General features: G+C 61.4%; 56 protein-coding genes, 1 tRNA gene and 1 pseudogene (1 of these 58 cut by a window edge). 45 read left to right on the forward strand and 13 right to left on the reverse strand.

The window, feature by feature from the left end:
• From PMW67_RS09770 to hisE, 11 genes and pseudogenes are all read left to right on the forward strand, one after another.
• A pseudogene (locus PMW67_RS09770) lies at positions 1 to 177 on the forward strand (SIS domain-containing protein); the annotation flags it as partial.
• Between the two features lie 73 nt (positions 178 to 250).
• Positions 251 to 1,087, forward strand: coding sequence for a sugar phosphate isomerase/epimerase family protein (locus PMW67_RS05110; RefSeq protein WP_271738918.1), 837 nt, complete (start codon positions 251 to 253; stop codon positions 1,085 to 1,087).
• Between the two features lie 169 nt (positions 1,088 to 1,256).
• A complete protein-coding gene (gene hisG, locus PMW67_RS05115; protein WP_271738920.1) occupies positions 1,257 to 2,972 on the forward strand; it encodes an ATP phosphoribosyltransferase in 1,716 nt (571 codons plus the stop codon).
• A gap of 105 nt (positions 2,973 to 3,077) precedes the next feature.
• Positions 3,078 to 4,514, forward strand: a complete 1,437-nt coding sequence (gene hisD / locus PMW67_RS05120; protein WP_271738921.1) for a histidinol dehydrogenase — start codon at positions 3,078 to 3,080, stop codon at positions 4,512 to 4,514.
• A 1-nt stretch (position 4,515) separates the two neighbouring features.
• Entirely contained in the window at positions 4,516 to 5,631 is a 1,116-nt protein-coding gene (hisC, locus tag PMW67_RS05125; protein WP_271738923.1) for a histidinol-phosphate transaminase, read from the forward strand.
• Positions 5,632 to 6,219, forward strand: coding sequence for an imidazoleglycerol-phosphate dehydratase HisB (gene hisB / locus PMW67_RS05130; protein WP_271738925.1), 588 nt, complete (start codon positions 5,632 to 5,634; stop codon positions 6,217 to 6,219).
• Positions 6,220 to 6,298: 79 nt separating this feature from the next.
• Positions 6,299 to 7,000, forward strand: coding sequence for an imidazole glycerol phosphate synthase subunit HisH (locus PMW67_RS05135; RefSeq protein ID WP_271738927.1), 702 nt, complete (start codon positions 6,299 to 6,301; stop codon positions 6,998 to 7,000).
• Positions 6,997 to 7,740, forward strand: coding sequence for a 1-(5-phosphoribosyl)-5-[(5-phosphoribosylamino)methylideneamino]imidazole-4-carboxamide isomerase (locus tag PMW67_RS05140; protein ID WP_271738929.1), 744 nt, complete (start codon positions 6,997 to 6,999; stop codon positions 7,738 to 7,740). The genes PMW67_RS05135 and PMW67_RS05140 overlap by 4 nt, the downstream gene beginning before the upstream one ends.
• A gap of 3 nt (positions 7,741 to 7,743) precedes the next feature.
• Positions 7,744 to 8,526 carry an imidazole glycerol phosphate synthase subunit HisF gene (gene hisF / locus PMW67_RS05145; protein WP_099432268.1) on the forward strand — a complete coding sequence of 261 codons (783 nt, stop codon included), beginning with the start codon at positions 7,744 to 7,746 and terminating at the stop codon, positions 8,524 to 8,526.
• 140 nt (positions 8,527 to 8,666) lie between these two features.
• A complete protein-coding gene (hisI, locus tag PMW67_RS05150; protein ID WP_271737289.1) occupies positions 8,667 to 8,996 on the forward strand; it encodes a phosphoribosyl-AMP cyclohydrolase in 330 nt (109 codons plus the stop codon).
• 45 nt (positions 8,997 to 9,041) lie between these two features.
• Positions 9,042 to 9,359 (forward strand): phosphoribosyl-ATP diphosphatase, encoded by a 318-nt coding sequence (gene hisE / locus PMW67_RS05155; protein WP_271738932.1) that lies wholly within the window; start codon positions 9,042 to 9,044, stop codon positions 9,357 to 9,359.
• A 120-nt stretch (positions 9,360 to 9,479) separates the two neighbouring features.
• Here the strand turns inward: hisE and PMW67_RS05160 are convergent, their stop codons facing one another.
• A complete protein-coding gene (locus PMW67_RS05160) occupies positions 9,480 to 10,391 on the reverse strand; it encodes a PHP domain-containing protein (protein ID WP_271738934.1) in 912 nt (303 codons plus the stop codon).
• Between the two features lie 340 nt (positions 10,392 to 10,731).
• On the opposite strand from PMW67_RS05160, the gene larC2 reads away from it, so the two are divergent.
• The 6 genes from larC2 to PMW67_RS05190 all read left to right on the forward strand — a co-directional run bounded on the left by larC2 (position 10,732) and on the right by PMW67_RS05190 (position 16,132).
• Complete coding sequence (gene larC2, locus PMW67_RS05165) at positions 10,732 to 11,217, forward strand: nickel pincer cofactor biosynthesis protein LarC2 (protein WP_271738936.1); 486 nt, start codon at positions 10,732 to 10,734, stop codon at positions 11,215 to 11,217.
• 53 nt (positions 11,218 to 11,270) lie between these two features.
• On the forward strand, positions 11,271 to 11,819 hold the full coding sequence (gene yfcE / locus PMW67_RS05170) for a phosphodiesterase (protein ID WP_271738938.1): 549 nt from the start codon (positions 11,271 to 11,273) through the stop codon (positions 11,817 to 11,819).
• Between the two features lie 2 nt (positions 11,820 to 11,821).
• Positions 11,822 to 12,682: a nucleoside triphosphate pyrophosphohydrolase gene (gene mazG, locus PMW67_RS05175; protein WP_195503586.1), complete on the forward strand. Its 861-nt coding sequence runs from the start codon at positions 11,822 to 11,824 to the stop codon at positions 12,680 to 12,682.
• A gap of 189 nt (positions 12,683 to 12,871) precedes the next feature.
• A complete protein-coding gene (gene eno, locus PMW67_RS05180; RefSeq protein ID WP_271738939.1) occupies positions 12,872 to 14,161 on the forward strand; it encodes a phosphopyruvate hydratase in 1,290 nt (429 codons plus the stop codon).
• Positions 14,162 to 14,348: 187 nt separating this feature from the next.
• A complete protein-coding gene (locus tag PMW67_RS05185) occupies positions 14,349 to 15,110 on the forward strand; it encodes an FtsB family cell division protein (RefSeq protein WP_271738940.1) in 762 nt (253 codons plus the stop codon).
• 20 nt (positions 15,111 to 15,130) lie between these two features.
• Positions 15,131 to 16,132 (forward strand): Ppx/GppA phosphatase family protein, encoded by a 1,002-nt coding sequence (locus PMW67_RS05190; protein WP_271738941.1) that lies wholly within the window; start codon positions 15,131 to 15,133, stop codon positions 16,130 to 16,132.
• 345 nt (positions 16,133 to 16,477) lie between these two features.
• On the opposite strand, the gene PMW67_RS05195 is transcribed toward PMW67_RS05190, so the two are convergent.
• Positions 16,478 to 16,562, reverse strand: a tRNA-Leu gene (locus PMW67_RS05195).
• A 31-nt stretch (positions 16,563 to 16,593) separates the two neighbouring features.
• Positions 16,594 to 17,217 (reverse strand): hypothetical protein, encoded by a 624-nt coding sequence (locus PMW67_RS05200; protein ID WP_271738943.1) that lies wholly within the window; start codon positions 17,215 to 17,217, stop codon positions 16,594 to 16,596.
• Positions 17,218 to 17,380: 163 nt separating this feature from the next.
• Here PMW67_RS05200 and PMW67_RS05205 point away from each other — a divergent pair, with 163 nt between their 5' ends.
• Both PMW67_RS05205 and PMW67_RS05210 read left to right on the forward strand, forming a co-directional pair.
• Positions 17,381 to 17,668 carry a PTS sugar transporter subunit IIB gene (locus tag PMW67_RS05205; RefSeq protein ID WP_006235903.1) on the forward strand — a complete coding sequence of 96 codons (288 nt, stop codon included), beginning with the start codon at positions 17,381 to 17,383 and terminating at the stop codon, positions 17,666 to 17,668.
• Positions 17,669 to 17,679: 11 nt separating this feature from the next.
• A complete protein-coding gene (locus PMW67_RS05210) occupies positions 17,680 to 18,054 on the forward strand; it encodes a VOC family protein (protein ID WP_055310391.1) in 375 nt (124 codons plus the stop codon).
• 75 nt (positions 18,055 to 18,129) lie between these two features.
• Here the strand turns inward: PMW67_RS05210 and PMW67_RS05215 are convergent, their stop codons facing one another.
• From PMW67_RS05215 to PMW67_RS05225, 3 genes are read right to left on the reverse strand one after another with little or no spacing between them, the layout of a single operon-like run.
• Complete coding sequence (locus tag PMW67_RS05215) at positions 18,130 to 19,425, reverse strand: sensor histidine kinase (protein ID WP_271738944.1); 1,296 nt, start codon at positions 19,423 to 19,425, stop codon at positions 18,130 to 18,132.
• On the reverse strand, positions 19,409 to 20,194 hold the full coding sequence (locus tag PMW67_RS05220; protein ID WP_271738946.1) for a response regulator transcription factor: 786 nt from the start codon (positions 20,192 to 20,194) through the stop codon (positions 19,409 to 19,411). The genes PMW67_RS05215 and PMW67_RS05220 overlap by 17 nt, the downstream gene beginning before the upstream one ends.
• A gap of 18 nt (positions 20,195 to 20,212) precedes the next feature.
• Positions 20,213 to 20,755: a UBA domain-containing protein gene (locus tag PMW67_RS05225; RefSeq protein WP_271738947.1), complete on the reverse strand. Its 543-nt coding sequence runs from the start codon at positions 20,753 to 20,755 to the stop codon at positions 20,213 to 20,215.
• A gap of 591 nt (positions 20,756 to 21,346) precedes the next feature.
• Between PMW67_RS05225 and PMW67_RS05230 the strand changes: the two genes are divergently transcribed.
• Complete coding sequence (locus PMW67_RS05230; protein WP_271738949.1) at positions 21,347 to 21,868, forward strand: hypothetical protein; 522 nt, start codon at positions 21,347 to 21,349, stop codon at positions 21,866 to 21,868.
• 153 nt (positions 21,869 to 22,021) lie between these two features.
• On the opposite strand, the gene PMW67_RS05235 is transcribed toward PMW67_RS05230, so the two are convergent.
• Positions 22,022 to 22,333, reverse strand: coding sequence for a DUF6788 family protein (locus PMW67_RS05235; protein ID WP_271738951.1), 312 nt, complete (start codon positions 22,331 to 22,333; stop codon positions 22,022 to 22,024).
• 159 nt (positions 22,334 to 22,492) lie between these two features.
• On the opposite strand from PMW67_RS05235, the gene PMW67_RS05240 reads away from it, so the two are divergent.
• Both PMW67_RS05240 and PMW67_RS05245 read left to right on the forward strand, forming a co-directional pair.
• Positions 22,493 to 22,732: a hypothetical protein gene (locus PMW67_RS05240; RefSeq protein WP_117772850.1), complete on the forward strand. Its 240-nt coding sequence runs from the start codon at positions 22,493 to 22,495 to the stop codon at positions 22,730 to 22,732.
• An 85-nt stretch (positions 22,733 to 22,817) separates the two neighbouring features.
• On the forward strand, positions 22,818 to 23,543 hold the full coding sequence (locus PMW67_RS05245; protein WP_271738952.1) for a metallophosphoesterase family protein: 726 nt from the start codon (positions 22,818 to 22,820) through the stop codon (positions 23,541 to 23,543).
• A 15-nt stretch (positions 23,544 to 23,558) separates the two neighbouring features.
• Here PMW67_RS05245 and gluQRS read toward each other — a convergent pair whose 3' ends face one another.
• Entirely contained in the window at positions 23,559 to 24,677 is a 1,119-nt protein-coding gene (gene gluQRS / locus PMW67_RS05250; protein ID WP_271738954.1) for a tRNA glutamyl-Q(34) synthetase GluQRS, read from the reverse strand.
• Positions 24,678 to 25,072: 395 nt separating this feature from the next.
• Here gluQRS and PMW67_RS05255 point away from each other — a divergent pair, with 395 nt between their 5' ends.
• Complete coding sequence (locus PMW67_RS05255; protein WP_271738955.1) at positions 25,073 to 27,019, forward strand: DUF2207 domain-containing protein; 1,947 nt, start codon at positions 25,073 to 25,075, stop codon at positions 27,017 to 27,019.
• A 452-nt stretch (positions 27,020 to 27,471) separates the two neighbouring features.
• Here PMW67_RS05255 and PMW67_RS05260 read toward each other — a convergent pair whose 3' ends face one another.
• Positions 27,472 to 28,113: a GNAT family N-acetyltransferase gene (locus tag PMW67_RS05260; RefSeq protein ID WP_117635615.1), complete on the reverse strand. Its 642-nt coding sequence runs from the start codon at positions 28,111 to 28,113 to the stop codon at positions 27,472 to 27,474.
• 277 nt (positions 28,114 to 28,390) lie between these two features.
• Between PMW67_RS05260 and purH the strand changes: the two genes are divergently transcribed.
• The 4 genes from purH (at position 28,391) to PMW67_RS05280 (ending at position 32,710) form a co-directional block, all read left to right on the forward strand.
• The gene (gene purH, locus PMW67_RS05265) at positions 28,391 to 29,998 is read left to right on the forward strand and encodes a bifunctional phosphoribosylaminoimidazolecarboxamide formyltransferase/IMP cyclohydrolase (RefSeq protein WP_271738958.1); all 1,608 of its coding nucleotides are present in this window, start codon (positions 28,391 to 28,393) and stop codon (positions 29,996 to 29,998) included.
• Positions 29,999 to 30,079: 81 nt separating this feature from the next.
• Positions 30,080 to 30,811 carry a hypothetical protein gene (locus tag PMW67_RS05270; protein ID WP_271738959.1) on the forward strand — a complete coding sequence of 244 codons (732 nt, stop codon included), beginning with the start codon at positions 30,080 to 30,082 and terminating at the stop codon, positions 30,809 to 30,811.
• A 174-nt stretch (positions 30,812 to 30,985) separates the two neighbouring features.
• Positions 30,986 to 31,657: a response regulator transcription factor gene (locus PMW67_RS05275; protein WP_118328272.1), complete on the forward strand. Its 672-nt coding sequence runs from the start codon at positions 30,986 to 30,988 to the stop codon at positions 31,655 to 31,657.
• Positions 31,658 to 31,666: 9 nt separating this feature from the next.
• The gene (locus tag PMW67_RS05280; RefSeq protein WP_148332664.1) at positions 31,667 to 32,710 is read left to right on the forward strand and encodes a sensor histidine kinase; all 1,044 of its coding nucleotides are present in this window, start codon (positions 31,667 to 31,669) and stop codon (positions 32,708 to 32,710) included.
• A 203-nt stretch (positions 32,711 to 32,913) separates the two neighbouring features.
• Here the strand turns inward: PMW67_RS05280 and PMW67_RS05285 are convergent, their stop codons facing one another.
• Entirely contained in the window at positions 32,914 to 33,351 is a 438-nt protein-coding gene (locus tag PMW67_RS05285) for a universal stress protein (RefSeq protein WP_006235921.1), read from the reverse strand.
• 247 nt (positions 33,352 to 33,598) lie between these two features.
• Between PMW67_RS05285 and PMW67_RS05290 the strand changes: the two genes are divergently transcribed.
• The 4 genes from PMW67_RS05290 (at position 33,599) to PMW67_RS05305 (ending at position 39,992) form a co-directional block, all read left to right on the forward strand.
• Positions 33,599 to 34,579, forward strand: a complete 981-nt coding sequence (locus tag PMW67_RS05290) for an undecaprenyl-diphosphate phosphatase (protein ID WP_271738962.1) — start codon at positions 33,599 to 33,601, stop codon at positions 34,577 to 34,579.
• Between the two features lie 356 nt (positions 34,580 to 34,935).
• Positions 34,936 to 37,839, forward strand: a complete 2,904-nt coding sequence (locus PMW67_RS05295; protein ID WP_271738964.1) for an ATP-dependent helicase — start codon at positions 34,936 to 34,938, stop codon at positions 37,837 to 37,839.
• Positions 37,840 to 38,208: 369 nt separating this feature from the next.
• Entirely contained in the window at positions 38,209 to 39,237 is a 1,029-nt protein-coding gene (locus PMW67_RS05300; protein WP_271738965.1) for a hypothetical protein, read from the forward strand.
• Positions 39,225 to 39,992, forward strand: coding sequence for a hypothetical protein (locus tag PMW67_RS05305; protein WP_271738967.1), 768 nt, complete (start codon positions 39,225 to 39,227; stop codon positions 39,990 to 39,992). Before PMW67_RS05300 ends, PMW67_RS05305 begins: the two co-directional genes overlap by 13 nt.
• A 123-nt stretch (positions 39,993 to 40,115) precedes the next feature.
• On the opposite strand, the gene PMW67_RS05310 is transcribed toward PMW67_RS05305, so the two are convergent.
• Together PMW67_RS05310 and PMW67_RS05315 are read right to left on the reverse strand one after the other, a co-directional pair.
• A complete protein-coding gene (locus tag PMW67_RS05310; RefSeq protein WP_416378093.1) occupies positions 40,116 to 41,048 on the reverse strand; it encodes a type I phosphomannose isomerase catalytic subunit in 933 nt (310 codons plus the stop codon).
• Between the two features lie 74 nt (positions 41,049 to 41,122).
• On the reverse strand, positions 41,123 to 41,842 hold the full coding sequence (locus PMW67_RS05315; protein ID WP_271738970.1) for a GntR family transcriptional regulator: 720 nt from the start codon (positions 41,840 to 41,842) through the stop codon (positions 41,123 to 41,125).
• A gap of 303 nt (positions 41,843 to 42,145) precedes the next feature.
• On the opposite strand from PMW67_RS05315, the gene PMW67_RS05320 reads away from it, so the two are divergent.
• The 7 genes from PMW67_RS05320 to nhaA all read left to right on the forward strand — a co-directional run bounded on the left by PMW67_RS05320 (position 42,146) and on the right by nhaA (position 49,727).
• Positions 42,146 to 43,546 (forward strand): glycoside hydrolase family 1 protein, encoded by a 1,401-nt coding sequence (locus PMW67_RS05320; RefSeq protein WP_271738972.1) that lies wholly within the window; start codon positions 42,146 to 42,148, stop codon positions 43,544 to 43,546.
• 120 nt (positions 43,547 to 43,666) lie between these two features.
• Positions 43,667 to 45,010 (forward strand): PTS sugar transporter subunit IIC, encoded by a 1,344-nt coding sequence (locus PMW67_RS05325; RefSeq protein WP_118226878.1) that lies wholly within the window; start codon positions 43,667 to 43,669, stop codon positions 45,008 to 45,010.
• Between the two features lie 161 nt (positions 45,011 to 45,171).
• Positions 45,172 to 45,474 carry a PTS sugar transporter subunit IIB gene (locus tag PMW67_RS05330; protein ID WP_035137700.1) on the forward strand — a complete coding sequence of 101 codons (303 nt, stop codon included), beginning with the start codon at positions 45,172 to 45,174 and terminating at the stop codon, positions 45,472 to 45,474.
• A gap of 18 nt (positions 45,475 to 45,492) precedes the next feature.
• Positions 45,493 to 45,816 (forward strand): PTS sugar transporter subunit IIA, encoded by a 324-nt coding sequence (locus PMW67_RS05335; RefSeq protein WP_117716332.1) that lies wholly within the window; start codon positions 45,493 to 45,495, stop codon positions 45,814 to 45,816.
• 241 nt (positions 45,817 to 46,057) lie between these two features.
• Complete coding sequence (locus tag PMW67_RS05340) at positions 46,058 to 47,011, forward strand: ROK family protein (RefSeq protein WP_271738974.1); 954 nt, start codon at positions 46,058 to 46,060, stop codon at positions 47,009 to 47,011.
• A gap of 166 nt (positions 47,012 to 47,177) precedes the next feature.
• Positions 47,178 to 48,101, forward strand: coding sequence for a manganese-dependent inorganic pyrophosphatase (locus PMW67_RS05345; protein ID WP_006235927.1), 924 nt, complete (start codon positions 47,178 to 47,180; stop codon positions 48,099 to 48,101).
• 267 nt (positions 48,102 to 48,368) lie between these two features.
• Positions 48,369 to 49,727 (forward strand): Na+/H+ antiporter NhaA, encoded by a 1,359-nt coding sequence (nhaA, locus tag PMW67_RS05350; protein ID WP_271738976.1) that lies wholly within the window; start codon positions 48,369 to 48,371, stop codon positions 49,725 to 49,727.
• Between the two features lie 118 nt (positions 49,728 to 49,845).
• Here the strand turns inward: nhaA and PMW67_RS05355 are convergent, their stop codons facing one another.
• On the reverse strand, positions 49,846 to 50,100 hold the full coding sequence (locus tag PMW67_RS05355; protein WP_040359778.1) for a hypothetical protein: 255 nt from the start codon (positions 50,098 to 50,100) through the stop codon (positions 49,846 to 49,848).
• Between the two features lie 150 nt (positions 50,101 to 50,250).
• Here PMW67_RS05355 and PMW67_RS05360 point away from each other — a divergent pair, with 150 nt between their 5' ends.
• From PMW67_RS05360 to PMW67_RS05390, 7 genes are all read left to right on the forward strand, one after another.
• Entirely contained in the window at positions 50,251 to 51,555 is a 1,305-nt protein-coding gene (locus PMW67_RS05360) for an aspartate aminotransferase type Ic (protein WP_022093863.1), read from the forward strand.
• A gap of 51 nt (positions 51,556 to 51,606) precedes the next feature.
• Positions 51,607 to 51,921: an STAS domain-containing protein gene (locus PMW67_RS05365; protein ID WP_035137695.1), complete on the forward strand. Its 315-nt coding sequence runs from the start codon at positions 51,607 to 51,609 to the stop codon at positions 51,919 to 51,921.
• A 153-nt stretch (positions 51,922 to 52,074) separates the two neighbouring features.
• A complete protein-coding gene (locus PMW67_RS05370) occupies positions 52,075 to 52,641 on the forward strand; it encodes a twin-arginine translocase TatA/TatE family subunit (RefSeq protein WP_271738978.1) in 567 nt (188 codons plus the stop codon).
• Entirely contained in the window at positions 52,641 to 53,432 is a 792-nt protein-coding gene (gene tatC, locus PMW67_RS05375; protein WP_271738980.1) for a twin-arginine translocase subunit TatC, read from the forward strand. Before PMW67_RS05370 ends, tatC begins: the two co-directional genes overlap by 1 nt.
• 6 nt (positions 53,433 to 53,438) lie before the next feature.
• Complete coding sequence (gene hypA, locus PMW67_RS05380; RefSeq protein ID WP_271738982.1) at positions 53,439 to 53,795, forward strand: hydrogenase maturation nickel metallochaperone HypA; 357 nt, start codon at positions 53,439 to 53,441, stop codon at positions 53,793 to 53,795.
• A gap of 163 nt (positions 53,796 to 53,958) precedes the next feature.
• Positions 53,959 to 54,642, forward strand: a complete 684-nt coding sequence (hypB, locus tag PMW67_RS05385; protein WP_271738983.1) for a hydrogenase nickel incorporation protein HypB — start codon at positions 53,959 to 53,961, stop codon at positions 54,640 to 54,642.
• 54 nt (positions 54,643 to 54,696) lie between these two features.
• Positions 54,697 to 56,137, forward strand: partial view of a DNA topoisomerase I gene (locus PMW67_RS05390; protein WP_271738984.1) — the 5' portion only. It continues 1,154 nt past the right edge of the window; 1,441 of the gene's 2,595 nt are visible here — the first part of the coding sequence; its start codon is at positions 54,697 to 54,699; its stop codon lies beyond the right edge, outside the window.

The raw sequence follows: 56,137 nt of genomic DNA on the forward strand, positions 1-56,137 counted from the left end.
ATCAACATCATCGACACCGCCGAGTTCGCGATCCCCGGCCTTGACGACGAGTTCCGCGTCATCGTCTCCCCGTGGATCCTCTCCTCGCTGATCACCGATCGCCTTGCCGCTTACTACGAGACGGTCACCAAGCACAACCTTAACTATCGCCGCTACTATCACCAGTTCGACTACTAAGAGCAAATAACGTTTATGTAATTGGGCCTCGCTCCTATATGGAACGGGGCCTCGTTTAGGTTGGAGAGTAATTATGAGCTACCCCCTGCTTGCCGTCATGAATATCAGCCATCGTTATTTTGACCTTGAGGAATTCTTTTCTTCGGCAGCGGCCTCGGGCTACATGTGTTGCGAGCTCTGGACTGGGGCGATGCATCTGTATGTCGATTGCCATGGATACGATTCGCTCGAGCAGGTGCGGGAGCTGTCGCAACGGTATGGCGTTCGGATTGTGGGGCTTTGTCCCGAACAGAACAACCCCAAGCCGTGGAATATTGCGGCGCGCGGGAATGAGGCGCGTGCCCGCACGCTCGCGTACTTTAAGAACGTTGTGGATATCGCGGCGGAACTTGGAGCCGAGCAGGTCATGGTCTCGAGCGGTTGGGCATTTTTGAACGAACCGATCGAAGACGCGTGGGGTCGCAGCGCCTCGATGCTGCGTGCGATTGCCGAGCATGCGGGAGAGCGCGGCGTGCGGCTGGTGCTCGAGGCCCTACAGCCGGTTGAGTCGATGATCGTGAACTCGGCGGCCGACACGAAGCGCATGATCGAGGCGGTTGATCATCCGGCACTTAAGGCGTGTCTGGATTTGGGCGCTATGGCGGTGGCGGGGGATACCATCGACGATTATTTCGATCTGCTTGGCGATGATGTCGCCCACGTGCATTTTGTCGATGTTGCGGCAGACGGCACGACGCATCTTGCCTGGGGTGACGGCGACCGCGATATGCGCGCCGACCTGGATAGGCTGGTGGCGCGCGGCTATCGCGGAGTTGTTTCGGCCGAGACCTATGACTGGCGCTATTTCGCCAATCCTGCGGCGGCCGACGCTCAGGTTATGGCGGAGTACCGACGCGCGATTGGCGCCTAGGTGGGGTTGGGTTGCGGCAATCTGCCCTATGTTTCCAAATGAATACGGTGTGAGCGGCTGCGATGGATTTTCCCCGCAAGCACTCTAGTATGCTAAAGTACCCAGAAGACCGGCGGAGCTATGCCGGTCTTCTGTTCTATATGAAACGCGGCATGAGGAGGCTCATCAGATGACGGCCACACCGTGGGGATTCCGGGACATATTGCCCGAGGAGGCTCAGGCGCGCGAGGAGATCGCATGTACGGTGAAGGGCTGCTTCAGGGAGCATCATTACCTTCCGGTCGAGACGCCGCTGCTCGAGGACAAGGGTTCGCTCGAGGAGGGCGGCCGCATTGCGGACACGCCGTTTAAGCTCTTTGATGACGACGGTCGCCTGCTGGTGGTCCGTCCCGACAACACACTGCCGATCGTTCGCCTGGTTTCGACTCGCATGCGCGCGGCCGATCTGCCGCTGCGCCTGCGCTACGAGGCACCGGTGGTTCGCGAGTGCCAGCGCAATGCCGGTGGTTCGCGTCAGTTTACGCAGCTGGGCTTTGAGCTTATCGGCGCGGGCGATACCGCGGGCGATGTCGAGATCGTCTCGCTGGTGGCGGAGGCCGTACGCGAGCTGGCGCTTCCCGATGCGCGCATTATCGCAGGCAGCGTGCGTCCTTTTAAGGAATTGCTCGCGGTATGCGAGGATCGTGAGCTGGCTGCCGAGGCCCTGCGCTGCGTGCATGCCAACGACTTTGTGGGCCTCGATGCCCGCGTGGCTGCCAGCGCCGAGTCCGATGCCGTCAAGGCCGCCATTAGCGAGCTGCCGCGTCTGCACGGCGGAGCCGAGGTACTCGATCGCGTGGATGCGTTGCTGGTTGCCGCCGGTATCGTCGCGCCGCTCACGCACGAGCTACGCGCTCTGGTCGAGGGCTTGGCTCCCGAGGACGCTCAGGTGCTGTCCTTCGACTTCTCCATCATGAACTCGTTTGATTACTACACGGGCCTGGTCTTTAAGGCCTATGCCGGTGGCCTGCCCGATCCGGTGGGCTCGGGCGGTCGCTACGACTCCATCTTTACCGGTGCATTTGGCGACGGCATCGAGGTGCCGGCGGCGGGCTTTGCCTTTTCGCTCGAGCGTCTGGAGGCCGCGCGCACCTCGGCCGAGGACGCTGCTTCCGATGGTGACCATGCCGTGGGGCGCGGCACCGAGGGTCCGCTGCGCATCGCCGTGCCCAAGGGCTCGCTCAAGGCCGACACGCTCGACGTGCTCGAGGCCGCGGGTTTGGACGTCTCTGAGCTGCGTGACCCCGGCCGTCACCTGATCGTGCGCGGCCGCGACACGCGTGCCGGCGAGGGTGCGGTCGGCGATATCGAGTTTGTCATCGTGCGTCCCAGCGACGCGCCCGCCTTTGTGGGCTGCGGCGGTGCCGACTGCGGCATCTGCGGTTGGGACTCGCTTATCGAGGCAGACCTCAACCTGCTGCAGCTGGTCGACCTGGGCTACGGCCTGTGCACGTTTATCGAGGCGGAGCCTGCGTGGCGCGCCGGCCAGGCCGAGCGCAACTATGCCCGCCGCGGGTCGCTTCGCGTGGCAACCAAGTACCCGCGCATCGCGAGTACCTGGTATGCCGAGCGCGGCGTGAACGCCGACATCGTCTCGCTGCACGGCAACATCGAGCTGGGCCCCATTGTCGGCATGACCGATCGCATCGTGGATATTACCGCCACGGGCGCCACGCTGCGCGACAACGACTTGGTCATCACCGGTCGCATTATGGACTGCACGGCCCGCTTCTTTGTCAATCCGGGTGCCGCGCGCCTGGATCCGCGCGTGCGCAATCTGGCAGATCGCTTGGCGGCAGCCGTGAAGGACAAGCATTTTGAGCCCGTTGCGGGCTCGGCACAATAGCGCGAGCACGCACGGGCGCCCCAACGTCCGGGTTGCGGGCCGGCTGGCGCCGCCGCCCGGTCTCTCGTTTTTCGAACAAAACCTCGACCGATAGGGGATACCGATATGAAGACCATCAAGCTTGCTCCCGGTGAGCGCCTCGTTACCAACCAGCTCAACCGTAAGGGCGTACTGCCGCAAAACATCGTCGACGCCGCCCGCGATATCGTGGCCAACGTGCGTACCAATGGTGATACCGCGGTGCGCGACTACTGTCGGCGTTTTGACGGTGTCGAGCTGCAGAGCTTCCGTCTGCCGCAAGAGCAGATCGATGCCGCGCTCGAAGGCCTCGATCCGGCCTTTGTCGCTGCGCTCGAAAAGGCCGCGCGCCAGATTCGCGAGTTCAACCAGCGTGAGGTCGAGCAGAGCTGGTTTACCACGCGCCCGGACGGCACGATGCTCGGCGTTAAGGTGACCCCGCTTGCTGCGGCCGGCATCTATGTGCCGGGCGGCCGCGCGCAGTATCCCTCCACGGTGCTCATGAACGCCATTCCCGCCAAGGTTGCTGGCGTCAAGCGCGTGGTCATGGTGACCCCGCCGCAAAAGGACGGCCTGATCAGCCCCTACACGCTCGCCGCGGCAAAGCTCGGCGGCGTGGACGAGATCTATATGGTGGGCGGCGCCCAGGCCGTGGCCGCGCTGGCGTACGGTACCGAGACCATTCCGCGCGTCGACAAGATCACCGGCCCGGGCAACGCCTTTGTCGCCGCCGCCAAGCAGATTGTCTCGGGCGACGTGGGAATCGACATGGTCGCCGGCCCCTCCGAGGTCTGCGTGCTGGCCGATGCCACGGCCAAGCCTATGGTGGTCGCGGCCGACCTGATGGCCCAGGCCGAGCACGATCCGCTGGCAGCCTGCTATCTGGTGACCTGCGACGAGCAGTTTGCGCGCGAGGTCGAGGCGGGTATCGACATCCTGGTGGCGCAGTCGCCGCGTGCCGAGATCACGCGTGCCTCGCTCGATAACGAGGGCACCATCGTGGTGGCCGCCGATATGGCTGCCGCCGTCGAGGCGGTGAACACCGTGGCGCCCGAGCACCTGGAGCTGCACTGCAAGGACGCGATGGGCCTGCTTGGCGGCATCCGCAACGCCGGCGCCATCTTTGTGGGTGCGTGGAGCTCCGAGCCGCTCGGCGATTACGTTGCCGGCCCCAATCACACGCTGCCGACCGGCGGCACCGCCATGTTCTCCAACCCGCTTTCGGTGGAGGAGTTCGTCAAACGCTCGAGCGTCATCTGCTATACGCCCGAGGGCCTGCTCTCCGACGCTCCCGCTACGCAGCGCCTGGCCGAGGCCGAGGGCCTGTGGGCGCACGCGCTTTCCGCCGCTCTGCGTCGCCGCGTGTTGGAGCAGGGCGAGGATGCCGTGAGTGCCGAGTCTCTGGCCGCGGCCGATCTGACCAAGGTCGCCTGGCCGGGCGACGCTGTGGCGACGGTTGCCGAGGGTGTGGACCTGGCGGCGGCTGCGGGCGGTGCCGTTGGCGCGGTCGTCGAGGAGGCCTAATATGGCCGAACTCACGCCGCGCATGAAGGAGCTCGTCCAGCCCTACTTGGCCGGCATTGAGCCCTACGATCCCAACTTTACGCCCACGCGCATCAACCTTTCGGCCAACGAGAACACCTATCCCGTGCCGGCCGGCGTGCGCGAGGCGGTCGACGCCGCCCTGGCTGCTACACCGCTCAACCGCTATCCCGATCCCATGTCCAACGACCTGCGCGACGAGCTTGCTGCCTGGCATGGCGTGACGCGCGAGAACATCTGCGTGGGCAACGGCGGCGACGAGCTGCTCTATAACTATCTGCTGGCGTTTGGCGGCGCGGGGCGGACCCTGCTCAACTGCCCGCCGTGCTTTAGCGAGTACGCGTTCTTTGCGTCGCTCTGCCAGACCGAGGTGCGCGACGTGTGGCGCGATCCGGCGACCTTTGAGCTCGACCAGGCAGCCGTGCTTGCCGCGGCGCCTGAGTGCAACCTCGCCATCGTGACCTCGCCCAACAATCCTACGGGTGATGTAGCTCCGCTCGATTTTGTCGCGGCGCTGTGCGATGCGTGCCCTGGCATGGTAATGGTCGACGAGGCCTACGTTGAGTTTGCCGACGATTCGTTTGGCGCGGCCACCACGGCGCAGGGGCTTATCGCCGAGCATCCCAACCTGGTGATTTTGCACACGCTGTCCAAGGCGTTTGGCGCTGCCGGTGCGCGTCTGGGTTATGTGATTGCCGCGCCGGAGGTCATCGACGTGTTCGCGGCGATTCGCCAGATCTATTCGGTCAACGTGCTGAGCCAGGCGGCAGCACTTGCCTGCGTGCGTGCTCGCGATGCCTATGCGCCCGTGGTGGCGCAGGTCGCATCCGAGCGCGAGCGCGAGCTGGCAGCTCTGCGCGCGATGGCTGCCGAGGGCTTGCCCGTGGAGGCGTGGCCGAGCGCGGCGAACTTTGTGCTCGTGCGTACGCCGCATGCCACGCGCGTGCGCGAGCGTCTGCGCGATGAGTATTCGATTTTGGTGCGCGACTTTAGCTATGCGCCGGGGCTTGCGGACTGCCTGCGCATTACCGTGGGTACCCCGCAGGAAAATGATGAGGTGCTGGCTGCGTTTGCCGCGCTAGTGAAGGAGGAGATGTAGATGGGCCGTTATGCCGAGGCAACCCGTAGGACGGGGGAGACCGATATTGTCGTCAAGCTCGACCTGGATGGAACCGGTACGTGCGATATCTCGACCGGCGTGCCGTTTTTCGACCACATGCTCAACGCCTTTGGCCGCCATGGCCTGTTTGATTTGACGGTACATGCGGTGGGCGACGTGGAAGTCGACGCGCACCACACCGTCGAGGATACGGGCATCGTGCTGGGCGAGGCGTTCTGCCAGGCGCTGGGCGACAAGGCGGGCATTACGCGCTTTGCCGACGCGGCGATCGCCATGGACGAGACGCTTGTGATGGCTGCCGTTGATATTTCGGGCCGCGGGCAGGCCTACTGCGAGCTGCCCGTGCCGACCGAGCGCGTGGGCACCTTTGATACCGAGCTGGCCGTCGAGTTCTTCTACGCCTTTGCGCGCGACGCCAAGCTCACACTGCACGTGCGCGAGCTGGCGGGCGGCAATTCGCACCACATTATCGAGGCTGCCTTTAAGGCTGTGGGCCGCACGATGCGCCGCGCCTGCGAGCTCGATCCCCGCGTGCAAGGCATCCCCAGCACCAAGGGCTCACTGTAACCGTCACAAGGGTAAAACCACCACAAAGGGGACAGGCACCTTCGTGGTGGTTTTGGACGATGAGATAAGGGAGGGTCGCGTGGGCGAACCGAAGATCGTGGTGGTCGACTACCACAAGGGCAACTTGTCGAGCGTCGTGCGCGGGCTTGCGCGCGCTGGTGCCGCTGCCTGCACGTCGGACGATCCGGAGCAGATCCGCAACGCCGACGGCCTGGTCATCCCGGGCGTGGGCGCGTTCTATGACGCGATCGCCTTTATGCGCCAGAGCGGCGAGGCGGACGCGGCGCTCGACGCCGTTGCCGCCGGAGCTCCGCTGCTCGGCATCTGCCTGGGCCTTCAGCTGTTTTTTGAGCGCGGCAACGAGGGCGTGCCAGCGGACGAGGGTGCGGACGCGGACGACAGCGCTTCCGAGCAGGCTGGTGGTCCCTGGGTCGATGGCCTGGGCATCATGCGTGGCTCGTGCACGCACCTGGAGTCGAGCCGTCTGAAGGTCCCGCACGTGGGCTGGGACCAGGTGCGCATGACGCCCGCCGGTGCGGCCGATCCGTTGCTTGCCGGTTTTGCCGAGGGCGCCAACATGTATTTCACTCACAGCTACGCGGTGGCCGACGACGTCGATGCCGCCGATGTGCTGGCGCGCACGCACTATACGCGGAGCTTCCCGTGCATCGTGCGCCATGGCAACGTGTGGGGCTGCCAGTTCCATCCCGAGAAATCCTCCGCGCTGGGCCAGCGCATCCTTAAGAACTTCGTTAACATCGTCGAGGAGGGTGGCCGATGATCCTATTTCCCGCAATCGATCTGATCGGCGGCAAGGTCGTGCGCCTGGAGCGCGGCGACCGCAGCCGCTGCAAGGTATATTCCGACGACCCCGTGGCCGTCGCTCGCTCGTTTGCCGAGCAGGGCGCGAGCTGGGTGCACGTCGTCGACCTGTCCGCTGCCTTTGGCGAGGACGAGAACACATGCGCTGCCAACTCGGCGGCGATTAAGGCCATCTGCGGCGTCGACGGTCTGTCCGTGGACGTGGGCGGCGGCGTCCGCTCGCTCGCGCGCATCGACGAGCTGGCCGGCTACGGTGCGCGCCGCATCGCGCTGGGCACCGTGCTGGTGACCGAGCCGGGATTTGCCGAGGTGGCGGCCCAAGGCTTTGGCGAGCTGCTGGTGGCTGACATTGCCGCGCGCGACGGCCAGGTCAGGGTGAACGGCTGGCGCGACGGCGCGGGCGTGGCGCTCGACGATGCCGTGGCGCAGCTTTCCGAGCTGGGCTTTAAGCATCTGGTGTATACCGACATCGCGCGCGATGGCATGCAGACGGGCATCGATGTGGCGGCGTATCGCCATGTGGCCGAGGTCGCGGGCTTTCCCGTCGTGGCTTCGGGCGGCATCTCGACGCTCGACGACATCCGTGCGCTTGCCGCGGTGGGCGAGGGCGCGATTGAAGGTGCCATTACTGGTCGCGCGCTCTACGAGGGCAACTTTACGCTGGCCCAGGCGCTGGCCGCCGCCCGAGGGGAGGAGTAGCCCATGCTTACCAAACGCGTGATTCCCTGCCTGGACGTCAAGGACGGCCGTGTGGTCAAGGGCGTCAACTTTGTGAGTCTGCGCGATGCGGGCGATCCGGTGGAGCTGGCGCGCGCCTACGACCGCGAGGGTGCGGACGAGGTCGTATTTTTGGACATTACCGCCACGAGCGACAACCGCGCGACGACCATCGAGATGGCGGCGCATGCTGCCGAGGAGCTGGCCATTCCCTATACCGTGGGCGGCGGCTTTCGCGACCTGGCGGGCATGCGCACCATGGTGGCTGCCGGTGCCGACAAGGTGTCGCTCAACTCGGCCGCCGTGCGCGATCCGTCGTTGATCAGCCAAGCCGCCGCGGCGTTTGGCAGCCAGGCCGTGGTCGTGGCGATTGATGCCAAACGCGTCGGCTTACCCGGCGCATCCGGAGCCGACAAGTGGGAGGTCTTCACGGCGGGCGGTCGCAACGCCACAGGTATCGATGCGGTGGCGTGGGCCGAGGAGGCGGCTCGTCGCGGCGCCGGTGAGATCTTGCTCACCAGCATGGATCGCGACGGCACCAAGGCTGGCTTCGACCTGGCACTCACCCGTGCCGTGGCGCGCGCGGTGCCGATCCCGGTGATTGCGAGCGGCGGCGTGGGTACGCTCGAGCATTTTGCCGAGGGTGTGATTGAGGGCGAGGCCGATGCCGTGCTGGCGGCGAGCGTCTTTCACTTTGGAACCTTCAGCATTCGCGAAGTCAAAGAGTATATGGCCTCACAGGGCATTCCTGTGAGATTGGACTTCTAGTGCTGCGGCTTGCCCAGGCACCGCATCTTGCCGCTCAAACCGTCGCTCGCGTACCAAAGTACGCGTCGCTCTTCTTTCGCGGCAACCTGCGGCACCTGGACAACCCTCGCCGACCTGCGAGGTTTTAATTGGGGAGAAAAATGGAAGAGATAACCGATCCTTCAAAGCTTACATATGACGTCAAGGGGCTGATTCCTTGTGTGGTCCAGCAGTACGACACCGGCGAGGTGCTTATGGTTGCTTGGATGAACGAGGAATCGGTGGGGCTGACGCTCAAGACCGGCACCACGTGGTTTTGGAGCCGCAGCCGCCAGGAGCTCTGGAACAAGGGCGCGACGAGCGGCAACATGCAGGCGGTCAAGGAGCTTTGGGCCGACTGCGATAGCGATACGCTGCTGGTCAAGGTCGACTCGCCGGGCCCGGCCTGCCATACCGGCAACCGTACCTGCTTCTTTAAGAAACTCGCGTAGGGCGGGCGCTCGATTAGACGCTCGGCCACCAGAAAGGATTGAACCATGGGTGTGCGCACCGCAAACGTTCAGGATGGAAATATCGGTGAGACGCTGACAGGTCTGGCCGAGGTGATTCACGGTCGTCGTGATGCATTGCCGCAGGAGAGCTATACCGCGCGTCTGCTGACCGACGTCGAGGACGAGCTGCTCAAGAAGCTTGCCGAGGAGGCAAGCGAGGTGATCATGGCCTGCAAGGATAACGATCACGATCACATCCGCTACGAGGCCGGCGACCTGGTCTACCACCTGCTCGTGACGCTCGAGCGCTACGGTATCACCCTCGACGAGCTCGCCGGCGAACTCAACGCCCGCCGCCACTAGTCGTTTGGGACAGTCTTTGTTGGTGTAACGGGGTCATGGAAGTTGCGGTGAAATAGGGACTGTTTAAGCGCTTCATCAGGCAAAACAATCCCTATTCCACCGCAACTTATGAAGGGATGGCTAGTCGAGGGGTGTGGGTTCCCATTCGCCGGTGGGGTGGGGGATGTCGGAGGTTCGGTAGCCGCAGTCGTAGGCGTGGGCTTGTGCCTCGCGGATATTCCAGCAGATGTCGCAGGCGCGGTGCGCGTCCGAGCCAAAGGTGATGGGTACCTCGGCGTGGGCGAAGCAGCGCAACAGCCCCGTCGAGGGGTAATAGTCGTCGAGGCCCTTGCGCGGTGCGGCGGTCGAGACCTCAACGCGACGACCCGTATCGTGGGCGCATTCGGCCATCTGCTGCCAAAACGGCGCGGGGTCAAAGTCGGGCGCAAAGCCTTCCTTCGAAAAGCGCATGACCAGGTCGGGGTGAGCCATCACATCAAAGTTGAGCGGGCTCTCGCAGGCGCGACACCAGTCATCGACATAGCGTTCCCATACACCGCGCACGCCCAAGTTTTCCCAAACATGCAGGTTAGTGTCGTCGTCGATCCAACCGCAAGGGGAATCGGGCGTATCGGGGCGAGCGACGTTTTCCGTTCCCGCCGTACTCGCGGCGCCGGCCATGATATCGCCTGGGTTGCCAATCCAATGCACACTGCCCAGGCGCACGACGGCGCCCTGGGACCAGCGCTCAACCAAAGGCTCGCAGCCCTCGTACCAATCGCATTCGAAACCGTAGATAAAGGTGAGTTCTGGCGCAATCTGAGCGGCAAGATTGCGAGCGTCCTCAAAAGCCAGACGATGCGCCGGGAGGTCACCCTCAGTAACCTGCACCTCGCAGTTAGCATCCATGCTGGCGGGCAGGGTGAGATGGTCGGTCGAGACCATGACGCGGCAGCCGGCCGCAGCAGCGGCACGGACGTTGTCCTCAAACGAGGCATGCCCGTCCGAAAACGAGGTGTGGGTATGGCAATCGACCAGCGGGCACATGGGCATAGCGGCTCCTTTGCGTCAAGCGAATCCGCTTCATTGTAATGGCGCAGCTCTCAACACGCCGGGCACGCCGGGGATCGAAATCGATTGGAAAGGCTGCGCGGCGCGCGGTGCGGCCTCGCTTGCGCTCTCAAAACATGTACATCAGCCTCCAAAAGCTGCAAAAAATGACATGTTTGGAGGCTGACGTACACGTTTGAGTGGAGCGGGCCGGCGTTGGAGCGCGCCAGCACTTGCGCCCAGCAAAAGTCGCACCTATCCCATGACGCCGCCCCTGCGCCGCCTGCGATGTGCTAGCGTTTGGGTGAACAAAACGAGTCCGCGCGGAAAGGATCCAGACCGTATGCAATGCGATAGCACATCCCCGCTGTCTCGCGAGACTGATGCGCCCGAAACTGTCGTCAAACTGGAGTGCGACATCGACGACGCGTCGCCCGAGGTGCTTGCCTACGCCGCCGACCGCCTGCGCGAGGCAGGTGCGCGCGAGGTGCACTGGCTGCCCCTCTACTGCAAAAAAGGCCGTCCCGGTTGGCAGCTGCAGGTGATCTGCTCGCATGAGGATATCGAGCGCCTGCAGACGATTATCTTTTTGGAAACCACGACCAACGGTATCCGGCGCCAGATTATGGAGCGCGTCTGCCTGCCGCGCCGCTTTGAACAAGTGGCGACGCCTTGGGGCGAGGTGGCCGTAAAGGTGGCAACCCTGCCCGATGGCAGCGAGCGTGCAGCGCCCGAGTACGAGGACTGCGCCCGCCTTGCTCGCGAGCATAACGTGCCGCTCCAGCGCGTGATGCAGGCGGCGCAAGCCGCGGCTTTGCAATTTGAGTGACACCGTCGGCGACGCGCCACACCCACCCCATCAACCTCACCGAAAGGACCACCATGAAATACCTCATCGCCTCCGACATCCACGGCTCGGCATACTGGGCCGAGCGCCTGGTCGCCGACATCGAATCCGAGCAGCCCGACCGCATCGTGCTGCTGGGCGACCTGCTCTACCACGGTCCGCGCAACGACCTGCCGCGCGATTACGCCCCCAAGCGCGTTATCCCGCTGCTCAACGCCCTGGCCGACCGCATCATCGCGGTGCGCGGCAACTGCGATGCCGAGGTCGACCAGATGGTCCTCGACTTTCCCGTCATGGCCGACTACGCCACGCTGTTTGACGAGACCGGCCGCGAGCTGTTCCTGACGCACGGCCATGTCTTTGGCGCCGGCATGCACAACAGCGTCGACCACGCGCCCGCGCTGCCCGAGGGCTCCGCGCTCGTCTACGGTCATACGCACATCAAGGTCAACGAGGAAAGTGCCGCGCACCCGGGCCTGTGGCTCTTCAACCCCGGCAGTGTGAGCATTCCCAAGGACGGCACGCACAGCTACGGCATCTACGAGGGCGGTGCGTTCCGCCACGTGATCCTGGAGGAGGAATAACCATGGCGCAGCATATGGCTCAGCAAAATGCCGAGGGCTCGCGCGATCTGTCCACGCTGATAGACGCGTCGGCCGAGCTGCAGCATCTGGTGCAGACCATCTGGCGTCTGCGTCAGCCCGATGGCTGCCCGTGGGACCGCGAACAGACACACCGCAGCATCGGCAAGAACATGATCGAGGAGGCCTACGAGGCACTCGACTGCATCGAGGCGGACGACGCGGTTCACCTACGCGAGGAGCTGGGCGACGTGCTCATGCAGGTCGTGCTGCATGCGCAGATCGCGGCGGATGCCGGCGAGTTTACGCTGGCCGACGTGGCGCGCGATATCGACGCCAAACTCATTCGCCGTCATCCGCACGTGTTTGGCGATGTGGATGCCGACAGCTCTGACGAGGTGCTCAAGATTTGGGACGAGGTTAAGCTTGCCGAGAGGGCTGCCAAGGACAAGGCCGTGGCGGCAGGCGAGGCTGCGCCCGAGGGCCTGCTCGACGGCGTGCCCACGCATCTGCCGGCGCTGATGCAGGCTCAGAAGGTGTCGCGCAAGGCGGCTGCCGTGGGCTTTGAGTGGGAGACGGTCCAGGATGTGTGGGACGAGGTTGCCGAGGAGCGTGCCGAGTTTGAGGCCGAGGCCCCTGGCTCGCCCGAGCGCGAAATGGAGTTTGGCGACCTGCTCTTTGCTTTGGTCAACGTCGCGCGCAAGGAGGGCATTGACGCCGAGAGCGCCCTTCGTGCCAGCACGGCAAAGTTCCGCCGTCGCTGGGCCGCGATGGAGCAGATGGCGGCCGATGCTCACGTGGATCTTGCCGAGCTTTCGACCCACGGCCTCAACGACCTGTGGGATGCCGCAAAGGCGGAGGAGTAAGACTGCGGGAACGACGGGCTGACACGCCTCATCGTTCCCGCTAAATTTTTCGAAAATCAAGTGTATCCCTCGGCTAACTTAGGGCATAATGCAAAAAGTGCGACATGGCTAACTTACGGAGGCGCACCGACGGTGCACGGTCAGCCGGTCGCTTGCATCCACTACGTTTCCAAGTGAGAGGGAGACAACATGAGCGATATTTTGGATGTCTACGGTCGCGAGGTGCTCGACAGCCGCGGCAACCCCACCGTCGAGGTCGAGGTCGTGCTCGAGGACGGCAGCTTCGGCCGCGCGATGGTGCCTTCGGGCGCTTCGACCGGCGCCTTTGAGGCCTGCGAGCTGCGCGACGGCGACAAGGGCCGCTATCTGGGCAAGGGTGTCTCGCAGGCCGTCGAGCACGTCAACAACGAGTGTGCCGATGCCGTCGTGGGCCTCGACGCCTTCGATCAGCGCGCCGTCGATGCCGCGCTAATCGCCGCGGACGGTACGCCCAACAAGACCAAACTCGGCGCCAACGCCATTCTGGGCGTGTCGCTGGCCGTTGCCCGCGCCGCAGCCGAGTCGGCGGGCCTGTCGCTGTACCAGTACCTGGGCGGTGTCAACGCCCATCTGCTGCCCACGCCCATGATGAACATCCTCAACGGCGGCGTGCACGCCGACAACAACGTCGACTTCCAGGAGTTCATGATCATGCCGGTGGGCGCCCCGAGCTTTGCCGAGGGTCTGCGCTGGTGTGCCGAGGTCTATCACACCCTCAAGGGCGTGCTGCACGAGGCCGGCTTGGGCGGCGGCGTGGGCGACGAGGGCGGCTTTGCGCCCAACCTCAAGACCAATGCCGAGCCATTCGAGTACATCACCAAGGCCGTCGAGAAGGCCGGCTTTAAGCCCGGCATCGACTTCATGTACGCCATGGATCCGGCATCGACCGAGTTCTACAACGCCGAGACCGGCATGTACGAGCTCAAGGGCGAGGGCGTGGAGTACACGAGTGCACAGATGGTCGATTACTGGGAGAAACTCGTCGACATCTATCCCATCATCTCCATCGAGGACGGCATGGCCGAGGAGGACTGGGACGGCTGGGTTGAGCTCACCCGTCGCATTGGCAACAAGGTGCAGCTGGTGGGCGACGACCTGTTCGTCACCAACACCGAGCGCCTCAAGAAGGGCATCGAGCTGGGCGCCGCCAACGCGATTCTGGTCAAGGTCAACCAGATCGGCACGCTCACCGAGTCGCTCGAGGCCATCGAAACCGCCAAGGAGGCCGGCTACGCTTGCATCGTGAGTCACCGTTCCGGCGAGACCGAGGATTCCACGATCGCCGACCTGGTCGTGGGTGTTAACGCCGGCCAGATCAAGTCGGGCGCCCCGTGCCGCAGCGATCGCATCGCCAAGTACAACCAGCTCATCCGCATCGAGGACGAGCTCGAGGGCAGTGCGCGCTACGCCGGCAAGGCCGCGTTCTACAACATTCGCTAAACAAGTGGTGCGCGCGGGGGGCGGGGTTGACTCAACTCCGCTCCACTTCTGATGGCCGCCATTGGGCGCTGGGCCATATGGCTCAGCGCCTTTTTTATGTCGAGCAAAGGCTGGCGAAGGCAGTGCGGGCGCTCGTGCTATAACTAAAGGACTTAGCGCAAACAAACCTCAACCGCACAAGGCGCACATGGATCAGATTTACGACAACAGGTACTATTCCGCCGGTTCGCGTGAGCCGTCGCCTCGCCGTGCGCGCACGGTGCAGCTCGGTGGGTCCGCCTACGCCGGTGCCGACCGCTCCGCGCGGCGCCCGACAAGTACCTCGCGCCCCAATGCTCAAGTGAATACTTCGGCAGATGGACCGGTGCGCCCGGCACGTTCGACACATGCGTCGCGTCCCCCGGCCCAGACGCACGACAGGTCGAGCAGGCCCTCGAGCCGTCTTTCGGGCTCGGACTTTATGCGCTACGCCAACGATAATGCGGTGGTCAAGGCGATCTATGACTTTACACATGGCTCTCTGCGCCCGCTGTTTATCGGTATCGTGGTGGCGCTGGCGCTCGTGAGCCTGTATTTTCCCGTACGCGACCTGTATGTGGCTAAGCGCTCGAGCGATATCTTGGCCAAGCAGGTCGAGATTCGCGAGCAATATAACGACGAGCTGCAAAAAAGCGTCGACAAGCTGCTCTCGGAGGAGGGCATCAAGGACGCGGCGTCCGAGGACCTGGGCTTGGTGATGCCCGGCGAGAAGAGGATTGAAGTGCAGGGCCTGGACGGCGATTCGGATGCCTCGTCGAGCCAGAAGTCGTCGAACGCCAAGAAGGCCAGCGAAGTTGCCAAGGAAATCGAAGAAGTCGGTAAGGACGCGCCGTGGTACATCCAAGCGCTCGACATGCTGTTTGGGTTTAACGGCGTCGAGGGCCAGACGGTCGTGTCCAACGGCAAATAGCGCCCGGAGGGGAGCCCGCAATGACAAATTGCAAACGCTATAAGGTAGCCGCGATCGACCTGGGAACGGTGTCGTCGCGACTGGTGTTGGCCCAGGTCGAGGGCGGAGCGATTGTGGAATCGTCCAAGCATACCGAGATTACCGACCTGGGCGAGGGCGTGGACGCGACGGGCCGCTTTTGCGAGGCGGCCGTTGAGCGCGTGCTCGCTGCGTGTCGGATGTTTGTGGACGAGGCCCGTGCCTTTGGGGCTGCGTGCGTCTGCACCACGTGCACGAGCGCCGCGCGCGATGCGTCCAACGCCGCGCTGCTGCTGGACGGCCTGCGCGAGCTGGGGCTCGAACCGCAGGTGATTCCGGGCGAGATTGAGGCGCGCCTGACATTTTTTGGCGTGGCGCACGACTTTGCCGGCGAGCGCATCATCGTCGCCGATTCGGGTGGCGGGTCCACGGAGCTCGCGACGGGCGTCTATGCGCCTGAGCGCGGGGTCTTTGCGCTGGAGGGAACGCGCTCGCTGGACATCGGTTGCCGTCGCGTGACCGAGCGGTTTTTCTCTGCACTGCCGCCTGCGGACGGCGAGCTTGCTGCCGCTGCCAACTGGGCGGGCGAGCAGTTCTCCGCCTATTTTGAGGGCCTGCCCAGCGACTTTGAGCGCGCCGAGCGCCTGGTCGCGGTGGGCGGTACCGTCACCACGCTCGTGGCGCTGGTCCACGAACTGGAGCCGTACGACTCGAGCTTTGTGCACCTGCGCGAGCTTTCGCTGGACCAGGTTTCGGCCGCTATCGAGCGCATGTCCACGCTGGGTGTGGAGGGCATCGCTGCGCTGCCGGGTGTGCAGCCCAAGCGCGCGGGCGTGATTCTGGCTGGCGCCGTAGTGATCCGCGAGCTCATGCGAGCCGGCGGCTACAAGACGCTCACCGTAAGCGAGAACAGCCTGCTTGCCGGTATGGCCGCCACCATTAACGAGGTTCTCGACGGCGAGCTACCCACCATCGGCTGGACCCCCAGCCTCAGCGCCCTTTAACCATCCCCTCATAAGTTGCGGTGAAATAGTTCCTAAATGGGCTGATAAACTGCCAAAACAGGAACTATTCCACCGCAACTTAGAGGCTTAACGGCATCCAGAAGAAACGAGCCCGCATCCCCAGGGGGCACGGGCCCGTAAAAGCCAAATGGTAGGGGCGGTGGGACATCTGCGTATTTGTTGCGCAAATCCGCACCGGCTTCGGCTGCCTGCCGGCGTCCTCGCCGGCTCGCTACGGACGCTGCGCGTCCGCTTGACGCTCGCCCCCTCGCGGGTTCGAGCCCCACCGGCATCTTAAAGAAATGAGCCCGCATCCCTGGGGGACACGGGCTCGTAAGCACTACATGGTAGGGGCGGTGGGACTCGAACCCACAATCCTTGCGGCGAGGGATTTTAAGTCCCCTGCGTATGCCAATTCCGCCACGCCCCCGTGAGACTAGAAGTCTAGCACAAGCCGTCCGTTACGCGTTGACGGCCATCGAGTGTTGGCCCGACTTTTCCAAGTACTCGGCGAACTTGGCCTCGTCGCCCTTGTTCTGGTACTGCAGGGCTAGCAGGTATTCCAGGCGGCAGCTCTTAACCTTGTCGTCACCGGCTTCCTTGAGCATGCGCTCCAGCTCGGGAATGTCGTTGTGGCGCTTGAGGATCATCGTGTCGTACATCAGCTGGCATTCGTGTGCGACCGCCTCGGCCTGACCGCCCTCAAAGCCCTTGATCTCGTGCAGCAGCTCCTTGGACTTTTTGCGATCCTCCTGCCCAACGTAGTAGTTAAAGGCCTTAATCACCAGGTCGACGCGCTGCATCTTGGGCAGATTGAGCCCCAGCAGCAAATCGAACATCTCATCGGCGCGCTTGTGGTCCTCGCGCAGCAGATAGGAGTTCAGACGCAGGTAGTCGCGGTTGTAGCGCGGGTACAGCATGCTGGTGAGTTTGCCGTCGAGCAAACGATCGAACTCGTCCCACTGCTTGGCAGCCATAAGCTGCTGCAGACGCTTGAACGTGGTGCGTTTTTTGACGCTAAAGAACACCGACACGCCGATGCAGATGATAACGACGGCGGTCCAGAGTGTGCGGGAATCGGGCATATTGGGATCCTTAGTCGCTCATATAGCGAGCGGTATGACAACACGTACTAGATGTATTATACGCAGCGCGCAAGCAAACTGGCATAAAAGCTCATCGAGGCTGAGTGCCATCGCTCGCTGCGGTACACTTACCTAAAGTAAACCATGAAGGGAGACATTACCTATGAAGAAGATCGTTTTGGCTTGCGGTGCTGGCGCTGCTACTTCCACGCTCGTTGCCCAGAAGGTCGCTACTCTGCTCGACGCCAACGGTTATGCCGACAAGTACGAGATCGTGCAGTGCGCCATCTCCGAGGCCAAGGATTACTGCGACGAGGGCGCTGACCTGCTGATCGCCACCACCGTTGCCCCCGAGGGCCTCACCTGCCCGTACGTGAGTGGCGTGCCCTTCATGACCGGCATGAACCGCGTTGCCGCCGAGAAGGCCGTTCTCGACGTCATGGCTCAGTAGGCGCTGACTGCATGAGTGAGCAGAACGCCAACCCGGTAGAGCTCTTTGGTATGCGCGTTGCCCATGTGGGCATTAACGCCACCGACCCGGCAGACGCCCTGGAGATCGCGGAGCTGTTCTCGACGATGATGGGCCTGCCCGTCATCGAGACCCCGGTTTCGTACTTCAACGATTCGCTGGTCGAGATCATGAAGCAGAACGGTCGTGGCACCAAAGGTCACATCGGCTTTGCCGTCAACGACATCGATGCAGCTGAGAAGTGGTTTGCCGAGCGTGGGCTCGAGGTCAACGAGGAGTCGCGCGCGCTTCTACCCGACGGTGGCACCAAACTCGTGTACTTTAAGCGCGAGTTCGCCGGTTTCGCCGTGCACCTGTGCCGCGAGTAGCGCACAAGCTGCCATAGCTGGCAAAAAGGGATAGGGCCGCGTGGCCCTTTCCCTTTATTTATGCCGAGGGGCTTCCTATCGTGGCAGGCGAATCGTAAAGCGGCTGCCGACCCCTTCGACCGAGGTCACACCGATGACGCCGCCGTGGCTGTCGACGATCCACTTGGCGATCGCAAGCCCCAGACCCGAACCCTGTGCGCCGGCATCGCGCGCGTTGTCGGCACGGTAGAACCGCTCGAACGCGTGAGCTGCGGATTCCTGGTTCATGCCGATGCCCTCGTCCTCAACACTTATGTCGATCGTGCCCGCGCCCGCATCCGGCGTTATGCCAAATGTGACGGTCGTTCCCGCATCCGAGTACTTGGCGGCGTTTTGCACGATCACGCGCAGAGCCTGCTTCACGAGCGCCACGTCGACGGGCGCGTCGCAGCGCGGGTCGCTGGCAAGCGCAGCGTCAGAAGCCAGCCGATACGTGTGCTCGGTATCGATCATCTGCGATTCTTCGCATACCTCGCTGACCAGCGCAGCCAAGTTGGTATGCGCGCGCCGCAGGACCGTGCGCCCGGCATCGCCGCGCGCCAAAAACAGCAGCTGCTCCACAAGCTCTTGCATGTGCTCGCTTTCGGCTTTAAGGGACGCGATGGATTCCGCCAGCACGTCCGGGTCGTCCTTACCCCAGCGGTCGAGCATGTTCACGTAGCCCTGAATCACCGCGATGGGCGTGCGCAGCTCGTGGCTCGCGTCGTTGACAAAGCGCATCTGCTGCAGCTTGGCCTCTTGCATCTGGCGCAGCAGGCGGTTGAGTGCGACCTCGATGCTTGCCAGGTCGGCGTCGCCGGTGGTGACGCTCGGCGAGTCGACGCTTGCGCGCTCGATGGCCTGCTCCAGTGTTTCCATTTTGCCGCCGGCGAGTTGCATACGGCCGAGTTCGTCCACGCGCAGGGCCAGATCGTTGAGCGGCGCCATGGTGCGGCGCACGCGGCGGGCGCCGCCGAGCATGTTGAGCACGCTGATGACCTGCCAACCCACAACGACAAGGTAGAGAGGCCATAGCGTGACGAGGTCCTGCGCGAGGGGGAAAGTCTTGGTGGTACGCGCGAGCTCGACGGTATAGGTGAGCGTTGTCAGGTCCCAGCCGCGCGCGGGCGTCAGTGACATGCCGTGAACGGTGGCGTCGGGGATCCATCCTGCGCTAAACGTGCCGTCGGGCAGCGTCTGGTTGTATCCATAGACGAGGATCGCTGCCGCAGCAACTAGCAGCCACAGATCGAGCCAGATGTAGCTCGCCAGGCGGCGCCACATATAGCTCCAGTTGATGGCGCGGGCGATGGAGGTGACGCGTTTGGTCTCGGCGTTACGCGCGGCAGACATAGCCCACCCCGCGCACGGTCTGGATGATGCGGGCGCCGCCGGCGTCCTCGATCTTGGCGCGCAGGTGCGCGATGTGCACGTCGACGTTGTTGGTGTCGCCCACGTATTCGTAGCCCAGCGCTTCGTGCGCGATGCGCTCGCGCGTGAGCACGGTCTCGGCATGCGCCATAAGCAGGGCGAGGACATCGAACTCGCGGGCCGTGAGCGCGATGGGCGAGCCGCCGACCGTGACTTCGCGGCGGTCGGGGTCGAGCACAACCGAGTCAACGGTGAGCGCGGCGGGGGAGGGCGCGGCAGCGGTCTGGGCCGTGTCGGTTGCCGGGGACATTGTGGCGATACCGGCGGCCGTGCCGCTCGCTACGCCCGCCCCGGCCCCGGCGCCGCCAACGCCCGAAGCCGCCCGCACGGCTTCCGAGCGCTTCAGCGCCACGCGGATCCGTGCGAACAGCTCCTCGATCGCAAACGGCTTGGTCAGGTAATCGTCGGCGCCGGCGTCGAGCCCGGCAACCTTGTCCATCACGGCATCGCGCGCGGTGACCATGATCACTGGCACATCCTTGTGCTTGCGTATGCGCCGCAGCACCTCCATGCCGTTGAGCTGCGGCAACAGTACATCGAGCAGAATCAGATCGTAGTCGCGCTCCAACGCCAGGTCAACGGCGGTGCGTCCGTCGGCGGTATGCTCCACCTGGTAGCCCTCGTGCTCCAGCTCGAGTGTCACAAAGCGGGCGATTTTCTCCTCGTCCTCTACGATCAGGATTCGTGCCATGCGTGCCCCCGTCTGCGATTACTTGTCGTCGTTCAGATTTTGCTTGATGTCGTCCGCGGCGTTGGCGGCGTAATCCATCAGGTTGTTGATGCTGCCGGGCACGTCGCCGTCGCTATCGATGCGGTAGCGCATGCCAAAGAACAGGCCAAGCAGCATCAGCCATATCGTGGCGCCCCCGGCAAACAGGGCGATGATGGGGATCAGAATGGGGATGTTGAGGATGATCGCGTCGCGGCGCGTGGCGATAAACTTGGTGTCCAGGCTCAGGCGGAAGAGCTTTTTGAGGTACTCCCACACGGTGTCCATCTTCTTGGAGAAATCGGTCTTTTCGCTCGACTTTTCGTAGGCGGCCTGCGCAGCGACCATCTCGGCCGAGGGCTCGTCGACTGGCGCAGACTCGGTGGCGGCGTGCGCCGACGTGGTCTGGGTCTTGCCCTGCGACTCGAGCCAAATGATGGCGTCCAGAACGTTGCCGTCGGCGGCGTCGAGCGCGGCCTTGGCGTCGGTATAGCTCACGTTGCACTTGGTGCGGATAGTTTCAACTTTTTCGAGGTCGTCCATGACCTGTCCTTTCGTTCGATGGGCGCGACGCCAGGCGATCTGCCCGGGCGCGAGCGTTGCGTTCGGCGGCCTGCGTTGCGCGGCGCCGCCCCGCCCTTGGTCGAACTCTATAGTGCAGGTTATAGATTAAGCGATTCTTGAGCCAAGATTAATGTTGGATGAGTTTTTGGGTGGCAGTGGGAAAAGTATTAGACCTCGATAGCGGGAGATGGGGTGCCGATGACAAGCCGGCGGCAGAAATGGGATAAGCAAGGCGAACGGATCATATGGATTAAAATCGCGTTGCAAAAGTATGAGTTTCACACACGGCAGCCATGGAAGGACCTTAATATTACTTAGGCATGCGGCATTTGACGCCAGTCCTAATTGAAAGGCCAAGGGTAAATGGCTCCATGGGCAAGTGATTCTGTTTGCTAATGACCGAAAGCACCAATCCGTCATGTTGATTAAGGTTTCTGTTTGCTTGCATGGTTCGCTAGCTGCTAAAAGGTTGACCGATTGACTGTTTATGGCATCGTTAGTCGTCGGTGTTTTATAACAATAATTTAAAATAGCTGCAGTGGCTGAATGAATATAGAGAAAGGACTATCAATGGAGTGCAACTGGATTTACTTCCCATTAAACGGTCGTCCGCCGCAGCCGTTAATGGACGTTGTAAAAGCTGTAGATAAAAATATTGAGCAGATTCGTTCTGATAAAAACAGTGAGCACAGCGATAGCGTGCTCCGAATTTTGGCGTTCGATTTGGAGCAATTTGGTTTCAATGTTGAGGTGGGGAAAAAGAAAAACGAGAAACTATCGATGCCAGTGTTGTATGGGGAGAAAGGCTTAATTGATAAAGCTTTTGAGGTCGATGCCGTCCATAGGGACACTAACACGATAGTGGAGATTGAGGCCGGGCGCGCTGTCGCGAACAACCAGTTTCTGAAGGATTTTTTTGAAGCGTGCATGATACAGGATGCAGCATATCTTTGTGTAGTCGTTCGTAATGTGTACAAGAGTGGTGACAACTCAAGCAGAGACTACGAAAAGGTCGTAACTTTTTTCAAAACATTGTATGCAAGCGGGCGCATGCCTGTTCCGTTAAAAGGCATTATGGTTATCGGGTACTAACTGCAGTGGTTCTTTCGGTTTTGGAATAGTTCCGCGTGTAACTATTTGTGTGTCGGGTACATGGTGACTTGGGCAGCGGCTCGGACTCAGCGGATGCGAACAGCATGTATGCGGCAAGGTTTTCAAATTGTTTTAGAGGAAAACCTCTGCTGCTCAGTCAGCATTCGGCACCCTTCCCAACGCACGTATGATTAGCTTTTGAGATCGCTTCTGCTCTCTAATGGCGGCCGCAAGAGCCCTTCGACGTTCGATTTTGGCTTGCAGCTCATCAACCTTTGTAGCGGGTACATAGTCACTTTTGACCTCGTCGCCGACTCGATAGTTGAGATAGCAGTATTCGTGGCCCTTTATGTTTCGCATGCGGATGCTGCCCTTTGGAAGGAGACTGATTTCCTGCTCCATGAGGCCCAAGAGGCGGCTCGAGCGTGCATATTCCTCTTCTAGGACATCTTCTAAGACGGACATGGAGCCTCCTTTCCGAGTAGTTACCCTACATTCTATCAAATCCATTAAATTGTAGGGTAACTCAAGCATGTCCGCACGACATGTGACACTTACCCTGCCGCCCTGCTCTGCCGCGGCGGCATGTACCCAAACAACGGTCCTCTAAAGAGTTCGATATCGATGAGTGATAACACCAAGCATCTCGCAAAGAAGTGCGTCAAGAACGCGGGGCCGTGCCTCGTGCTGTGCCTTGCCGGCGCAACGGTCGCGCTGCTGGCTGTTCTGGGGCCGTTTGATGTGCTCCGAAGTGCCAGTTCTCTGCATGTTTGCATGGCTCTTGCCGGCGCCATGATGACCGGCGGCGTGCTCGATCTGATCTTTTGGGTGTTTGACCCGTTTGGATGGAAGAGCGAGGGGTAGGTCCCAAAGGATGGAAGGGCTGGAACGGTTGACTTAGTGATCGTGCAGAATGTGGGCTAGCGACTTACAAGGAAGTGGTGATCCGATGACGGTCTATGTGACGGGCGATATTCACGGCGGCCTCGACATGCAAAAGCTGCGCGATTGGGATCTTGGGGAAAGCCTGACGAGCGACGGCTATCTCATCATTGCCGGCGACTTTGGCTTTCCGTGGGATTTCTCTGCCGAGGAGTGCGCCGACATCGCTTGGCTGGAGTCGCGCCCCTATACCGTGCTGTTCGTCGACGGCAACCACGAACGTTTCGACCACTGGGCGGAGCGACCCATGGAGTTGTGGCACGGCGGACTGACACAGCGCCTGTCGGACACCTCGCCCATACGGCGCCTGACGCGCGGCGAGGTTTTTGAACTCGACGGCTCAACGGTCTTTACCATGGGCGGCGCCACGAGCGTGGACAAGGAATACCGCACTCCGTATTCCAGTTGGTGGCCGCAGGAGTTGCCGGACGAGCGCAACTTTGAGGAGGCACGGACAAAGCTCGACAGCGTGGCCTGGAAGGTCGACTACGTGGTCACCCACACCTGCTCTACGCGCATGCTTTCGCCCACGCTCTATCCGGCGCCCGGCTGGAATTGCCCCGCCGTTGATCGGCTTACGGCGTTTTTCGATGAGCTGGAGGACCGCTTGGACTACAAGCGCTGGTACTACGGGCATTTTCATCGGGATGCCAACCCGGCCGAGCGCCATACCGTGCTCTACGACTGCATCGTTCGCCTGGGCGACGAACTCCAGCCCTGGGATGTTGCGTAGGGGTGGGGTGCCTGATTACTCAGCCGTTACGGTGATGTTCTCCCTGTGCTTGCGGATAACATCCCAGCTAAAATGCTCGACCAGCTGCTCGGCAGAGCGCGGCGTGGTGTCCGGCGCGATGCCCGTTTGCCCGGCGAGCCAGCCCAGCAGCGCTTCGGGCGTGCCAAAGCGGGCGCGGAGTTCGCCCAGGTCCAGATCACGGTCTCGTTTGGAAAGGCGGCGGCCGTTCGGTGCCATGAGCAGCGGAATATGTGCGTAGTGCGGCGTGGGCAGTCCCAACAGGTGCTGCAGATAGATCTGGCGCGGCGTGGACCCCAGCAGGTCGCATCCGCGCACGACCTCGGTGACGCCCATGGCAGCGTCGTCGACCACCACGGCTAGCTGATAGGCAAACACGCCGTCGCTGCGGCGCACCAAAAAGTCGCCGCACTCGGTGGCGAGCGCCTCGCATTGGGCCCCGTACGTGCGGTCCACAAATTCGATCACGTCGTCTGCGAGGTCGTCGACGGTGGGCACGCACAGACGTGTGGCCGGGGCGCGCAGGGCGCTGCGGCGGGCCACCTCCTCGGCCGAAAGAGTTCGGCAGGCGCCACGGTAGATGGGCGTGCCGTCGCTCGCGTGCGGTGCGCTCGCGGCGTGGAGCTCGGCGCGTGTGCAAAAGCAGGGATAGGTGAGGCCGGCGTCTTTCAGCCGGCGCAAGGCGCTCTCGTACAGGTCTAGGCGGTCGTGCTGGTAGTAGGGGCCTTCGTCCCACTCCAGCCCCAGCCAGGCCAGGTCGTCAATCAATTGGGCGGCAAGTTCCGGGCGCTTGCAGCGATCGTCCAGGTCCTCAATGCGTAACACGATGCTGCCGCCCTGGCTGCGGGCCGAAAGCCATGCGCACAGGCAGCTGAACACGTTGCCCAGGTGCATACGGCCCGAGGGCGACGGGGCGAAGCGCCCCACGACGGGCGCGGGAGCGGCCGGCGTCGTTGGCGCGTCGGCGGCGGTTGTTGCTATGTTGCGTGCGTTGATGTCCATGCGGACGAGTATAGCGCGGGGCGCGGTGGGGGAGACGCTGCCGTGGCCTGCAAGTTGCTGAGGCCACACGTTGCGCGTGCCGGACCACCGGCTCGGCGCCTTAATCGTCGTCAATCAATCTAGCCCTCAAACGACAGAAACCCCGGCAGCTCTTCGCAACTGCCGGGGTTTCCGCGGAAAAGGGGGACATGATCCTCAAGCGGACGGCAAAGGGGCAAACCGTTTTCGCTCAACTGCTTTATGCCCCTCAACTGGCGGCTCAATCAGCGCATGCCGCGCCCACACAAAGCCGCTACACCTGTGATGGAGCTATGAAGTGGTATCTATTGCCGGAGCGGGCTATGCCAAGGAGTGTCCCAGATTGCCGGCAGATAAGGAACGTCCCCAGGTGCCGGCGGCGGGCGTGACTTTTGTCCCGTTTTGACGCTCCGCTGACCTAGATGTTCGTCACATGAACTCGCAAACGTGGGACAATGGCGTTACTGGTATCACAGACAAAGGATGTGCCTATGAACACCCTCGCCGCCAAAGTCAGCCGGCAGCGCCGCCTGTTTGCGCGATTCGCTTCCGTCTGCGCGCTCGTTGCGCTTGCGTTGTTGCTGCTGCCTGCCGCCGCGCACGCCGACGGCTACTCCATGACCCAAACCTATATCGGTGCCACGGTCGAGGCCGATGGATCGCTGACCGTTGTCGAGGGACGCCAGTTTGATTTCGACGACGACATCAACGGCGTGTTTTGGGAGATCAATACGGGCACCAACCAGCAGGGCGGCACGGCGGGCGTTGACGTGCTGAGTGTCGAGGAAGAGGACACCGCGTTTAACAAAGTCGATAGCGCGAACAAGGGCGATTCTGGCGTCTATACGGTCGAGCAGGCCGGTGACGGCGTAAGGATTAAGGTGTTCAGCCCCCACGAGAGCGGCGACAGCGCGATCTATTACGTGAGCTACACCATGACCGGTGCGGTTATGAACTGGGCCGATACCGCCGAGCTCTACTGGAAGTTCGTGGGCGACGGCTGGTCTGCGGATTCCGATGACGTCGAGATGGAAGTGTGCTTCGCAAATGCCGCTGCCGGGACGGCGGCCGTCAAGGGCGATAACTTCCGCGCATGGGGCCACGGCCCACTGACGGGCGACGTGTCGCTCGATGCGGACGAGCCCATGGTCACCTATACCATTCCCTGCGTGCATGAGGGCGAATTCGCCGAGGCACGCATCGCCTTCCCCAGCGACTGGGTGCCGCAGCTTGCCGTCTCGGGCGAAAAGCGCATGTCGACGATCCTGAGCGAAGAGAAGGAATGGGCCGACGAGGCCAACGCTCGCCGTGAGCACGCGCGTGCGGTTGCCGGCGCGATTGCCGTGGTGTGTGTTGTCGTGGCGGTTGCCTATACCGGTGTGATCGTGATGCTTAAGCTGCGCAGGCCCAAGCCCAAGCCGCTCTTCCAGGACGAGTACTTCCGCGATGTGCCCTCGGCCGACCATCCCGCTGTGCTTGCAGCTCTCATGAGCTGGAACGACGTGCCCGATCAGGCATATATCGCCACGCTTATGAAGCTTACCGACGACCGCGTGATCAAGCTGGAAGAAGCGACCGAGACCAAGAAGAAGGGTCTGCTCCGTCGCGAAAAAGAGGAGCAGACGTATCGCATCACAGTGACCGACGAGGCCTGGAAGGCTGCCAAGAAGGACGGCATCGATCGCGATGTGCTCAAGGTCTTCTTCGCCGGCGTTAAGCCCGATAAGGACGGAGTCCGTTCGCGCACGTTTAGCGAGCTGGAGGAGTACGCTAGCGAGCGCACCACATCTGTTGGCGACAAGCTCGAGGACTATCAGAGCACGGTTAAGGGCAAGCTGGAGGCGCGCGAGCTTATCGCCTCGGACGGCACCATCGCCCTGGTTGCCGGCTTGGTTCTCGGCATCATTATTGTCTGTGGCATTTTGGGCTCTCTGTTCTATGCCGACTTTGCGGATGCCAATGTCGGTGCCGCTATGATCTCGATCCCCGTCACGATCGTGGGCTTTGTCCTGAGCTGCACCTTCCGTCGCTACACGCCGGAGGGCGCCGAGGTGGCGGCTCGCTGTAAAGCGCTCAAGCATTGGCTTGAGGACTTTACGCGCCTGAAGGAGGCCATTCCCAGCGACCTGATCTTGTGGAACAAACTGCTGGTGATGGGCGTTGCCCTGGGCGTTTCGAAAGAAGTGCTGCGACAGCTGGCCGAGGCCGTGCCTGCGGACCTGCGCAACAGCGACGATTTCTACGACAACTACCCCTGCTACTGGTGGTATTACCATCACTACGGCAACGAGTCCCCGCTCGATTCGTTCAACGATGTGTACCACGAGACCATCCGCGAGCTGGCTTCGAGTTCCGATAGTTCGAGCGGCGGCAGCGGCGGCGGCTTTTCCGGTGGCGGCGGTGGCGGCGTCGGCGGAGGCGGCGGCGGAACGTTCTAGCGAGCGCTTGCTTTGGGGTGGATCTTTCTGGGCGGTTGCCAGGGAAGATTCATCCCATTTTTGTGCATCGAAACGGGTCAAACTTTCCGCTGAGGACCTTCGCGCAAGGGGCAGTGGACAAAAAATGCCAAATATGAGTACTGTTGCTGCGTTGGTCACATATGTTTGCACATAATAATGGGCTCCTAATGAGAGTACTTCTCGTTAGGAGCCCATTTTATTGAACATTTGGGGAGTTACGTCAGCTCGTGCAGCTGGTCGTCATGCCTATAAGCATCAAAAATGCCCCGAATAGCTGCTACTAAAAAGGTAACAGTACTCATATTTGATGTATTTTGACCACGGCTATCTACAAACCCCCTAGGCCACTCATTAGGGACAGACTTAAATGACTAGTTGTTGGGGATCAGTCATTGGGGACGTTCTTAAATGACTAGGTGTGGCTGCTTGGGCTAGGCTGTTAGATCGAGTTCGTAGAGGAAGCTTTCGCGCGGCATGGCGTGGCGGCGCTCTTCGCGGTTGGCGCGGTGCGTGGCCGTGCGCTTAAAGCCGTGCAACTCGTAGAACTTCCACGAGCAGTTGGAGTCGGTGTACAGGTGCGCCCTCGTCGCTCCAAGCGAGGACAGGTGCGAGACTGCGGCATCGAGCAGAACCGTGCCAACGCCCAGGCCATGGACATCGCGATCCACGGCAAGCAGCGTGACCTCGTTGTCGTGCGGCAACGGGCTGCTCTCGAGCAGACGGTTGTTGGTTCGGATGGTTGCGCGTACAAACGAGAGATACTCGGCGCAGGCATCGGGCTCCAGCTCACGCATCTGCGATAGCAGAGCGCGTTCGGTGTCCATCCAATGTTCCTTGACGGTGGCGCCGGAGCTCTGTCCCGCACGCGCGAGCGAAATGCCACGCGCCTGACCGTCGATTACGGCAACCTGTGAAAACGTCGACGACGAAAGGCAGTAGGCGAGGTCGCACGCGGCCTCAAGGCGGTTGTACTCATCGTTATCCGAATTGTTATGCCAAAGCTGCTGCAGAATCAGCGCGATGGCGTCGAAGTCTTCGGTATCAAACGGTCGGTAGAGAACCCGCGAGACCATGGTGCCTCTTTCTTTCGCGGATGCATATCGAGCACAGTTCTACCACGCCGTTGGCATCGAATTATGGTGCCCCTGTGTTCCATGAACTCACCGTGCCCGGCGCCGTGCCCATCCCCTCCGCTCGCAAACTTTTTCTGCACATGCGCCCGTTGCGGGATGCATCGATGCGCTCGATGCGCTACATTAAATCAGTATTTTCAATGCCGCTGCGCGAGCGCTGCAGATCGACGTATCACCGACTCACAGAGCACGGCGGCGTACCAGACAGGAGGACTGCATGGGATCTGATGTGAAGATCGCACGCGCGTTGATCTCGGTTACCGATAAGACGGGCGTCGTCGATTTCGCACGGACGCTGGTTGACGACTTTGGCGTCGAGATCATCTCTACGGGCGGCACGGCTCGTGCCATCGAGGACGCGGGCGTTCCCGTAACCCCCATCGAGGAGTTCACGGGCTATCCCGAGATGATGGACGGCCGCGTCAAGACGCTGCACCCCAAGGTCCACGGCGCGCTGCTTGCCCGTCGCGATTCCGAGCAGCACATGCAAGAGGCCGCTCAGCACGGCATTAAGCTGATCGACCTGGTCGCCGTCAACCTGTACGAGTTCGAGAAGACCGTCGCCAACCCCGAGGTCACCTTCGCGGATGCCATCGAGCACATCGACATCGGTGGCCCCTCTATGCTGCGCTCTGCCGCCAAGAACGCCGCGAGCGTTACCGTTATCTCCGACCCGGCCGACTACGACGCCGTCCTGGCTGAGATGCGCGAGACCGGTGGCTGCACCACGCTTTCCACCCGTCGTCGCCTGCAGGTGAAGGTCTACCAGACCACCGCCGCCTACGACACGGCTATCTCCCGTTGGCTTGCCGCCCAGGCAAGCGACGTGGCGGACACCTCTGCCAAGCTCGAGATCTCGCTGGAGAAGGTCGACGACCTGCGCTATGGCGAGAATCCTCAGCAGAAGGCTACGGTCTACCGCTTTGCCGAGGGCTGCGAGAACACCGCGAGCTCGCAGTTCCCGCTCGTGGGCTCCGAGCAGATCCAGGGCAAGCCGCTCAGCTACAACAACTATCTGGATGCCGACGCCGCCTGGAACCTGGTCCGCGAGTTCGACGAGCCGGCCTGCGTGATCCTCAAGCACCAGAACCCCTGCGGTTCCGCCGTTGCCGAGGACATCACGGCCGCCTACGACCGCGCCTTCGCCTGCGATCCCAAGAGCGCCTTTGGCGGCATCATCGCCTGCAACCGCGAGGTTCCCTTTGATCTGGTTGAGCACTTTGCCGATCAGAACAAGCAGTTCGTCGAGGTCATCATCGCCCCGAGCTATACCGATGAGGCGCTCGAGCGCATGGCTAAGCGCCCCAACCTGCGCGTGCTGGCTACCGGCGGCGTGGACCACGGCGCCCAGGTGGAGCTGCGCTCCGTCGACGGCGGCATGCTGGTGCAGGAGGTCGACCACGTGACCGAGGATCCCGCGACCTTTACGTTCCCCACTGACCGCAAGCCCACCGACGCCGAGATGGCCGAGCTCGAGTTTGCCTGGAAGGTCTGCAAGGGCGTTAAGTCCAACGCCATCTTGGTTTCCAAGGGCAAGGCCGGCATTGGCATGGGCCCGGGTCAGCCCAACCGCGTTGACTCTGCGCTGCTTGCCTGCGAGCGTGCCGAGGACTTCTGCGAGCGCGAGGGCGTGGAGAAGGGCGGCTTTGCCTGTGCAAGCGACGCGTTCTTCCCGTTCCGCGACAATGTTGACGTGCTCGCCGCGCACGGTGTGACCTGCATCATCCAGCCCGGCGGCTCCAAGCGCGACGACGAGAGCATCCAGGCCTGCAATGAGCACAATATTGCTATGGTGTTTACGGGCGCTCGCCACTTCCGCCACTAAGTTCCGCTTTGGGACAAAATAATCTCCGCAAAAGACGGCTGCTCCGTTTGGAGGGCCGTCTTTTTGGTATAAGAGGACGGAATGACTAACACGAAAGGTACAACCATGCCCCAGATTGATGAAGCCGAGCTGTTTGGCAATGCCGAGGATCAGCGTGCGTACGAGGACTTTTGCGCCAATCAGGAGGCGGTCGAGAAGTTTACGCTCGACAAGCCCGCGCTTGTCTGCCGTTGGCGCATGTCCAATAAAAAGGTGCCCATGCTCAACCGCCACATTCGCGCACTGTCCGAGCGCTTGGTGCAGGGCGAGCCGCTTACCCATAACATGCTCAGCTGGGCCAAGCAGCACGTTGAGTGGTCGCTTGCCGAGGGCGATTACACCGCACGCGACGGCGTGCTCATGCTGGTGATCGACGTTAACGGCAACGCCGCCATGACGGTGGGGGAGTACGAGCCGCTCGCCGATACGTCGGCCAAGGCGCTGCGTGCCCGCTCCGCCGAGGCCCGCTCCGAGGCCGACGAAACCGGCGTGGCGCCCGAGCTGCTCGCCGCTGTCAACAACGGCGAGCTCGCCTTTGTGGCGCCGGCGGACGAGTTTCTGTGCGGCACGGCGACGCTCATCGAGCAGTTGGCCCAGACCAAGGGCATCCCAGTCACGCGCGTAGACATTCCCGCGCAGCTTAAGGGCGCGCTGTTCCTAGTGAGCGACGAACACGGCGTGATCCCCGCGACCGAGACGAACGCCGCCGAGGCCGACGCCGCCACGGTCGCCTTCTTCGCCGAAGGCTACGAAAAGCTCCGTGCCCGCCGCTAAATGATGTTTCTGGGACGGGGATTAAAAACTCATTTAATTCCCGTGCTCGTCGCGAGCGAGAGGCAAGCCTCTGCCACTCGCGAACAGTTCTGTCACTTTGGTGCCGCGTGAGGCGCGTATCTGCGGATCCGCGGTCATAATGGGGCAAGACAACCAAGAGGGGGGGCGGAATCCATGGCGCTAATCTATATCGTTGAGGACGACGAGCCCATTCGTCGTGAACTTATCGACATCCTTGCCCGCGCCGGGTTTGAAATCGAGGCCTGCGAATCGTTTGAGCATGTCTCGCGCGATATTCTCGCCGCCGCGCCCGACCTGGTGCTGCTCGACCTCACGCTTCCCGTCAAGGACGGCCAGCATATCTGCCACGAGGTTCGCCGCGAATCCGAGGTTCCCATCATCGTCCTCACGTCGCGCACGACCGAGATCGACGAGGTCATGGCCATGACGCTCGGCGCGGACGACTTTGTTCCCAAGCCCTACAGCGCCCGTGTGCTCGTGGCGCGCATCAATGCCTTGCTGCGTCGCACCGCGGCGGCGGGCGAGCGCAGCACGCTCGTCCACAAGGGACTGGAGCTCGACCTCGCACGCTCCATGGTCACCAACACGCAAACGGGCACCAGCACCGAGCTCACAAAAAACGAACTGCGTATTCTCTCGCTGCTTCTGAGCCGCGCGGGCAAGATTGTTTCGCGCTCGGCCATCATGCAGGATCTGTGGGACTCCGACGCCTTCGTGGACGACAATACGCTTACCGTCAACATCAACCGCCTGCGCACCACGCTCGAAAAAATCGGCATCAAGGGGTATTTGACGACGCACCGCGGCCAAGGCTATTCGGTCTAGAGGCCGGCTATGTCGTTTGCCAAGTTCTTTAAAGACGCGCTGCTTCCCGTCGCCGTGTGGACGTGCGGCGTGCTGCTGAGCTGCTTTGTGCTGACGGTCGCCGGTGCACCCGTTTCTATCGTGGTCGTGGCGGTTGGCGTGTCCTTTATCTTTGGTATGCTCGGCATCGTGATCGAGTACGCTCGCCGTCGCCGTTTTCTGCGTCAGTTGGAGCGCGCGGCAGAGGAGCTCGAGAGTCCCGCATGGGTGCAAGAGATGGTGCAATGCCCGACCTATGCCGAGGGCGAGCTCGAATACGAGGTCTTGCGCCGGGTGGGCAAAGCCGCCTGCGACGAGGTTGCCGAAGGCAGGCGTCAGACCGATGACTATCGCGACTATATCGAGAGCTGGGTCCACGAGGCCAAGCTGCCCCTGGCGGCGGCTCACCTGATTTTGGAAAACCTGGACAGCAGCGAAGACGACCTGTCGCGCGTGGACGACCTGGCACGCGAACTTGCTCGCGTGGAGCGCTATATCGACCAGGCGCTGTACTACGCGCGCTCGGAAGTCGTGGAGCGCGACTACCTGATTCGCCGCTGGGATCTCAAAACCTTGGTGACGGGCGCGATTAAAGCCAACGCGCGCGAGCTCATTGCGGCGCATGTGGCCCCGGTGTGCGAGAACCTCGACTTCGAGGTCTTTACCGACGAGAAGTGGCTCGAGTTTATTCTGGGCCAGCTCATTCAGAACAGCATTAAATATGCGCGTGAGGACGGCGCAAAGATCGTGTTTTCGGGTGCGTTGCTGGACGAGGGCCTGGCAAGCGAGCGCATCGAGCTTACCGTCGCGGACAACGGCTGCGGCGTGTGTGCGGCAGACCTACCGCGCGTGTTCGAGAAGGGCTTTACCGGCGACAACGGCCGCACCACCAAGCGCGCAACGGGCATCGGTCTCTATCTGGTGGCACGCCTGTGTTCCAAGATGGGCATCGACGTCACCGCAGCATCCGAGCCCGGCGAAGGCTTTGTCGTCACGTTCGCCTTCTCGACGAACAAGTTCCAATACTTTGAGTAACGCACACGGCAAACGCCCGTCCAAACAAAACGTGCCGCCCCAAACGGGGCGGCACGCCATTCTTCTATCAGACAACTCGCTGAAGTAAGGCTGCGAAGGCCGCGGGGCCGGGAGGGGTTTCCTAAGGGCACATCCCGCAGCCGCAACGCGGCGAGGACGTGCCCGTGGAAACCCCGCAGGCCCCGCGGCCGGTGGGAGCAACGCTACTTCACGACCAAGATGTCGCAGTCCGTATTGCGCAGCAGGAACGTCGAAATCGAGCCCAGCAGCGCATACTTGATCGAGGACAGGCCGCGTGCGCCGCAGAGCACCAGGTCGGGCTTGACTACGTCGAGCATCTCGTCCTTGAGCGTCTCGCGAATACGGCCGGCGCGAATCATGACCTCGACCTCGGGAATATCGGGATTGGCCTTGGCCTCTTCGAGCTGCTTGGCGATGGAGTTCTTAAATGCCTCCTCTAGGCCGTTGACCAGATCGACCGGATAGGAACCGGCGCTCTCGAGCGCCGTGGAATCGATAACATGGCCGATGATTAGCTTGGCGCCGTTGTTCGCGGCGACCTTGATGGCGCGTGCGAGCACAAAATCCTGCTGTTCAGTACCGTCGAGTGAAACAAATACCTTGGTGTAGCCCTCGTTCATGGTTTCCTCCTTGGTCTATCGCACGGGCGCGGGGCTCGTGCGTCGGGCGGGCGCGGGCGCGTTGGCCGCCGGACACTTTATCTTGTTGCAGTTATACCCAAGGATTTCGGTTTGACCGCTCGCAATTCTGTGAACGGACGAGTTTTTTGGTAAGGGTAGGCGCAGACGCGCCCGAACGGTTGATAATGGAACATCGCCCGCACCGTCCGCAGAACAATATCGGCGGGTGTCTAACGAGGGGGTCCCTTTGGATATCATCGAGCTTCTAAAATCTGCCTTCATGGGCCTGGTCGAGGGCATCACCGAATGGCTGCCCGTCTCGTCGACCGGTCACATGATCTTGGTGGACGAGTTCGTTAAGATGAACGTGAGCGAGACGTTCTGGAACATGTTCCTGGTCGTGATTCAGCTTGGCGCCATTTTGGCCGTCTGCGTCCTGTTCTTCCATGAGCTCAACCCGTTCTCGCCCAGCAAGGGCAAGGAGGGCCGTCGCGACACGTGGGTGCTGTGGGGCAAGATCGTGCTCGGCTGCATTCCTGCGGCGGCGATCGGCCTGCCGCTCAACGACTGGATGGAGGAGCATTTCTACAATGCTCCTGTCGTGGCGCTGGCGCTCATTGTGTACGGCGTGCTGTTTATCGTGATCGAGAACTGGCGCGCGAGCAAGCGCGAGGAAATGGCCGTTGCCGGTTCGTTTGGTTCGCGTGCTGTGGTGTCGGGTGGACGTCCTGCCGGTGCGCACTTTGCGGCGCCCGCCGCGGCTACCGCTGAGGATGAGGACGATGACGAGGATCTGGACTTTGGTTCCATCACCACGCTCGAGGATCTAAGCTGGAAGACTGCGCTGGGTATCGGCTGCTTCCAGGTGCTTTCGCTGATTCCGGGCACGTCGCGCTCCGGCTCCACCATCATCGGTGGCTTGCTTTTGGGCTGCACGCGTTCGGTGGCGTCCAAGTTTACGTTCTTCCTGGCCATCCCTGTCATGTTTGGCGCGAGCGCGCTCAAGCTGGTCAAGTATTTCATCAAGGGCGGCACGTTCGGTGCCAACGAGGTCGCTATCTTGGGCGTGGGCTGCGTTGTGGCCTTTGTGGTTTCGCTCATCGCCATCAAGTGGCTCATGGGCTTCGTCCGCCGTCACGACTTTAAGTGCTTCGGCGTCTACCGCATCATCCTGGGCATCGTGGTGCTTGCATACTTCTTCGTTCTGGAGCCTATGCTCGGCCTGTAACTTGGTTGACGCTGCGCGGCGGCCAGAACGACAACTTGTCATTCAAAGAGGGCGGCATGACCAAAAGGTCTATGCCGCCCTCTTTTCATGCCAATTTGTTCGCCCTGGCCGCCGCTCGCTGCTGCTGCCATGATATCGGTGGCTCCCTGGTTGGTGCATTGGGGTCAGGTTACTTTGCGACAACATGGTGCAGACTAACCTGACCCCATTGCACCAAATCCGCTGGGGCGGGCCTGACGGTGGCGCACGGAGTCGTGGTGTGATTTGCGTCGGTGTCCGCGCGGCTCGGTATACTGGTACGGCTCAAACTATGGCGCCGCCCGCAGGCGCGCCGTCCGTCAGATGAGGAGTCGCCCATGACCCAGCCCTTGCCCTGGGAAAAGAACGCCGCGGTACCCGTGCCGCCCGCGCCGGAACCCGTGCCGCTCGATGCATACACCGCCCCTGCAGCGCCGGAGCCCGAACTCGTTCCGCTCGACATCTACGACGCTCCCGCGCCGGCACCCAAACCCACCAAGCCGCTCGTCGACATTGACAGCCTTAATCCCGCCCAGCGCGAGGCGGTTCTGACCACCGAGGGCCCGTTGCTGGTACTCGCCGGCGCCGGCTCGGGCAAGACCCGCGTCTTGACCTTCCGCATCGCACATATGCTCGGCGATCTGGGCGTTAAGCCTTGGCAGATCCTTGCCATCACGTTTACCAACAAGGCCGCGGCTGAGATGCGCGAGCGTCTGGCAGCGCTCATCCCCAGCGGCACCCGCGGTATGTGGGTGTGCACCTTCCATGCCATGTGCGTGCGCATGCTGCGCGAGGACGCCGACCTGCTGGGCTACACCGGTCAGTTCACCATCTACGACGACGATGACTCAAAGCGCATGGTGCGCGACATTATGCAGGCACTCGGCATCGAGCAAAAGCAGTTCCCCATCAACATGATCCGCAGCAAGATCAGCTCGGCCAAAAACGCCATGATCGGCCCCGAGGACATGCTCAAGTCCGCCGATAGCCCCAACGATAAAAAGGCCGCACAGGTCTACTTGGAGCTGGAGCGCCGCCTGCGCGCTGCCAATGCGATGGACTTTGACGACCTGCTCGTGCGCGCGCTCGAGCTGCTGCGCACCCGCCCCGAGGTGCTCGACAAGTACCAGGAACGCTTCCGCTACATTAGCGTCGACGAGTATCAGGACACCAACCACGTCCAGTACGAAATCGCTAACCTGCTGGCCGCCAAGTACCAAAACCTCATGGTCGTAGGCGACGATGACCAGTCCATTTACAGCTGGCGTGGCGCCGACATCACTAACATCCTGGACTTTGAGCAGGACTTTAAAAACTGCAAGACCGTTAAGCTGGAGCAGAACTACCGCTCTACGGGCCATATCCTGAGCGCCGCCAACGCCGTGGTGCGCCACAACTCGCAGCGCAAGGACAAGCGTCTGTTTACGGCCGAGGGCGATGGCGAGAAGATTCAGGCCTTCCAGGCAAGCGACGAGCGCGACGAGGGCCGCTGGATTGCCGGCGAGATCGAAAAACTGCATGCCAAAGGCACGAGCTACGACGATATCGCCGTGTTCTACCGCACCAACGCCCAGTCGCGTATCCTCGAAGATATGTTCCTGCGCGCAGGCGTGCCCTACAAGATCGTGGGCGGCACGCGATTCTTCGACCGTGCCGAGATCCGCGACGTCATGGCCTACCTTAAGATGATCGTGAACCCGGCAGACGAGATGAGCGTCAAGCGCGTCATCAACACGCCGCGTCGCGGCATCGGCTCCACCTCGATCCAAAAGATCGAGCAGCTGGCGCGCGACAACCGTTGCTCGTTCTTCCAGGCTTGCGAGATCGCAACAGCCGAGACGGGCATGTTTAGCGCCAAGGTGCGCAATGGCCTGTCGAGCTTTGTCTCTCTGGTGCGCGAGGGCCGTCGCATGGACGGCGAACTCAAGGACGTCGTCGAGATGATCGTCGATAAGACGGGCCTGCTGCAGGCTTTCCGCGCCGAGGGCACCATGGAGTCCGAGAGCCGCGCCGAGAACATCCAGGAATTTCTGGGCGTCGCCGCCGAATTTGAGGAGACGCACGAGGATATCGAAGGTACGCTCGAGAGCTTGGAAGAGCTGCGCGCTGCCGGTGTTGCCGATGTGCCTGTCAGCGCCGAGCCCGAGCCCGTCGTGGTGAGCGCGCCTGCGCCCGAACCGGGGCCGTCTGCCCCGGTATCCTCGTTTGAGGCGCTCGTCGGTGCGCGCGATGCCGCAGGTTCCAATCCGCTCGATAGCTTGGCCGCTCCGGCGCTCTCGCCGCAGGATGCCCTGGCCGCCGCCATCGCGGGCAACGCGTATGCCGCGCCGACGGAGATGCCGGCGGGTGCCGTGCATGCCGACGAGATCGAGCGCACCTACGGTCCGCTCACCTGTAAGGCGCTGCCGGCACTCATGGAGTGGCTGGCCCTGCGCTCCGACTTGGATTCCCTGGCCGGCGAGACGCATGCCATTACCATGATGACCATCCACTCAGCCAAGGGCCTGGAGTTCCCGGCGGTGTTCGTGGCCGGCATGGAGGAGGGCATCTTCCCGCACGTGCACGACTTTGGCGGCAGCGATGATCCGGGCAAGCTCGAGGAAGAGCGTCGCCTGGCCTACGTCGCCATCACGCGCGCCCGTAAACGCCTGTTCTTGACCTATGCTGCCACGCGTCGCACCTACGGCTCGACTTCTGCCAACCCGCGCTCGCGCTTCCTCAACGAGATTCCGTTTGAGGACATCGAGTTTAGCGGTATCGGTTCTGCCGGTTTTGAGGGCACAGGCTGGGAGAAGCGCGGCGACCGTCACGGCACCTTTGGCTCGGGCATGGGCTCGGATATGTACGGCGGCAAGGTGTTTGGTTCGCATACGCGCTCGACCGGTGGTTCCGGATCGCGTGGTGGATCGAGCTTCGACGATTTCTTTGGTGGCAGCAGTTACGGGACCGAGCGCCATCGTGGGGTTTCGCCCGACGCCGGCCGTGTTGCCTCGACCTTTGGTTCGGGTGCGCCGCGAGCCGAAAAGCCGTCGTCCAAGGTGTCCCCGACGGTGGAGCGCAAGGTCGATCGTGCCAGCGCATCGCAGGACTTTGCCGCGGGCGATACCGTGAGCCATAAGACCTTTGGCACGGGTACCGTGATTTCGGTCGCCGGAGACATGATCGAGGTTCAATTCGAAAAGACCGGCCAGACCAAAAAGCTAATGAAGGGCTTCGCTCCGATCGTCAAGCTGAATGCCTAACTGCGAGGTTGACCGGGCGCGCCGGGGGCTTTGGTCGCCTGCTCGGACAGTCCTGCTCGCACGGAGAGCGCATTAAGTGCTCTCCGGCTCGTGCGGAACTCGCGATCGACCAAAGCCCCCGGCGCGCCCTCTTCCTTGCGGCGTTTTGGCCTGCAGCTTGCGAACGTCGCTCTGCTCGTTCGCTTTTTGATCTGGAGAACCGGTGGGCTGATGGATTAATAGATGTGAGTAGGGGCTCTCCCGTACATGGACGGGAGAGCCCCTTATTACGTTTCGGATTGTTTCTTATGGCTTTAGGGATTGAGCGTTTTATACGATTCAGTATAATTTCAGATAGATACTAAAATGTAACTGAAATGAAAATGGTGAGTGGACATGCTGCTAAATTGTCTCCCTAAAAGACTCTTCTCTTTAGAGCTCGCCATCGATTCAGAGCCAGTTGAGATGCAGATTCCTCGCATGTATCTCGAGCGGTATTCGCTTCGCTTGGCACGGCTCGGCATGTCTGAGCAAGGCCGTTTTATTGTTGCGGAACCAAAAGAACCGCCCAGTGTCATTTCGGCGCGAAATCTCGTCAATGCAGTGCACAAGATAGATGCTCGCCCGGTGGCAATTTGCTGGGATGCTATGGATTTAGGCTTTATGAGCGCGCTTTCTTCGGAGGGGATCGCATATATCCGAGATGAGCGAAATGCGTTTCTGCCGTTTATCGGAGCCGTTATTTCCGATGAGGTGCTGGGTGCTTCTCCCGCTGCTTCGCTTTCGCCCCAATCTCAACGAATCGTTCTAAATCTCATCGCGGGACGATGGGTTGACTGCTCCGCCGGCGACCTAGCGCGTCTGTGTGGCAAAAGCGCGGCAAGCGTCAGCGGCTATCTTTCGGAAATCGCCGCTATAGCTCCTGGGTTGATTATGCGGGACGGCAAAAAGCGTATATTGTGCGACGCCGGGTTGTCGACCGAGACGTTGCTGGATGGGTTTGAGGACTATCTTCGCACACCAGTTTTAGAGCGAATCCGGCTCAAGAAGGTTATCGAGAGAACAGAGCTACGTGCCGTTGATGCGCTGCTTTCCGGTGTGTCTGCCCTTAGCTATATGTCCGACCTTGCTCATAATGATTCTGTCCCAACCGTTGCTCTCGAAAAGAATCAGGTAGATGCCTTAAGAAGGCACATGGGCGACAGATGGTTGGAGGCCCAGTGGTACGAACCGGCCGCTATCGAGATTGAGATCTGGTCGTATCCCGTGGACGCTCCGTCCGATATTAGTTTTGACACGACGGGTTTGCAGTGTGTCGACCCGTTTTCCTTATACGTTGCTTGCGCAAAAGCAGAGTACAAAGAAGATCGTTTGCTCGACGCGGTCGAACAGCTCAGGAGGGCGATATGTCAAAAGTGAGGGGAATAGAGCGATTTGCCGATGCCATGAGCAGCTGTAAAGGCGGTTACGTCCTTATTGGCGGGGGAGCCTGCAGCGTTCTGTTTGACAGCGAAGGCGATTCATTCAGGGCTACCGAAGATTTGGATGTCGTCGTAATTGTTGATGGGGAAGGCGTTGAATTCGCCACTGCATTGTGGGCATTTATCAAAGCTGCCGGATATGAGACTGGAAAGGTCGGCGATGGAAAGTGCACTTACTATCGGTTCTGTTTGTCCGAAGGATCAAGGCAAGTCCTAGACTATCCCGGCCAAATTGAGCTATTTGCCCGACATCCTGATTTTGTGCTCGAAGATGAAACGAGCGAAGTGGCACCTCTTTCCTTTGACGGGGCCGTATCAAGTCTCTCGGCAATTATTCTCGACGATGGCTACTACGAATTTATTCGCGATAATGCAACGAACGTAGAGGGCATTACGTTGCTCGATGCACTCCATATCATTCCCCTCAAGATGCGTGCGCACATTGATATCAACAGAAGTTATGAAGAGGGACGTCGTTGCAACAACATTGATCGGCGCAAGCACCGTTCGGATGTTGCTCGACTTGCTGACTTGTTGTCGCTTTCGGCGCGTTTGGAGCTAACGGGGCAAATGAGGGTTGATGCGGAGGATTTTCTTACGGACTTTGCTTCGTATGTAAATCGGCAGACCAACCGTAAGGAAAGGGCGCGGCTTCAGGACACGTTATCGTTTCTCGAAAAGGTCTACCTATAGGCACCTTGATTCGTTATGTATAGCAGGGGCTTCCCCGTTAAAGAACTGGGGAGCCCCTTGTTGCGTTTTGATTGTCGCTACTAGCCCGCGCCCCGTCCCGGCGAGCGCTTGGGGACCGGTGACCTAGAGGTGGCTGATGATCAGTTCCATCTTGCCTTTGAGGTCAATGGTGCTGACGGTGCTGGGGGCCAGCAGGTGGCTTCCCTTGTGGACGGGGTCGCCGCAGACGGTGCCTTCGCCGTCGATGACCGACAGGCACATGAAGGGCCAGCGCTGGTCGAGGGTCTTGCTGCCGTCGACGCGCACACGATCGACGGTGTAGCAGGGGTTGGACTCGAGCTCGGTCACGCCGTCGACCTCAGGCGCGTTCACCGTGCCGTCGGTCGGGGCCTGAACATCAAAGTCGATGCAGTCGAGGCTCTGCTTAATGTGCAGCGGGCGCAGCTTTCCGTCGGTGCCGGGGCGGTCGTAGTCGTACAGGCGATATGTCACGTCGCTCGACTGCTGAGTCTCCAGAATCAGCGTGCCGGTCTTGATGGCGTGAACGGTGCCGGAGTCGATCTGGAAAAAGTCTCCCTTGTGAATCGGCAGCACGTTGAGCATCTCGTCCCAACGGCCCCCCTCGATCATCTGCGCGGCCTCGGCGCGGTCGTGCGCGCGCTGGCCGACGATGATCGTGGCACCGGGCTCGCAGTCCAGTACATACCAGCACTCGGTTTTGCCCAGGCTGCCGTTCTCGTGCTTGGCGGCGTACTCGTCGTTGGGATGAATCTGGATCGAAAGGTCGTCCTTGGCGTCCAGAATCTTGATGAGCAGCGGGAACTCCTTGCCCTCGCAGTTGCCAAAGAGCTCGCGGTGCTCGGCCCACAGCCACGAAAGCGTGTGGCCTGCATACGGGCCCTCCGCAATCTGGCAGTCACCGTTGGGGTGGGCCGAGATGGCCCAACACTCACCGATGGGACCATCGGGAATGTCGTAACCAAATACGGTTTCGAGTTGACGGCCGCCCCAGATCTTCTCGTGGAAGATCGGCGTCAGTTTAATCAAATCGGACATGTTCATACTCCCATTGTGCTGCGTGGGCGCCGCGTAAAACTGCTCAAAACGAGCGCCCGCATGACTACAAAAACCTATGCCAACGTTACGTTGTGCAACTCAAAGCGGTCGCCAACGTTGCGCGAGACCGAATACTCAAAGGCGGCGCCGCTATCCAAGAAGCCAATCTGGTTGAGTTCGAGCAGGGGAGAGCCGGGTTTGGTATCCAGGCGCTCAGCTTCTTCCTCGGTTGCTGCCACGGCGCGAATGGTACGGTGAAAGCTCGAAATCTTCAGCCCACATTGCTCGCGGATGAATCGGTAGAGCGATCCGTACAGGTCCTTCTTTTTCAGCCCCGGAATCAGCTCGAGGGGCATGTAGGTGTACTCGATAACGATGGGCTTCTCATCGGCCTGACGCACGCGCACGACGTGATAGGCAAAGTCATCCTCGGCAATTCCCAGCTGGGCTGCGATGTCCGCCGGTGGATTAACGATCGAGAAATCGTAGACCACCGAGGTCACCTTCTCCCCGCGGTGCTCATACGAAAAACCCTGGGCACGGTCGTTTTTGCCCTGGAAAAACGCCTGGCCGGGAAGCCCCGCCGTGTCCTTAACGTAGGTACCCGATCCGCGTCGGCTGGTAATAAGACCTTCCTCGGCGATTTGTTCAATAGCTCGTTTGACGGTGATTTTGGAAACGCTATAGAGCTCGCAGAACTCAACGACGGTGGGAAGCTTGTCGCCCGGTTTAAGAGCGCCATCCTCGATACTTCGACGAATATCTGCAGCTATCGCCTCGTATTTGGGAATCATGGAACCTCCTTTCCGACATATATGAATACAAAAGTAAGTATAACCCTCAACAGGGCACCCATATTACTTTTATCTAAGAAGTTCGAGAAAGAAAAAAGAAAAAGACGCTTTACTTTTAAAATTAGAGCGCTATAGTTTAAGCAACGAACGGAATCCTTCCGCACAACAGGATCGACCGTTTGGGGACGGTTTTGTTTTGGCGGGTTGGATATCGGTATGACCGGTGCGCGCCCGCGCCGGATAACCTGCCAAAGCAAACCCGTCTCCAACCGGAAGCTCTAGAACACGAAAGCGAGGACTTTGATGGCACAGTATCAGCTGCCCAACGACTTCTTCTTTGGCGCTGCTATGTCCGGCCCGCAGACTGAGGGTCAGTGGAACCAGGGCGGCAAGCTCGAGAACCTGTGGGACACCTGGTCCATCCAGGATCTGGGTTCGTTCTACAACTGCGTTGGCTCTTATGCCGGCAATGACTTTATGGCCAAGTACCAGGAAGACTTTCGCATTTTGAAGGACTTGGGCCTGAATACCTATCGCACTTCCATCCAGTGGAGCCGTCTGCTCGATGCCGACGGCAACCTTAACGAGGAGGGCGCCGCGTGGTATCACGAGCTGTTCCGCGCCTCTCGCGAGGCTGGTCTGGAGCCGTTCGTCAACCTGTACCACTTTGACATGCCCACCTACCTCTTTAACCGTGGCGGCTGGGAGAGCCGTGAGGTCGTCGAGGCTTACGCGCATTACGCCGACGTCGCCTTCCACGAGTTTGGCCAGGAGATTAAGTACTGGTTCACCTTTAACGAGCCCATCGTCGAGCCCGAACAGCGCTATCAGGAGGGCGTGTGGTTCCCGCAGCTCCACGACTTCAACCGCGCCCGCACCGTGCAGTATCACATCTCGCTGGCGCACGCGCTGGCCGTGGCCAACTATCGTAAGGCCTATGACGAGGGCGCTATTCGCGCCGATGCCAAGATCGGCATGATCAACTGCTTTACTCCGGTCTACACCAAGGAGAACCCCAGCGAGGCAGACCTCGAGGCCGTGCGTATGACCAGCGGCATCAACAATCGCTGGTGGCTCGACCTTATTACCAAGGGCGAGCTTCCTGCCGATGTGCTCGACAGCCTGGCCGAGGGCGGCGTTAAGCTCCCGTTCCGTGCCGGCGACCAAGAGATTCTCAAGCAGGGTGTTGTCGACTGGCTCGGCTGCAACTACTACCACCCCACGCGTGTTCAGGCACCGGCGAGCAAGGTCGACCAGTACGGCCTGCCGCATTTTGCCGACGAGTACGTATGGCCCGATGCCGTTATGAATGAGAGCCGCGGCTGGGAGATCTACCCGCAGGGCCTCTACGACTTTGGCATGGACTGCGCTAAGAACTACCCCGATCTTGAGTGGTTCGTTTCCGAGAACGGCATCGGCATCATGGACGAATACAAGAACCGCGATGCCGAAGGAACCATCCAGGATGACTACCGCGTCGACTTTGTGCGCCAGCACCTGGAGTGGGTTGCCAAGGCAATCTCCGAGGGCGCCAAATGCCGGGGCTATCACTACTGGGCCGTCATCGATAACTGGTCTTGGGCCAATGCCTTTAAGAATCGCTATGGCTTTGTCGAGGTCGATCTCATGGACGGCTACAAGCGCCGCCTTAAGAAGTCGGCAGCCTGGCTCAAACAGGTCGCCACGACCCACGTGGTTGATTAGCGACCGGGCGAACGCCCAGACCGCGCGCCGCCGCGCGCAACACATGGCACATCTGGTGGCAGAGGGCGACAGACCACCGTGCGCATAGGAAAAGGCCGGATTTGAAAGTCAGGAGCAATCATGGCCAGTGACAACGGAAAGAGCTTCCTCGACAAGTTTGCCGAGGTCTCTGCGAAGGTGGGAAATCAGGTTCACCTGCGTTCCCTGCGTGACGCCTTCGCGACCATCACGCCGCTCTATATCCTTGCGGGTATCGCGGTTCTTATTAATAACGTCGTGTTCCCTCTGTTCCCGCTCGATGCGGCGGGCCTTGCCAACCTTCAGACGTGGGGTTCGGCAATTACGCTGGGCACCCTCAACGTCTCTGCCATTATCTTGGCCGGATTGATTGGCTACAGCCTCGCCAAGAACAAGCGTTTCGATAACCCGCTCGCTTGCGTGGTCGTCGCCATCTCTGCCTTCGTCATCATGATGCCGCAGCAGATCACCGCCTCGCTTGCCGCCACGAGCCCGCTGCTCACCGACAAGATCACCTCCGCCGAGGTCACGGGCGCCCTTTCGACTGCCAACACCGGCACTAACGGTCTGTTCTCGGCCATTATCATCGCTCTGCTCTCCGTCTCGCTCTTCATCAAGATTTCTGGCGTCGAGAAGCTCAAGGTTAAGCTGGGCGAGGGCGTGCCCCCCGCGGTCTCCAACTCCTTCAACGTCATGATCCCGATGCTGCTCAACCTCGCGATCTTCGCTCTTGCCGCGGCCCTGCTCGCCGTGTGCGCCGGCACCGATCTGTGCACCATCATCTCCACGTGCATCTCCAACCCGCTCAAGAGCATCATGAACGCCGGTCCGTGGGCTGTTATCCTCATCTACACCCTTGCCAACCTGCTGTTCTGCGTCGGTATTCACCAGTCCACCATCTCTGGCGCTACCGTCGAGCCGATCCTGACCATGCTCATCGTCGACAACATGGCTACCTTTGCCGCCGGTGGCACCATCCAGCCCGATCACTACATGAACATGCAGATCGTTAACAGCTTTGCCCTCATCGGCGGCTCGGGCTGCACCCTCATGCTTCTGCTCGACACGCTCCTGTTCTCCAAGAACAAGGCTTCCGAGACCGTTTCCAAGATGGCTATCCTGCCTGGTCTGTTCAACATCAACGAGCCGGTTATCTACGGTTACCCCATCGTGTACAACCTGCCGCTCATGATTCCGTTTGTCCTCCTCCCCGATCTGTTCATCGGCATCACCTATGGCCTTACCTGCGCAGGCATCATCAGCCCCTGCATCGCCCAGGTGCCCTGGACCATGCCTCCCGTCATCAATGCCCTGCTCGCTACGGGCTTTGACTGGCGCGCCGGCGTGTGGCAGGCTCTCGAGATTGTCATTGGCATGGCCGTCTACCTGCCCTTTATGAAGATTTCCGAGAAGGCAATCGCCAAGCAGGAGGCTCTCGCCGAGTAGAACGCCTAACGTTCGTCCCTTTCACCTTTGCGGGCGCCGGTACGCGGTGCCGGTGCCCGCGGCTCTCTCCCTTGTGTAAAGATGCAGGGGGGTGGGCACAATAGCCGCAAGGAATAAAACCAGTTGTCGTCTGCGCGCCGCGCAGTTATAAGGAGGAAACCATGAAGAAGATCATGCTCTGCTGCAATGCCGGTATGTCCACGAGCCTGCTGGTCCAGAAGATGCAGGCCGAGGTTGCAAACCGTGGTCTGGATATCGAGGTCGAGGCTCGTCCCATGAACGAGGCCCACGATCACCTGGACGAGTGCGACATGTTGCTGCTTGGCCCGCAGATCGGCTACACCAAGGGCGACTTTGAGAAGGAGGCCGCCGGTCGTTTTCCGGTCGAGGTCATCAACATGGTCGACTACGGCCGCATGAACGCTGCCGGCATCATCGACCACTGCGTCAGCGTGATGGGCTAGGTGCTCTGTATGGAGGATATGAACGAACTGCAGATGACCTGCTTCGAGATCATCAGCTACGTCGGTACCGCCAAGAGCATGTACATCAATGCCGTGCAAAAGGCCAAGGAGGGCGATTTTGACGCCGCCGAGGAGCTTATCAAGCAGGGCGACGAGGCCTATAACGGTGGCCACGATGTTCACATGGGGCTTCTGAAGAAAGAGGCCAACGGCGAGCGTAACGGCGAGGCCCCGTTGATTCTGCTGCATGCCGAGGACCAGATGGCCGGTACCGAGACCATGCGCGTCATGGCGACGGAGCTCATCGAGATCCACAAGCAGCTGCAGGCACTTAAGGCCTAGTCGGCGTTATCGCCGCGAAGGACCGTGCGGTCCAACAGACAACATAGTCCCTTTGACGGGCGCCGGGAGTCTCCGCCTCCCGGCGCCTCTATTTTTGGGGATGGTCTTGTGCGGCCTGTTGAGCGGCCATTTGCGTTTCCCAGGATAAAACCTGCCAAAACAAACCTGTCCCTTTTTGGTAGGTTTTTGCCTTGGGAGCGGTACCATACAGGCAATGTTTAAACGAGAAAGGCGGGCTCCCATGGAACCTAAGCAGTACTACATCGGCATTGACGTCGGCGGCACTTCGGTTAAGGAGGGTCTGTTCGACGAGGACGGCAACCTGCTGGCCAAGGCCAGCGTGCCTACGCCTCCCATCGTTGACGCTGCGGGCTTTGCCGCGGTGACCGAGGCTATCGACCAGGTGGTCGCCAAGGCCCAGATTCCGCGCGCCTTTGTGGCTGGCATTGGCCTGGCCGTTCCGTGCCCCATCCCGGCGTCGGGCGATGCCAAGGTCAAGGCCAACATTGCCATTAACCTGCCCGAGCTGAGGATCGCCATTCAGCAGCACTGCCCCGACGCGGTCGTTAAGTACGAGAACGATGCCAACGCCGCCGCCATGGGCGAGGCCTGGCTCGGCTCTGCCAAGGGCGTGCAGAACGTGGTGATGGTCACCATCGGTACCGGCGTGGGTGGCGGCGTTATCGTTAATGGCGACGTGGTATCGGGCGTTGTGGGTGCTGGCGGCGAGATTGGCCACATGTGCCTGAACCCAGCTGAGGAGCGCACCTGCGGCTGCGGCGGCCATGGCCACCTGGAGCAGTATTCCAGCGCCACCGGCGTGGTGAGCAACTACCTTGCCGAGTGCAAGAAGGCGGGCGTCGAGCCCATCGAGCTCACCGGCCCCTCCGATTCCAAGGACGTGTTCCAGGCCTGCCGCGAGGGAGACAAGCTCGCGCTGGCCGCGGCCGATACCATGGCCGATTATCTCGGTCGTGCCCTGGCGCTTATTGCCAACGTGGTCGACCCCGAGATGTTCCTGATCGGCGGCGGTGCGTCTGCCTCGGCCGATGTCTACCTCGACAAGGTTCGCGAGCACTTCCAGCGCTACGCGCTTTCCGCCTCGCGCGAGACGCCCATTAAGGTCGCTTCGCTCGGCAACGACGCCGGCATCATCGGTGCCGCCTACGTAGCCCTGCGCGCTGCCGGCAAATAGCTGGTGCAAGGGGGTCAGGTTACTTTGCACCAACATGGTGCAAAAGGGACAGCCTTGGCCCCCATGCCTGCCACAAAATATGCCGTGGCCCTTCTGTCTGCGAAGGCTCGGCATCGGCGTGCTACCATAGCTACGTCCAAGTACACATATCAAGTGGAGGATATCCATGGCAAACGTTCTTGTCTTTGGTCACCAGAACCCCGATAACGACGCCATCATGAGCGCCGTCGTCCTGTCCCAGCTGCTCAACCAGGTTGAGTATGCCGGCAACACCTACGAGGCCTGCGCCCTTGGTCAGCTTCCGGCCGAGTCCGCCAAGCTGCTCGCCGACGCCGGCATCGCCGAGCCCCGCGTGATCGAGTCCGTCGAGGCTGGTCAGCTCGTCGTCCTCACCGACCACAACGAGTCTGCCCAGTCCGTCGCCGGCCTTAAGGACGCCACGGTCTTTGGCGTTGTCGATCATCACCGCATCGGCGACTTCGAGACCGCCGGCCCGCTGCACTACATCTGCCTGCCCTGGGGCTCCAGCTGCACCATCGTCACCAAGCTCGCCGGCGTGCTCGGCGTTGAGCTTTCCGACGTCCAGGCCAAGCTGCTGCTCTCGGCCATGATGACCGACACGCTCATGCTCAAGAGCCCCACCACCACCGATGTCGACCGCGCCGTCGCCGCCAAGCTCGGCGAGCAGGTGGGCGTCGACCCGGTCAAGTTTGGCATGGAGGTCTTCCTCACCCGTCCGTCCGGCTCTTTCACCGCAGCCGAGATGGTCGGCAACGACATCAAGATGTTCGAGCCCGCCGGCAAGAAGCTGCTCATCGGCCAGTACGAGACCGTCGACAAGAGCCGCGCGCTCGGCATGATCGACGAGATTCGCGAGGCCATGCGCGCCTACGCCGCCGAGAAGGGTGCCGACGGCATCGTCCTGTGCATCACCGACATCATGGAGGAGGGCTCGCAGGTCCTGCTCGAGGGCGAGACCGAGGCCGCTCAGAAGGGCCTGGGCATTGCCGACGAGCACGACGGCGTCTGGATGCCGGGCGTCCTCTCCCGTAAGAAGCAGGTCGCTGCCCCCATCATGGCCGCCTGCTAGGTTTAGTTGACCAAACGCCACGACCGGATCACGGACGCCCCGCGCTCCGGTCGTTTTTTGTGCACGTCGCCGCGTCGTCTCTTGGACAGGCGTGCCCGTGCCGTTGAGCAAATAATGTTCAACCTGTGGTTCCGCTTTTCGGCCACGCCTGCGTGCTTGTCGTGCAGGGTAGGCTAGATGCAAGCGTAATACGTTAGAGCGCGGCGCCGCCACTTGGGCGGGCCGTGCTTTTTTAAGACGGGAGCCATCCCGTGAAAGGAGCCGCCCATGGCAGCAACTGAGCAGCTGTTCAACGCTCGCGAGCGCAAGCGCTTTGAACGCCACGACATCTGGGAGCGCATCACCGAGAACGGCACGATTTCTGCCGCCGTCATGGTCTTCGCCGCCATCGCCGCCGTCATTTGCGCCAATACCGATGCCTACGAGGCCATCCATCACTTTTTGGAGACCCCGCTGTATGTGGGTCTGGGCAACCTTACGGCCGGTCTCACCGTTGAGCTATTCGTCAACGACTTCCTCATGGCGATTTTCTTTTTGCTGGTGGGCATTGAGCTCAAGTATGAGATGACGGTCGGCGAGCTCAAAAACCCGCGCCAGGCTATGCTTCCCATGCTGGCGGCCGTGGGCGGCGTCGTCGTTCCCGCCTGCATCTATCTGATCTTTAACCATGCCGGCGCGCACAACGGCTGGGCCATTCCCATGGCAACCGATATTGCCTTTGCGCTGGGCGTGCTGTCGCTTTTGGGCAATCGCGTGCCCAACGGCGTGCGCGTGTTCTTCTCGACGCTCGCCATCGCCGACGACCTCATTTCCATCGCCGCCATCGCCATCTTCTACGGTCAGAGCCCCAATCCGTTTTGGTTGGGCGCCGCCGCGCTTGTGACCTGCGCGCTCGTGTGGCTCAACAAGACGCAGCACTACCGTCTCGCCCCGTATTCGGTGCTGGGCCTGCTGCTGTGGTTCTGCATGTTCAAGAGCGGCGTACATGCCACGCTTGCTGGCGTCATCTTGGCCTTTACCATCCCGGCCAAGTGCGGCGTCAAGCTCGATAGCCTCACCGATTGGTTGGGCGAGTGCCTGCCGCTGCTCGATGACCGCTACGACGACGAGGCGCACATCTTGGGCCAGCATGACTTTACCGTCTCGACCACCAGGGTCGAGCGCGTCATGCACCGCGTGACCCCGCCGCTCATCCGCATGGAGCGTCTGATCTCCACGCCGGTCAACTTTGTAATTCTGCCGATCTTTGCGTTTGTCAACGCACAGGTTCGCCTAGTGGGCGTGGACATGAGCACGCTGCTCACCGACCCGGTGACGCTCGGCGTGTACTTTGGCATGCTGCTGGGTAAGCCGATCGGTATCTTTGGCATGACGTTTGCCCTGGTTAAGCTTAGGGCCTGCGAGCTGCCGCGCAATGTCAACTGGCACATGATTGCCGGTGTGGGCATTCTGGGCGGTATCGGCTTTACCATGTCGATTCTCATCAGCGGCCTTGCCTTCCCGACGGCCCAGTTTGAGGTTCTGGCTGCCAAGGCCGCCATCCTTGCCGGTTCGGTCACCGCTGCCGTGCTCGGTATGATCTACATGAGCGTGGTCTGCAAACACCCCGCGCCCAAGGACGAGTAAGAACGCAAAAACCGGGGCCGGACATGCCCCGGATACCCTCGTATGCAAAAAACGCCGTTTGTGAGTACTGTCACAAACGGCGTTTCATTTATTTGGCCACAGGCCCCAATGACTAGGTTTATTCCACGGTGCCGTAGACGGCGCCCCAGCCGTGGGCGGCAAGGGCGGAGTTGAGCTGGTCGCAAAGTGACTGGCGGTCGTAATAGCCGGGCGGTAGCAGGTTCACGATTTCCATAAGGTCGGGTGCCAGGTCCAAGATCTCGGCCTGTACGATGAGATCCAGGCGATCGATGGCGCGGCGGTCGTAAAACAGCCCGTCGACCAGGCGCTGCAGGTCGCCGAATTCCTCGGCCTGGAACGATCCGTACTCCATAGTGCCTCCTTGGGCGCCCCATGCCGGTATGCGCGGCGATTCGTAATTCATTGCGATGAACTTAATCTATCACGGCTTCATACCGTTGCGGCGGTGGCGGTCTATACTTAGACGAACTGCAACGTACCGCTTCGCGAAAGGTCGCACCCCATGCAGACGATCTACCAGAAGATGGAAACCACCGAACTCGATGCCGCCATCGAGGCACTCAAAGCCGAGGTCGCCGAGGTCAAGGCCAAGGGCCTGGCGCTCGACATGGCCCGCGGCAAGCCGTCACCCTCCCAGGTGGACATCTCTCGACCCATGCTCGATATCCTCAATGCCGATGCCGATCTGCACGACGGCAACGTCGACTGCTCCAACTACGGCTGCTTTGAGGGCATTCCCTCGGCACGCAAGCTGGCAGGGGAGTTCCTGGGTTGCCCCGCCGAGCAGACGCTCGTACTGGGTTCGTCGAGCCTGCTGATCGAGCACGACATCGCCGGCATGTTCTGGCGCTGCGGCTCGTGCGGCAGCGAGCCCTGGGAGGCTTACGAGGCCGCGCACGACGGCAAGAAGGTCAAGTTCCTGTGCCCGGTTCCCGGCTACGACCGTCACTTTGGCATCACCGCCGACCTGGGTATCGAGAATGTCCCCGTCGCGATGACCGACAACGGCCCCGACATGGACGAGGTCGAGCGCCTGGTTGCCGCCGACGACTCCATCAAGGGCATCTGGTGCGTGCCCAAGTATTCCAACCCCACGGGCATTACCTTTAGCGAGGATACTGTGCGCCGCCTGGTCGAGATGCCCACGGCCGCGCCCGATTTCCGCATCTTCTGGGATAACGCCTACTGCGTGCACGACCTGTACGACGAGACCGACGAGCTCGCAAACATCTTTGACCTCGCTCGCGCGGCGGGTACCGAGGACCGCGTGGTGGCTTTTGCCTCGACGTCCAAGATCACCTTCCCGGGCGCCGGCATCGGCTTTATCGGTGCGAGCCCCGCGGTCATCGCCGAGTTCTCCAAGCGCCTGAAGGCCGGCCTCATCAGTGCCGACAAGCTCAACCAGCTGCGTCACGTGCGCTTCCTTCCCACCATCGAGGCGGTCAAGGAGCACATGAAAAAGCATGCCGAGTTCCTGCGCCCGCGCTTTGAGGCTGTCGAGCGCAAGCTTACCGAGGGCTTGGGCGACACGGGCTGCGCCACCTGGACGCACCCCCGCGGCGGCTACTTTGTAAGCTTCGATGGTCCCGAGGGCTCGGCCCAGAAGGTCGCCGCGCTTTGCGCCGACCTGGGCGTCAAGCTCACGCCGGCTGGTGCTACCTGGCCCTATGGCAAGGACCCGCGCGACACCAATATCCGCATCGCGCCGAGCTATCCTACGGTCGAGGACCTGGAGGCCGCGCTTGATGTGCTGGTGCTGGCCGTTAAGCTTGTCGCTGCCGAGCTTGCGCGTGCTGAGCGCGCCTAACGCGCGGCCTCCCGTACTATCCGCACTTTCGATTCGTAAAGGAGCGTATACATGGATTTGGGTATTTCCACCAACCCCACGCCAGAGCTCTACACCATTAAGGTAACCGGCGAGATTGATATCTCTAACGCCGATAGCCTGCGCAATGCCATCGACCTGGCGCTCGAGCAGCCCACCGAGGCCGTTGAGCTCGATTTTGCCCAGGTGAGCTACATCGATTCGACGGGCATTGGCGTGCTCGTGGGCGCCGCGCACCACGCGGTCGACCACGGCAAGCGCTTTAGCTGCACCAATGTGCAGCCCCCGGTGATGCGCGTGGTCCAGCTGTTGGGTGTCGACCAAGAGATTTCGATCACCGCTGCATAATCTTTGCCCCCAAAAGGGCGTGCCGTTTGGCATATGTTTGTGATGCGCTCGGACGTTTTGGCGTCCGGGCGCTATACTTGACCGAATGAATAGACGAGTTCCGGCCGAATGGCGCGGTGCGGGCTCGACTCACATCGAGCCTTGGAGGTATGTGTGTTTGGTATTGGAGAGGGTGAGCTCGCGATCATCGTGGTCTTCGGCTTTTTGCTGTTTGGCCCGGATAAGCTCCCACAGATGGGCCGCACGATCGGCCGTGCTATCCGTCAGTTCCGCGAGACGCAGGAAAAGATGACGGCTGTTGTTCAGTCCGAGATCATCGATCCGGTGAGCGAGGCCGCGTCGGCCCCGGTCAAGCCCAAGAAGGCTGCTGCGACCGACGACGATTCCGATGCGGACGAGGATGCCGCCGAGACGGCAGCGCCCGCCAAGAAGGAGACCTTTGCCGAGCGCCGTGCCCGTCTTGCTGCCGAGAAGGCCGCGAGCGAGGGTGCTGCTGAGGGCGAAGGCGCTGCTGATGAGGCCGAGCCCGCCAAGGCCGAGCCTGCCGCCGCCGAGCCCGAGCCTGCTGCAGAGCCGGAGTCCGAGCCCGAGCCGGCAGAGCCCACGACGGCCGATCTCTACGCCCGTCGTCCCCGCAAGCGCAAGGCCGTCGTCGACCAGCTCGCTCGCGAGCTCGAGGCCGAGGACGACGCCGCTGCCCCGAAGGGAGGCGATGAGTAATGCCTATCGGACCTGCGCGTATGCCGCTCTTCGATCACCTGGGAGAGCTCCGTCGCCGCCTGACCATCGTGGTCGTCTCGGTGTTTGCCGCAGCTATCGTGCTGTATTTCGCGACGCCTGTTGTGCTCGACATCCTGAAAGACCCCATCCGCTCCTTTGTGCCGGATGGTAAGTTCTACATCACCACCACGCTCGGCGGCTTTGGCTTGCGCTTCTCGCTGGCCATCAAGATGGCCGCGGTCATGTGCACGCCCATGATCATCTGGCAGATTCTGGCATTTTTTCTGCCGGCGCTTCGTCCCAACGAGCGCAAGTGGGTCGTGCCCACGGTGCTCGCCTCGACGGTGCTGTTCTTCCTGGGCGCCATTTTCTGCTACTTCATCATTATCCCGGCAGGCTTTGAGTGGCTCATCGGCGAGACCTCGGCCGTCGCCACGGCGTGGCCCGATCTGGAGAACTATGTCAACATGGAGCTGCTCTTTATGTTTGGCTTTGGTGTGGCGTTTGAGCTGCCGCTCATCATCTTCTACCTTTCCGTCTTCCATATTGTGTCCTATGCGGCCTTCCGCAGTGCCTGGCGTTATGTATACGTTGGCCTGCTTGTGGGCTCGGCTGTGATTACGCCCGACGGCTCGCCCGTTACGCTGGGCCTCATGTATGGCGCCCTGCTCTCGCTCTACGAGATTTCCCTTGCCATCGCCCGTGTGGTCATTACCGCGCGCGAGGGCAAGGAGGGCTTGTTCGTGAGTCGTCTGGACTTGTTCTCGGACGATGAGGACGACGAGGAGTAAATCGGTATGCACGAGGTTGGCATTGTCAACGGCATACTCGATACAGTGATTCGCGCGGCGCGTGGGGCGGGGGCCTCGCGCGCTGTTTTGGTAACGCTGCGTATCGGGGATATGACCGAGGTCGTGCGCGAGGCGCTCGACTTTGCATGGGAGACATTTCGTGACGAGGACCCGCTCACGCGCGGCTGCGAGCTTGCCGTGGAGGAGGTCCATCCACAAAGCGAGTGCTTGGACTGCGGTGAGGTCTTTGAGCACGACCGCTTCCATTGTCGCTGCCCCCAATGTGGCGGCGCCAACGTGCGCCTGCTGCACGGTCGCGAGCTCGACATCGCCAGCATCGAGGTCGAAACTCCCGACAATTAACCAGCCTGCCATTTGGGGACGGGGTATAAATGGTAGAAATAGATGTGCCGGGCAGCTTGACATTTCATTTTGATGTGTGCAAGCAGGCAAAACGGTATATGTCAACGACGAAATCTACCATTTCTACTCCGTCCCCAAATGGCAGAAGTAAGGAGTGCCGAGTATGGCCGAGAAAACGATTGATATCGCGTCGCCGATTCTGTCGCGCAATGAGCGCCTGGCAGATCAGCTGCGTCAGCGATTTAATGAGACAAGCACCTATGTGATCAATGTGCTGTCGAGCCCCGGCTCGGGCAAGACCACTACGATTCTGGGCACCAACGAGCGCCTGCGTGACAAAGCCGGCCTGCGCTGCGCCGTCATCGAGGGCGATATCGCCTCGGATGTCGACGCCATCACCATGAAGGAAGCCGGCATGCCCGCCATCCAGATCAACACGGGCGGCCTGTGCCACCTCGAGGGCAACATGATCATGGAGGCCGTTGACGCCTTCGACCGGGCTGTGGGTCTGGAAAACATCGACGTCATCTTTATCGAAAACGTGGGCAACTTGGTCTGCCCGGTCGACTTTGACCTGGGTGAGAACCTGTCCATCATGATCCTCTCGGTGCCCGAGGGCGACGACAAGCCCATCAAGTACCCGGGCATCTTCCAACACGCCGGCGCGCAGCTGCTCAACAAGGTTGACGTGGCTCCGGCTTTCGATTTTGACATGGATAGGTATACTAAGACACTCGATGACCTCAATCCGCAGGCGCCGCGGTTTGCCGTGAGCGCGCGCAAGGGCGAGGGCATGGATGCCTGGTGCGATTGGCTCATCTGGCAGATTGAGCAAGCAAGGGCGTAAGTCGGCCGCCATACGGGCGGGCGTAGCCGCAGAGATACGAGATAGGAGCCTCTTTTGAAGCTCATCATCGCCGAGAAAAACGACGCCGCGCGTCAGATCGCCGAGCGTCTGTCCGCGGGCAAGCCCAAAAAGGACAAGGTGTACAACACCGCCATCTACCGTTTTGAGTGGAAGGGCGAGGAGTGCGTGACGATCGGCCTTGCCGGTCACATCCTCGCGCCCGATTTTTGTGACAGCGTGCTGTTCGATAAAAAGCTGGGCTGGTATTCGGTCACCGAGGACGGCGAGATGCTGCCGGCCGACATACCCGATGGCCTGGCGCGTCCGCCCTACGACACCAAGCGCAAGCCGTTTCTTGCCGATGGCATCTCCATCAAGGGCTGGAAGCTCGAGAGCCTGCCCTATCTCACCTGGGCGCCCGTCATTAAGCTACCGGCCGAGAAGGAGCTCATTCGTTCGCTCAAGAACCTTGCCAAGAAGTCCGACAGCGTCATCATCGCTACGGACTTCGATCGCGAGGGCGAACTGATCGGTTCGGACGCCCTCAACAAGGTGCGCGAGGTTGCGCCCGACTTGCCGGTCGCCCGCGCCCAGTATTCTTCGTTTACCAAGGCCGAGATCACGCAGGCCTTCGATAACCTTGTCTCGCTCGACCAGAACCTGGCCGACGCCGGCGAGAGCCGTCAGCACATCGATCTCATTTGGGGTGCGGTGCTCACGCGCTACCTGACGCTCGCCAAGTTTGGCGGCTTTGGCAACGTGCGCTCCGCCGGCCGCGTGCAGACGCCGACGCTTGCCCTGGTGGTCGAGCGCGAACGCGAGCGCATGGCGTTTGTGCCCGAGGACTATTGGCAGATTCGCGGCATGGGCGCCGCGCAAGGCGCTGCCGAGGACGATCGCTTTAAGATCGCGCACAAGACGGCGCGCTTTACCGACAAGGATGCTGCTGAGACGGCGTACGGTCACGTTGACGGTGCCAAGACGGCAACCGTCGCCGCGGTGACCAAGCGCTCGCGCAAGCAGCAGCCGCCCACGCCGTTTGCGACCACCTCGCTGCAGGCTGCCGCCGCAGCCGAGGGTATCTCGCCTGCGCGTACCATGCGCATCGCCGAGTCCCTCTACATGGCGGGCCTCATCAGCTACCCGCGTGTCGACAATACCGTATACCCCGCGACGCTTGATCTGGGCGCTGTGGTGAGTGACCTTGCAAAGATCAACCCGGCGCTGGCGCCCGTATGCAAAAAGGTCCTCGCCGGCCCCATGAAGCCCACGCGCGGCAAGGTCGAGACCACCGACCACCCGCCTATCTATCCCACGGGCGAGGGCGATCCGTCCACGCTCGACGGCGGCCAGCGCAAGCTCTACGACCTCATCGCCCGCCGCTTCCTAGCGACGCTTATGGGTCCCGCGACCATCGAAAACACTAAGCTCGAGCTCGACGTGAACGGTGAGCCGTTCGTGGCTTCGGGCGATGTGCTCGTGACCCCGGGTTTCC

It is taken from the genome of Collinsella aerofaciens, from assembly GCF_028209395.1.
Classification (GTDB): domain Bacteria; phylum Actinomycetota; class Coriobacteriia; order Coriobacteriales; family Coriobacteriaceae; genus Collinsella; species Collinsella aerofaciens_AZ.

Coding starts and splice junctions, on each gene's coding strand:
- PMW67_RS05110 (WP_271738918.1), top strand. CDS start 251: ATGAGCTACCCCCTGCTTGCCGTCATGAATATCAGCCATCGTTATTTT.
- hisG (WP_271738920.1), top strand. CDS start 1,257: ATGACGGCCACACCGTGGGGATTCCGGGACATATTGCCCGAGGAGGCT.
- hisD (WP_271738921.1), top strand. CDS start 3,078: ATGAAGACCATCAAGCTTGCTCCCGGTGAGCGCCTCGTTACCAACCAG.
- hisC (WP_271738923.1), top strand. CDS start 4,516: ATGGCCGAACTCACGCCGCGCATGAAGGAGCTCGTCCAGCCCTACTTG.
- hisB (WP_271738925.1), top strand. CDS start 5,632: ATGGGCCGTTATGCCGAGGCAACCCGTAGGACGGGGGAGACCGATATT.
- PMW67_RS05140 (WP_271738929.1), top strand. CDS start 6,997: ATGATCCTATTTCCCGCAATCGATCTGATCGGCGGCAAGGTCGTGCGC.
- hisF (WP_099432268.1), top strand. CDS start 7,744: ATGCTTACCAAACGCGTGATTCCCTGCCTGGACGTCAAGGACGGCCGT.
- hisI (WP_271737289.1), top strand. CDS start 8,667: ATGGAAGAGATAACCGATCCTTCAAAGCTTACATATGACGTCAAGGGG.
- hisE (WP_271738932.1), top strand. CDS start 9,042: ATGGGTGTGCGCACCGCAAACGTTCAGGATGGAAATATCGGTGAGACG.
- PMW67_RS05160 (WP_271738934.1), bottom strand. CDS start 10,391: ATGCCCATGTGCCCGCTGGTCGATTGCCATACCCACACCTCGTTTTCG.
- larC2 (WP_271738936.1), top strand. CDS start 10,732: ATGCAATGCGATAGCACATCCCCGCTGTCTCGCGAGACTGATGCGCCC.
- yfcE (WP_271738938.1), top strand. CDS start 11,271: ATGAAATACCTCATCGCCTCCGACATCCACGGCTCGGCATACTGGGCC.
- mazG (WP_195503586.1), top strand. CDS start 11,822: ATGGCGCAGCATATGGCTCAGCAAAATGCCGAGGGCTCGCGCGATCTG.
- eno (WP_271738939.1), top strand. CDS start 12,872: ATGAGCGATATTTTGGATGTCTACGGTCGCGAGGTGCTCGACAGCCGC.
- PMW67_RS05185 (WP_271738940.1), top strand. CDS start 14,349: ATGGATCAGATTTACGACAACAGGTACTATTCCGCCGGTTCGCGTGAG.
- PMW67_RS05190 (WP_271738941.1), top strand. CDS start 15,131: ATGACAAATTGCAAACGCTATAAGGTAGCCGCGATCGACCTGGGAACG.
- PMW67_RS05200 (WP_271738943.1), bottom strand. CDS start 17,217: ATGCCCGATTCCCGCACACTCTGGACCGCCGTCGTTATCATCTGCATC.
- PMW67_RS05205 (WP_006235903.1), top strand. CDS start 17,381: ATGAAGAAGATCGTTTTGGCTTGCGGTGCTGGCGCTGCTACTTCCACG.
- PMW67_RS05210 (WP_055310391.1), top strand. CDS start 17,680: ATGAGTGAGCAGAACGCCAACCCGGTAGAGCTCTTTGGTATGCGCGTT.
- PMW67_RS05215 (WP_271738944.1), bottom strand. CDS start 19,425: ATGTCTGCCGCGCGTAACGCCGAGACCAAACGCGTCACCTCCATCGCC.
- PMW67_RS05220 (WP_271738946.1), bottom strand. CDS start 20,194: ATGGCACGAATCCTGATCGTAGAGGACGAGGAGAAAATCGCCCGCTTT.
- PMW67_RS05225 (WP_271738947.1), bottom strand. CDS start 20,755: ATGGACGACCTCGAAAAAGTTGAAACTATCCGCACCAAGTGCAACGTG.
- PMW67_RS05230 (WP_271738949.1), top strand. CDS start 21,347: ATGGAGTGCAACTGGATTTACTTCCCATTAAACGGTCGTCCGCCGCAG.
- PMW67_RS05235 (WP_271738951.1), bottom strand. CDS start 22,333: ATGTCCGTCTTAGAAGATGTCCTAGAAGAGGAATATGCACGCTCGAGC.
- PMW67_RS05240 (WP_117772850.1), top strand. CDS start 22,493: ATGAGTGATAACACCAAGCATCTCGCAAAGAAGTGCGTCAAGAACGCG.
- PMW67_RS05245 (WP_271738952.1), top strand. CDS start 22,818: ATGACGGTCTATGTGACGGGCGATATTCACGGCGGCCTCGACATGCAA.
- PMW67_RS05255 (WP_271738955.1), top strand. CDS start 25,073: ATGAACACCCTCGCCGCCAAAGTCAGCCGGCAGCGCCGCCTGTTTGCG.
- PMW67_RS05260 (WP_117635615.1), bottom strand. CDS start 28,113: ATGGTCTCGCGGGTTCTCTACCGACCGTTTGATACCGAAGACTTCGAC.
- purH (WP_271738958.1), top strand. CDS start 28,391: ATGGGATCTGATGTGAAGATCGCACGCGCGTTGATCTCGGTTACCGAT.
- PMW67_RS05270 (WP_271738959.1), top strand. CDS start 30,080: ATGACTAACACGAAAGGTACAACCATGCCCCAGATTGATGAAGCCGAG.
- PMW67_RS05275 (WP_118328272.1), top strand. CDS start 30,986: ATGGCGCTAATCTATATCGTTGAGGACGACGAGCCCATTCGTCGTGAA.
- PMW67_RS05280 (WP_148332664.1), top strand. CDS start 31,667: ATGTCGTTTGCCAAGTTCTTTAAAGACGCGCTGCTTCCCGTCGCCGTG.
- PMW67_RS05285 (WP_006235921.1), bottom strand. CDS start 33,351: ATGAACGAGGGCTACACCAAGGTATTTGTTTCACTCGACGGTACTGAA.
- PMW67_RS05295 (WP_271738964.1), top strand. CDS start 34,936: ATGACCCAGCCCTTGCCCTGGGAAAAGAACGCCGCGGTACCCGTGCCG.
- PMW67_RS05305 (WP_271738967.1), top strand. CDS start 39,225: ATGTCAAAAGTGAGGGGAATAGAGCGATTTGCCGATGCCATGAGCAGC.
- PMW67_RS05310 (WP_416378093.1), bottom strand. CDS start 41,048: ATGTCCGATTTGATTAAACTGACGCCGATCTTCCACGAGAAGATCTGG.
- PMW67_RS05315 (WP_271738970.1), bottom strand. CDS start 41,842: ATGATTCCCAAATACGAGGCGATAGCTGCAGATATTCGTCGAAGTATC.
- PMW67_RS05320 (WP_271738972.1), top strand. CDS start 42,146: ATGGCACAGTATCAGCTGCCCAACGACTTCTTCTTTGGCGCTGCTATG.
- PMW67_RS05325 (WP_118226878.1), top strand. CDS start 43,667: ATGGCCAGTGACAACGGAAAGAGCTTCCTCGACAAGTTTGCCGAGGTC.
- PMW67_RS05330 (WP_035137700.1), top strand. CDS start 45,172: ATGAAGAAGATCATGCTCTGCTGCAATGCCGGTATGTCCACGAGCCTG.
- PMW67_RS05335 (WP_117716332.1), top strand. CDS start 45,493: ATGAACGAACTGCAGATGACCTGCTTCGAGATCATCAGCTACGTCGGT.
- PMW67_RS05340 (WP_271738974.1), top strand. CDS start 46,058: ATGGAACCTAAGCAGTACTACATCGGCATTGACGTCGGCGGCACTTCG.
- PMW67_RS05345 (WP_006235927.1), top strand. CDS start 47,178: ATGGCAAACGTTCTTGTCTTTGGTCACCAGAACCCCGATAACGACGCC.
- nhaA (WP_271738976.1), top strand. CDS start 48,369: ATGGCAGCAACTGAGCAGCTGTTCAACGCTCGCGAGCGCAAGCGCTTT.
- PMW67_RS05355 (WP_040359778.1), bottom strand. CDS start 50,100: ATGGAGTACGGATCGTTCCAGGCCGAGGAATTCGGCGACCTGCAGCGC.
- PMW67_RS05360 (WP_022093863.1), top strand. CDS start 50,251: ATGCAGACGATCTACCAGAAGATGGAAACCACCGAACTCGATGCCGCC.
- PMW67_RS05365 (WP_035137695.1), top strand. CDS start 51,607: ATGGATTTGGGTATTTCCACCAACCCCACGCCAGAGCTCTACACCATT.
- tatC (WP_271738980.1), top strand. CDS start 52,641: ATGCCTATCGGACCTGCGCGTATGCCGCTCTTCGATCACCTGGGAGAG.
- hypA (WP_271738982.1), top strand. CDS start 53,439: ATGCACGAGGTTGGCATTGTCAACGGCATACTCGATACAGTGATTCGC.
- hypB (WP_271738983.1), top strand. CDS start 53,959: ATGGCCGAGAAAACGATTGATATCGCGTCGCCGATTCTGTCGCGCAAT.